Raw genomic sequence first — 57,671 nt, 5'->3', positions numbered from 1 at the left:
GCGTGAACGCCACGCCAAGCCGGCCGCGGAGGCCCCGGAAGATCCCCAGCTCATCCTCCTCAAGGAAATCCGTGATGAGCTGCGTGCCAAGCGCGACTAATCTGCGCGATTGATGTGCCCGACTAATCCGCGCGACTAATGTGCTCGGCTAATCGGCGCGACTCACCGCTCGAATACGTGCAGTTCTGAACTCGCGCGGTTCTGAGCGGGTGCGGGGCTTCGCTGTTTTCCGGAGTCCGCTACCGCTTAGAGCTTGCCGATATTTAGAGCTTGCCGAAGTGGGGCGGGCGTTCGTCAAGAATGCTCTGTTCGTGAGCGGTGCGCGCCACAATATCTCGCGTGCGAATATCGCGTGCGGATACGGCCGCGTCCCGGGGTGCCACGGTAGTGGCCCCCGGGGCGCTCTTTTTTAACGCGGATTTTTTGGTGGGCGTATCCGGGTGCGGTAGGGTCGCTCCCCCGTCCCCGCGCGCGAGGCGCTGGAGGGCTTCGGCGGCGTCCTTGAGTTCGCCACTTTCCACCCGCCGGGCATCTACCTCGGAGAGGCGCACCACCGCCCGGTGGACGCGTCTTGCCTGCTGAGCACTATCCCCCTGGCTGCTATCTGCAACCTGGCTGTTATTTACCACCCGGTGGGTGCTTCCGGAATGTGCCTTGCTCGCCACGGCCGCGCGCCTAATCCTGGGCCAGGCCGGAGCGGCGCACCACGTTACCGAGCACCGCATCGGCCTGGGGCCCGCGGCGGCGAATATCAAGTTCGCTGCGCAGTTCTTCCACCAGCTGTTCGGAGTTACGGGCCACCCCATCGGAGGCAATCCAGGCCACCATGTCATCAAGCTGGTCATCCGAGTAGGCGGCTAGCGGCAGGCCCGGCCGCACCGCGGGTTTCTTTCCTCGGGCTCGCCGCGATGCTTCCGGATCCGGCGCGGAAGTTCCGGCCTGTGCACTGCCGGCCGCGCTACCCGAGGCCGGGGTGTGCGTACCTGAACTGTTATCTGCGCCGGCTTCGCCCTGCTGAGCTTCCGCGCTTTCCGTGCTAGCAGCGCCCGGCATTCCGGCGCCCGGCGCGCCCGCGGCACCCGGCGCGCCCGATGCGCCAGCATCGCCACCAGCACCCGCCGCAGCAACATCCGCTTCATCCGCCACATCCGCGACGTCCGCCCCAAACGCGGGGGTATCTTCAGCCCGGTGGCGCGCGGCGGCCTCATCGCGGCGCACCACCCGCACGAGCGCTTCGATACGGTCCGCCTCAGATTCCGGATCAAGGAAAATCGAGGAGGAGAAGGTTTGGACCACCTTCCAGCCCAAATCCTCGAGCATCTCGACCCGGTAGCGGTCCCGGCGGCGCAGCGATGGTTCGGCAACGTAATCGGCGTCGTCGGTCAGAACAGCCACCCGCCAATCGCCTTCGTGTTCGGCAACAACCAGGGGGATGCGCAAGCCGGCGTCGTAGCCGTAGTAGAGGGCGGTGAAAAGCCCGCGCCCGCGCAGGCGCGCGGCCAGGTCGAAGAGCAGCGGGCTGGCCTTGGCCACGTCCTCGTCCGCCCCGATGAGTAGTTCTTCCCGGGCGGCCGTCTCCAGCAGGGTGGCCAGGAGCCGGGGCGCCGCCCCGGAAAGGTCATCCACCCCGATATCGCCGGGGCCCAGCGAAGAAATGACACTCATATAGCGGCTGGGAACCAGGAGTGCCTCGCTCAGGTAGCGCGCGCCTTCCGCTTCGGTAAGCGGGCCGAAAGTATGAAGCACCCGGCCGTGCACCGTCTTGCCGAAGCCCACCGAGAAAATAACCCGGTCGCGCCGCAGCCCGCTCGCCCCGGTAATATCCACCACCGGCACCAGGCTGGACGCGGATTCGCCCGCCTCGGTCAACGCCGGGCTATTGGCGATGGTGCGTTCCACCGCCGCGCGCACATGCACGGCATGCAAACGCGAAATCGTAATAACCGCGAGGGATTCCTCCGGGCGGGTGAGGAGGTGATCCACCACCGCATCCACCACCGCGTCCACTTCCGCGCTGGGGGCTTCCACCATTCCGGTATTCGGGGAGGGAACCCCGCGTCCGTCCACTACCTGCAGGCGGTCCGCCCGGCGCACCCGCCCCGCCGGAGCGGCGCGGTCGGCGTCGTCGTACCCGAGGGTGCGCAAGCAGGCGAGGGCAAGATCATCGTGATGCGCACGGAACGTGGGAAGTTCGCACACCGGAAGCGCATCGGCCAGGGCCGCGAGCGCGCTATCCGCGCCCGCCCGCGCCACGTCACCGAGGACGACGAGCTGCGAGCCGCGCGCCATGAGGGCGACCACCGCGGCGAGCGGAACATCCTCGATACCGTCCAGAATCACCACATCCGCCCAGGGCAGGGTGGGGATGAGCTCCGGGACCAGAGCCGGGGGCACCACCCATACAGGGCGGGCCGCCTGGACCAGCGCGGTTGCTGAAGCGGCCACGTCGGCCAGCGCGCTCACGCCGGCGCGGGCCAGGTAGCGGTCCACCGCCACGGTTTCTTCGCGCTGCTTGCGGGCCACCGATTGCATATGGGTAATTGCGGCGCGCAGCACCGGCCCGGGCAGGCTCTCCACGTGTTCGCGATCCAGATCCCGCACCGTGTGTACAAGCATGGCCAGCTGTTGCGGGCCGGCCTGGGCCAGCACGGTATTCCGAGCGATGAGCTGTTCGAACACAGAGTTGGTGTAGGCCAGGTCGAGTTCGGCGGCCACCGCTTCCCCGCTCACTTCGCGGCGGGCCATATCGCGGGCGAAATCTCCCAGGCCGCTGTCCTCAAGGTCGTGGAGCAGGTCGATGCGGCGCGGCTGGGAATCGAGCACCCGGCGCTGGGAGACCAGGGTGCGCACCAGGGCCAGCACGTTTTCGATGGGTTCGCGGCGCAGGCCGGCGCGGTGCGGGAGGAATTCTTCGAGTTCACGCACCTGCCCGTCCACTTCCGCGGCGGTGGCCCGGATCATCGTCATGCCCTCGGGGAGGGTGGGCCAATCGCTTTCCGCGCTGTAGCGGCGCCAGATATCGCGCTGGCGTGCCACTTCGCTCAGGGCCGCGTGCATATCCGCCACCCGGATCCCGGGGCGCACAAAATCGCGGGCCTGCTTGGTCAGGGCGCGGCGCTGGGCACGTTTCATGCTTTCGCCGTGCTCGGCGCGCCATTCATCACTCGCGGTGGCGATCACCATATCGGCAACCGAGCGCTCATACACGGCGGGTTTGAAGACCTCGAGGGTATCGGCGATCCCTTCGAGCATCTTGATTTGTTCCATCCACTGAGCCAGGGTCTTCGGGCGGGCCAGGCCGGTCTCCCCGGCCACCCGCTGGGATTGCTCCATAACCAGGGGAAGGGTTTCGGTGGCCATGCGGGTCACGGTGGAGAAGGCGCGGGCGGCGTCGTCCTCCGTGCGCACCTGCGCGCGCAACCATTCCGAATTCCCGCCCCCGCTAAAAGCCCCGGCGCGACTCGCCTCCGCGAGCCGTTCGAGCACCGCCTCCCGATCCTCACGAACGCGCGCCGCAGCGGTGGCATCCAGGCGCACCTTCGTGGCCGGGCCCTGGGGCTGGGCGGCGAGCTCGGCCAAATGCTCAAGCACGTCATATACCGAGGTATTCCACACCGGATCGACGGCGTGCAGAGCGTTCACGTAGCCGCGCAGGCTGCGGCGCGCCGCCTTGAGATCGCGGCGCACGGCCAGGGTGCGTTCTTCGTCGATCTGCGGGAACTTTTGGCGCAGGCCCTGGCGCAGCCGCAAAGCCGCGCCGTTAATATCAGAAAGATCAATGAGCAGTTCCCCCACGCCGAGCTCACCGGCCCGCGCGGTCACCGCGGCGCGCCGCGCCCGACTGCCGGGAATATAGAGGACGGAGCGGCTGGATGCGGCTGCGTCCGCGGCAATCGCGACCAGGGTGGTCACGTCCGCGCTTCCCGGCGGGGTATCGATCACGACGTCGCGGCCAGTTGCCACGGCTTCCACCGCGGCAAGTTCAGCCACATCCAAATCGCCCACTCCGCGTTCGCCTTCGGGGGCCCGGTCGCGTTTTTCGGCCGGTGGGAGCGGGGCGCTGGTGAGCTGGTGGGTTCCGCGATCCCCGGCAATTGCCGCGAGCACCCCGGAACGAATCATGACCGGGCGCAGCAGCTCCGCGTCGGTAATCGCGCGCGCGGCCGGATCGGCAAACATGCCCAGCAGCACCTGCGGACGGTAGGAAGCCCCGGGCAGGTAGAGATGCGATAGACGCCGCACCCGGGTAATAAGTTCATCTTCGGTGGCCCGCTCCACCCGGGTGAGCTGGGCCAATTCGCGCACCGGGGCGCCGTGCTGGCGCAGCGCGCTCACAATATCCGGATTGACGGACAGGGCCGGGGTGGTTTGGATAAGGGCATCCGTGCCCACGTCCTCCACCTGCAGCAGGCGGTACACAATCGGCACGCTAACTTCGCGCACCTGCCGGGTTTCTTCACTGTTGGAAGCGGCGGCTTGCGCGGTGCTTTGCCCGGCAGCTTCCGAGGCGGCTTGGGTGGCGGGTTGCTCGAGCGACTCCTCGAATCCGGCCGACTCCTCCCCGAGGGCTGCCTCTGCACCGTTCGCGCCAGAACCGCCGGCCGCCGCGTGAACAGCGGCTTCCTCCGCGCAGGCCCGCATCGCTTCCGGGTCGAGCTTGAGTTCGCCGGTGTCCTCATAGCCGGGCTCCAGCTCATCACTGGGCCGACGCGGCGGGAGCTCCGTCCACGTCAGATTGCCGCTGGCCAGCTGAATCGGGGCGTACCCGTATTCTTCCGCGGCGCGCGCCACCTGGTCCCGCAGGGTACGCCAGGTAGCGAGGGCCTCCTGCTGGCTGCGCTCCTCCCGAATAAGCGAGGTGAGGCGGGTGGGCGCCCCGGAAGAAAACTGCGCTCCCCCGGTCGGGTGCGGATGGGTGAGATCAATGCACACCCGGGCGGCCACATTCTCCGCCGCGCGCTCGGCCCGCGCGGCCAGCTCCTCCTGCCAGGCCGCATAGGCCCGCGACACGAGATCTTCGCGCTGCGGGGCGGGAAGCGGCGCGGGATGGTCCTCCGCTTCCGCTCTACTACTGTCACTTTCAGTTCCGTGTTGCACAGCTGCGGTTTCCGAGGCGCCGTGCGGTACGACGCCGCTAGCGCCGGCCTGCGGTGCCTGCTGAGCTGGAGTGGCGGAATTTCCGGCGGCTTCCGCGCTGGCGGCGGACTCAGCCGCGGCCGGTGAGGAAACGACGGGCGTATCCTGCCCGGGTTCCGCGGGGTCACGGTCGCCCGCGGGCAGCGCGGCGGCCTCGGGAACCGCGGCGGTATCACGAGAAAGAGATTCACGAGCCGAATGCCGGCGAGATGAGCGTCTGAAGAGAGGAGTCACAACCTTAACGCTACTCAGGTCCGGCGTAAAAGTCCCTATGCGCGCCGCAATAAGCCAAAAATTACGGCCTTATTCTGCCACCGGCGTGGAAGGCTGGGGCATGCTAGCGGCACGCGCGGAAGAATCCACAGCGGGGAACGACGACGCTTCCTCTGCCGGGCGCAATCCCGGCCAGAGCGGAAGCTCCTGGAGCTGGCCGCCCACGTGCCGGATAAGCAGCTGCGGGGCGGGTTCGGAGTCGGGCTCAGGGCCCGGTGCCGGGGCGCCGGCTCCCGCGGCGCCAATAACCGGCAGGCCAGCAAGCCCTGGATCCGCGCGATCAACTACGGTCAGCTGGGAGGCATAGCAGCGCAGCGCCGCCACCACGGTGGCTTCATGAGCCCGGGCGTTGCGGTAGCACCATCCGGATTGCGCGGGAGTGGATGCCAGCTCGAGCACCGGAATTCCGCTCACCCGGCCTAGGGCACGGGCCAGGCGATGCACGCGGACGTGGTCGGGATGGCCGTAGCTTGCTGCGGCGTCGTACCCAATAATGACGGTGGGCCGCACGTGCGCGAGGAGTGCCCGCGCATCTGCGATTTCTTCGCTCAGGTCCGCGCGGGAAAAGGCGCGCGGGCCGGCGCTGGGCGCGGGGCCGGCGACCCCGGGTGCAATCCAAGCCATCCCGGAATCGCGGTAGCGGCGCGGCGCGGCGCCGGGTGCGAGGGCCGGCAAGGTGCCGAGCCAGAAGCCGTCCGTGACCCCGAGGATGGCGCGCGCTCGAGTGATTTCCGCTTCGCGCCGGGCAACAAGTTCGGCCTCCCCCGCGCCGGCGGGCAGGGTTCCGGGGACCGCTTCGCCTTCTTCGCCGCGGGTGCAGGTGAGGATGCTGACGCGATGCCCGGCGGCGGTGAGGAGCGCGGTGAGGCCGCCGGCTTGGATTGCTTCGTCGTCCGGGTGGGCGTGGAGGAAAAGGGTGCGGGCGAAGAGCGGGTCGCTGGGGTCCCAGGTGTAGGGGACTGCGTTGGTGCCCGCGCTGGTCTGGCTGCTGGTGCGCGCGTCAGTGTGCGCGTTGGTGCGCGCGTTGGTTCCGCCGGCGGTGCTCATGCGTGCCTCCCGAGTTTGCGGTAGGCGGCGGCGTAATCGCGCGCGACCGCGTCCCAGGTGCGCGATTCGGCGAAGGCGCGCCCCGCGGCACCGTGCCGGGCCCGCAAAGCCGGATCGTCCAGGTAGGCCCGCACCGCGCCGGCCCATTCGCGCGGCTCGCGGCTGCGGCACAGGGTGCCCGTCACGCCGCCGTGCACCGATTCGGGGATCCCGGAGGAATCCCAAGCCACCACGGGGGTGCCGCAGGCAGCCGCTTCCACGTTGATAATCCCGAAAGTTTCCGAGAAAGAGGGATTGAGGAGGAGTTGTGCGTGGGCGAGGAAGGCCGCGAGGCCGGTGCGTGGGAGCGGCCCGATGAAGCGGACGTCACTTTCCATTCCCGTTTCGGTTACGACGGCGCACAAGTGGTCCTCGTAGCCGGCGAAGTCATCGGAGGCCGCCCCAGCAATAACGAGGAGCGGGCGGGTGCCGGCGGGCAGCTCCGCGAGCGCGCGAATCGCTAAATCCGGGGCTTTCAGGGGTTGGAGGCGGGCGGCGAAGAAAACGTAGTCCCGGCCGCCGGTCACCTCGGTGACGCAGTCGGGGGCGGTGGGCGCTGCGGCCGGTGAGGCGGCAGCGAGTCCACCAGCGCGGGCCGGGCGGAACATCTCAATATCCACGCCCGGGTGCACGATTTCGACCGGGCAGGGCGGAGTGCCGTAGCGCTGCGCGATCATCTCTTTTTCCGCTTGAGATACCGCAATAATGAGGTCTGATTCGCGCACGCAGCGCTCCTCGCCGGGCACCCGCCCGGAGGATTCCGGCGGTTCACCATCGGCAAGATTTTGGCCTTTCCGCGCAGCTACCGAATGGAAGGACTGCACGTGAGGGCGCCCGGTTTCCTGGGCGACGGGCAGGCAGGCTACGCCCGCGAACCAGTGGTGGGAGTGGATAAGATCGACGCCGCCGCCGTGCTCGGCCATCCACCGGCGGAATTCCACCGTGAAGGGGGCGATGAGGCCATCGGTGTGGCTTTTTGCAACGGGATGGCGCGGGCCGGCCGGTAAGAAGAATGCACGTACGCCCGGCATGACCTCATGCATATAGGGCTGGCCGGGTTCGCTGGCGCGGGTGACCAGATCAACCCGGTGCCCGGCGCGGGCCAGGGCCTGGGCGGTATTGGTCACCACCACGTTGAGGCCGCCGGCATCGGCGGAGCCGGGAGTGGCCAGTGGGGAGGTATGCACCGAGGTCATAGCGATATGGAGCGGGGCAGGCGCGCCGTCGTTCCTATCCGGTTCCTGTACGTGGTGCGTATTTCCCAAGGTCATTCCCCCAGCCTACCCGGATTCGAGGGTTTTCCGAATATTCTCCACAAGTGCCATAACAGGCATATCGTCGGGAGTGAACTTCCGTATACCTTCATCCAAACGAGGAACGAGCTCCGCTAAATATTCCTTTTCCTGCACGGAAAGTCCCCTATGAAACTCGTGCCGGAAAACTTCAAGACCGCGGCTCGCTGGTGCGCCGTCGTAAAGATAGTTACCCGAACGATTCGTAACCGTGAAACGGTCGAAAGGACTCATGCTCGCACATACCGCCGCAACCGTTTGGTCAAGAGCGTTTACCGCCACCTCATGTGCTTCGGGTGGCGTCCAGCGAGCAGGCAAGCCGCGTAACCGATCCGCGTAAAATCGCTCCAATAATCCTGCTTGGGAAAGCACCGGTGGAACCGCAAGAATAATCGCGTGCGTGCGGCGCCCAAGCTCGCGCGCTTTCCTAGCTTCGGTTATTACCATCGCGGTATTGCGCCATGTTCCTTCAACCAGAGTGGAAAACGAGTTTTGTGACGCCCAATCGATGCACATCGCGATCCATTGGCCAGAGGCTTGGGCAGTTATGTGAGGCATCTGGAGAGGATCGTTCTGGCATAGCCAATCATAATCGGGATGAAAAGCTCGCAGATCATCGCCGATAATGCGCGTAATATTTTCATCGAGATAGCGAGATATTACCGTTTTTTGTGTTTTGGTTTTACCGGCACCTGGCTGGCCACCGAGAAAAATGGATACCGGCGATAGCGATACCCGAGATCTGGCGAATACTCGTGGTTTGACGCGACGGATCCACTCTGCGCGGATATCAAGATCACACATGAGAAAGAGTGGTGGGTAATTGCTCACGCAGTGCATGCCACGAGCGAATACAACGAATCTGTTCCGCCCGATCATTTTCATTCACAGCATCGCGCTGCTCAATGAGCTCGAGGTATTTACCATCGTAAACCGCTCGACGTGCTTCGTCACCCGCAATATCCGCCTGTCTGGAAAGGGAAATATAACGCCCGCAAAGCATCGTTCCCGCTTCATAGAACACGTCATAAAGAACCGTGTTGGAATAGTCCTCGTAACCAAAAGGCTCCGTCATGGTGTCACGCCCCTTTCGCCCTTGTTCTATCCTAAGCAGTAGCCCCCACACGGGCTACCCGCGCACCGATCTACTGTGCCCCCGAAAGGATTCGAACCTTCGACCTACCGCTTAGGAGGCGGTCGCTCTTCCCCTGAGCTACGAGGGCGGGCCTACCGCCGCCCGTTCATCCGAACGACGGTAGGAATAAGATAACCGTTCCAGGTTACTCTGCGTGGCACCGTGGGCGCCACTTACCGCATGCGGTGCCGCGCTACTTATCGCGGCTCACCCTACCGCCGGAATGTGCGCTGTCGCCCAGACCCCGCACGCGAGACCACCCGGGCACCTCGCACCACCACACCAGTTACTGCGCCGAAGGATCGGGCACATCCCAGGGCACATTAGTATCCGGAACGTGGAGGTTCTTGGTGGCGTGGGTTGGCACCACGAGCACCGGCGATTGGGTGCCAAGGAGCAGCGTGTGGCTAGTGGAGCCAAAAAGCAGCCCGGTAATTCCGCCGCGGCCGCGCGCTCCCACGACCACCAGGTCCACGGAGCTAGAGAATTCCGCCATGATTTCTGCCGCGGAGCCTTCCACCGCGTAGCAGCGCACCTGTACGGTTTCATCCCCGCGCAACACTTCGGCCACGGTTTCTTCCAGGCCCAGGCGGGTGTCATCCAGAATTTCGCGGGTCATATCCCCGCCGGGAAGCAGGCCGCCCCCGGCGCGCGTGACCGACACCGCGTTAATTGCGGAGACCTGCGCGCCCCAGCGCCCGGCCATCCGCACCGCCAAATTAAGCGCGTATTTCGATTCCTGTGAGCCGTCCACTCCCACCACAATGTGGCGAATCGGCAGGCGCCGCGAATGCTGGAGCGGCACCACGGCAACCGGGCAGTACGCCTTGGAAACAATCGCGCCGGCCACCACACCCAGCTGGTCAATATCCGCGGTATCGGCCCCGGAATACCCCACCACCAGCCGGGAAGCGATTTTAGACTCTGCCAAGAGCAGCTCAACCGGGTCCCCGGGCAGCGCCACCGCGGTGGCTTCCAGCCCTGCCAGGCCCGCCACGCCTTCCTGGGCGAGCGCCTCCCGCGCGATACTCATGGCGCTTTCATAGGATCCGCGCGGATCCGGGCCTTCCTGATAGCAGGTGAGGGCCCGCAGGGTGGCATTGCGGCTCACGGCCACGTGCGCACCCCATATAAGCGCCGCCCGCGATTCGGGGGAGCCATCCACCCCGACGACCACGGAATTCTCATGCTGGTACATCGTTACCTCCGTTGCCCATTCTCCCACGGGCACGCCCCGGGGTGGAACCGTGGGTAAAATGCGAACGCCGCCGGGAGTTCCGACGGCGTTCGTACATAATTCTTCTCAAGCCTCGCGAGGACGCGCCTTAGGAAACGCGGATGACGATGGGGGTATCACCGCACCATGAATCCGGCCCCACGCGGGTACCCATACCCGGGTTCCACGCGGCCACATTCTGGCCGTTACCCAGCGAGATCGCCACGTGGCCGGGCCAGTAAAGGATGTCACCGGGCTGGGCTTCCGCGTAGGAAACCTGGCGCCCCACCGAGAGCACCGAGGTGGTGTACCCGCCGATAGCAACGCCGTGCTGGGCGTAAACCCAGCGCACGAAGCCGATGCAATCCCAGCCGGAGGGGGTGGTGCCAGCCCACACGTAGGGCGAACCCACACCGCTGAGCGCGGTATCAAGAACGGAGGAGCCAATGGCGCTGGGGGCGGCTTCCACTTCCACACCAATGCCCGCGGCGGCGGGAGTGGCATCGTTATCAGAGGAAGTGGTGGCGGTGTCCGCCGCGGCGGTGGTGGCGCTGGCGGCCGGGGCGGCTACTTCAATAGCCGGAGCTGCGGATTGAATGTTGATCTGTTCGATCTTCCATTCCGAGGTGGCGCTCGTGGTGCCGGCGATGCCAGCAGCAACGTCCTGCGCGTGCGGATTAGACAGCGCCGCCTTGGCGGGCGCGGCCGCGGTATCAGCCGCCGCATTCGGAACGATCAGTGCTGCCGCGCCGCCCACAACGAGAGCTGCGGTGAGACCACGTACTGCGGGGTTCGCCAGGTTATGAGCCTGCGACCGCGTATCAAGAGCGTGGCGTCCGGTCATGGGATGATCTCCTACAAAAGTTTTCCTGCGCGCCCGAGGGGCACTTGCGGTACGTTCATTAGCGTAACGATTAGGCAACGAATTGTCACGTTTATGTAACAAGTGGCACAGGAGGGTCGTTATCATCCTAAAACGGCGATCTCCCGGCCTTTCCTCCACTTTTTTCGCGTGATATCAGGCTTTTCCCAGCACCCGTTTATAACGTTTTGATATACTTTTTCGCGGCTTACGTCACGCTGAGGTGACGAACTGTGGTGGAGACCACGGGAACGACGACGCCGCACTACCGCTCCGTCAGGCCGATCATCCGGCTTTCATTGCCACTCGAGGCGCACCGCCTCCAGCCCGGCCGCCTCAGGCGTGCACGAGGAGGTGTTTGCGAATCCAGTCAGTCAGGGGAAGAACTCCGCTTGCCCCGTGGGCGAGGATATCGCCGTCGTCCTCAACACTGATGGTCACCGCAGCATCGGGTTTAATGCCGGCCGCGGCCATGGCTTCGAGGAGGTCGTCGTCGGTTTGCACCACTTCGCCGATGCGCGCAATGGTAACTTTCCCACCGCTCGGGTTGCGCTCCAGGTAATCCGCCACGGCGAGCAGGCCGGTTCGCGCGGCTATATCAGCGCCGGGGCCCAGGGAATTTTCCGCGGGAATCGGGTTGCCGAAAGGATCGTGGCTGAGCTCGTAGCCCTGCTCCCCTAGCACGTGGGCAATGCGTTCTTCTAGTTCGCGGGACATGACGTGTTCCCAGCGGCAAGCCTCCGCGTGGACGTGTTCCCAGGGCATCCCGAGCACGTGGAGGAGGAAACATTCGGCCACCCGATGCTTACGCATCACGCTGGTAGCGATGCGCCGGCCTTCCTTGGTGAGGACAATAGCGCGGTTGGTATCCAGGTACATCATGCCGTCGCGCTCTAGGCGTGCCACAGTTTCCGAGACGGTGGGTTTGGATTGACTCAGGCGCTCCACGAGCCGAGCACGCAGCGGAACGATTCCTTCTTCTTCGAGTTCGTAGACCGCTTTGAGGTACATTTCGCGGGTATCAACAAGGTCATCACTCATCGCGCGTCTCCTTCGTCTCAGCGGCGGGGGCGGCATTCGGGTGCCCATCCACATCCGGTTCCTCATGCGTATCTTGCCATTCTAAGCCGCCCGCGCGCTGCGGGGAATGCCCAGTTTCGGCATCGTGGGCTTCATCTTCAGGTTCGAAAAGATCGGCCTCGACTTCGTCGTGGTCCTCCGCGGTGAAACTTTGCCCGCTATCCGTTTGCCCGGTGCGATTGGCCCGTAGTTCAGCTTCGCGCTCCTCATTTTCATGTTCGAGCGGGCCAAGAATCTCCAGCTGGAAGGGATGGCGCACCCGGTAGTGCACTTCCACATCCCATTTGCGCCGGCCCCACAGGTAGGCACCCACGGTAGCCACCAGGCAGCCAATCGCGCCAATGCCCACACCCCAGCGCGCCCCGGCTGCCCCGGAAATACCGCCCACCACCAGGGAACCGATCGGAGTCACGCCCTGGTTGACCGTTTGGTAGAGGGAGACCACGCGCCCGCGCATCTGCGGAGAAGTGGACATCTGCACCGCGGCATTGGCGGCGGTGAGCATAATGAGCATGAAGAAACCGACCGGCACCAGGGTGAGGGTGTAGATCAGCAAATTCGGGGCCAGTGCATTGGCAGTAACCGCGATACCCATAGCTACGCCCGCTCCTACCACGGAGCGCACACGCGGTTGCTTCGTACGCCGCGCCCCCACCACGGCACCGGATAGCGAACCAACCGCGACCATAGAAGAAACAATGCCGAATTGGGTGGAGTCGGCGTGGAATTCCATGGTGGACATGGACACCGTGGTGAGCGGGGTGTTCATGGCCAGGCAGGAAACCACGCCCACCACCGCGAAAATCACGAGAAGATCGGAGCGGTTGCCCACGTAACGCAGGCCGTCAATCGTCCCCTGAATCGCGGAAACCTTCTTTTCCGGGCGGGGTGCCGGATGGAATTCTTCCGGGCGCATGAGCGCCAGCGCAATAAGGGTAGCCCCGAACATGATGCCGTTAATAATGAAAACCCAGCCGGTCCCAATAATGCCAATAAGCAAGCCGCCCAGCGCGGGCCCGATCAGGCGCGCAATATTAAAGGACATGGAATTCAAGCCCACCGCATTCGGTAGCCAGCGCGGAGGCACCAATTCGGAAATAAAAACGAGACGCGGGGGATTATCGAAAGATTGAATCACCCCGATGGCCAGGGCGAAAAGACAGACCACCAGCACATTCGCCCAGCCCAGGAGGACCAGTACCCCCAGGGCCACCGCGGTGAGCAGCATTCCGAATTGGGTGAGCACCACCATTTTGCGTTTATCGAGGCGATCAGCGAGCGCTCCGGCCAACGGCATAATAAAAGGAATGGGAACGAATTGCAGCGCCGTGACAATACCGACGGCGAAAGCATCATTATTGGTGAGGTCGCTCATGACGAGCCAGTTCTGAGCGGTGCGTTGCATCCACCCGCCGGTATTGGCGACCAACGAGGCAGCGAACCAAATAGCGTAGTTGCGGTACTTCAAACTGGCGAATGTACGCCCCACTAAATCCTGCCCCCTGCAGAAAAATCCGATATCCATAGCGGCCGGCGGGCGCGGCGAGCTCGCAGTTGCGCTATCTGCGGTGAGTTTATCACGCACGGCCGGGCGAAGCTCACGTTTGTCTCACCGGCGAAAATGGTACGACGACGCACGCAGGGCCCACCCGTGCGGGTAGGCCCTGCGTGATTGAGCTGGCAGCCACAGTGCTGCGCAGAACTGAGATGTGCTTAGCCGAGCAAGAATTTCTGAATCGGATCGAGCAGGAAGTAGACCACGAAGGCCACGAAGGTTCCCCACATGAGGGGGTGCACGCGGCGGGTCTTCCCGGCGGCCACCGACATGATGACGAAGGCTACGAAGCCCACCCCGATGCCGACCGTAATGGAGTAGGAGAAGGGCATGAGCGCGATGGTAAGGAAGGCCGGGATACCCACGCTCAGATCTTCCCAATCAATCTCGGTCACCTGCTGCATCATGAGGAAGCCCACCGCGACCAGCGCGGGAGCGGCCGCTTCGGAAGGAACCAGAGTGACGAGCGGGGCAAAGAAGATGGAGAGCAGGAAGAGCACACCGGTGGTCACCGAGGCGAGGCCGGTGCGCGCGCCGTCAGCTACGCCCGTCGTCGATTCAACGAAAGAGGTGTTGGAGGATACGCCGCCCATACCGCCGGCCAGCGCCGCGATGGAATCGAGGAGCAGGATGCGGGAGGTGTGATAGGGCATGCCGTCCTCATCGAGAAGGTCACCTTCAGAGGCCACCGCGACCATGGTGCCCATGGTGTCGAAGAAGTCGGCGAGCATCACGGAGAAGGCCAGCACCACGACGGAGATCACGCCGATCTTCTGGAAAGGACCCACCACGGAGAAAGCACCGAGGGTGGAGAAGTCCGGGATCTGCACCGGGGAGCCGTTCAGTGCGGGTGCCCCACCGTTCCAGCCAGCTACGTCACCGCCGGCCACGTTTCCGGGCTTGGCAACAATATTGACGATAACGGCCGCGACGGTTGAGGACACGATGCCGATGAGGAGCGCGCCGGGAACCCCGCGCAGCAGGCAGATCGCGGTGAGGAAAAGACCGAAAACGAAGACAGCCAGCGGCCAGGAGGCGATGGAACCGTTAATTCCGAAGGACATGATGGTACCTGCGCCGGGGCGGATAAGCCCGGCATTGACCAGCCCAACCAGGGTAATAAAGAGCCCCAGGCCCACAGAAATGGCGGTGCGCAAGAACTTCGGCACCGCCCGGAAAATAGCTTCACGCAGGCCCGTCACCACGAGCAGCGTGATAACGATACCTTCGATGACGATAATGCCCATACCGTCAGCCCAGGTCATACCGGGCATCTGCACGATGACCACGCCGACGATGGTATTGAGTCCCAGCCCGGCCGCCATGGCGAGCGGGAAATTCGCGATAACGCCGGTGAGCAGCGTCATCACACCCGCAACGATAGCGGTACCCGCAGCGATGGCCGGGAGGTTCGGACCCTCGGTGCCGCCGCCCAGGTAGGCTCCGGTGGAATCCTGCCCAGAAAGAATAATTGGATTAAGAACCAGAATATAGGCCATGGCCACGAAGGTGACCAGCCCGCCGCGCACTTCCCGGGCCACGGTGGTCCCGCGTTCGCGCAGCCGGAAAAAATCCCGCTTCGGCTCGGAGGTTGTGCTGTGGTTCGTCTCGACGTGCGTGGAAGTTACGCTCACGAAGATCTCCTCGGTAGTCGTGCGGTCCGCTGCGCGCCAGGCGAGCGCGTGATCCGCAGATTTTCGGGCGGTCCTGACCGCCACCAGCACTCATTCTTGAACCCGGTCACCACCCACGCAAGGCACGTCTCATTATCTGGACGTTTTTTCACCCTTTTCATCTCACATTTCGAGACACTGGCCGCCTGCTGGGCGAAAACGGCGCGCTGGCGCGGTTTTCTCCCGCCCCGCCACCCGCGTGAGTCCGGCCACGCGGCTGCGCGTGCACGGCGTTTCACCACGCGCACGGCCCGGGTCGTTACGGAACAGATGCGACGACGACGTCGCCAAATCCTCGTACCGCCAGCTCCCCGTCACTGTGCGGAACAAAAATCGCCTGCCCCGAGTTGAGCGGTTCGCGCCGGCCTCCGGCAAAGACTTCCACCGCGCCCTCCAGGCAGACCACCGTGCGCGGACCGCGCGAGCGCAGCCTTTCCGTGGAGGTAGCATCGCGCAGATGAACGACCGAGAGTTCAAAATCATCCACGGGAACATAGAAGGTGGATACCGCCTCGCTCATATGCTCGGGGGCGATGCGAATGGGCGGAACTGCGGCGTCGTCCATAATCCGCACCAATTCCTCCACATCCACATGTTTCGGGGTGAGGCCGGCGCGCAGCACATTATCCGAGGCTGCCATAATTTCCACCGCGGTTCCAGACAGGTAGGCGTGCACTGTCCCGGCGGGGATAAATAGTGCTTCGCCCGGGCGTAAACTCACGGGATTCATGAGGAGGGAAGCTACCACTCCCGGGTCGCCGGGATAGTACTGCGCCAGGGTTTCCACGATGCGATCCGCACGCGGGGAAGGCGAGGCGCCCCGCTCCAAACGCGCGGCGCAAGCAGCCACCACCTGCGCAATCTGGGCGGGTTCCGGGCGGGTTCCCGCGGAAAGCAGCTCGGCGAAAACCGCTCCCACCCCGCGTTCTTCCACGAGAGCCGCAAGCCGATCCGTGAGCGGCAGCCCGAGCCCACCCAGCACTTCAGCGATGCGGCGCGGCGTGCGCAGCCCACAGATAGCCTCAAACGGCGTGAGAGCATAGGCCAGTTCCGGTTTATGGTTGCGATCCCGATAGGAACGATGGGGAGCGGTGCGGGCAATTCCGGCGGTTTCTTCCCGCTCGAACCCCGCGCGGGCCTGCTCAAGGGAGGGATGCACCTGGAGGGAGAGCGGCTGATGCGGGGCAATGAGTTTGAGCAAATACGGTAATTCGCCCCCGTGCCGGCGCGCCACATCCGCACCGAGCATCTCCTCGGGTGCCCGGGCGATAAGATCGCGCAGGCTCGGCCCACCGGCACCCAAGAACGTAGTGGATTCTTCGGCACGCTCCGCGTGCCCCGAACAACCCGGGAGCTCCGAGCGATCCGGAGTGCGCACGCCTTGCGCCAGGCCAGTCCGGTGCCGCGCGCGCCACCGCCCGCGCGGGGTGCGCGCCACGGCGCCCCTGCGCCCGCCCACCTCATCTTCACGCCCGATCCGGTGTTCGCCAGCGGGTGCGGAGGGGTAGAGCTGGGCCAGGTCGAAGAGTGGAGCATCCGCAGCGCTGATCACCTGGGCTGAATCATCAGGGTGGGCACCGAGCCAAATTTCTGCCACCCGGGTTTCCGCCGGAGCGTAACCGAAGAGCGCGGGAAGCGCACTGGTGCCGCCCCACGCGTAATCTCTGGCCCGCCCTTGGATCCGCATCACCGCTGCTCCTGTTTTAGCTCAGGGCGCCGGTGGCCTGGTAGCGCCGCCCGCGCGATCCGCGCACCACGGTCCGCCCGCGCCCGCGGCGCACCACCGGGGCTGCCACTTCCACCGCCGGCACTTCTGCCGCTGCTGCGGTTTCCGTTTCCGCCCCGGCAGTTTCCGTTTCCACCTTGGCGGTTTCACTTTCCGCCACCGTGACCTTGCGCCGCACCCGGCGGCGCCGGCCGCTGCGCTCAGCCCGCTCGGCTTTGTCCGATGCAGCAGCCCGCACCGATTCCTGACGTTCCTTTTCCGAGGCGGCCCGCGCCTGCGCTTTCTCCGTTTCCAGCTTGGCCAGCCGTTCACTCCACGGCACCCAGCGCGGAGCCAGCAAAGCCCCCGCCCCGGGCAACATCTCAATTTCGTTAAACGTCACGGTGCGGGCCCGGCTCGCTCGGCTTACCGTAATACTCCAGTACCAGCCGTGATAACCCGGATGAGTACAGGTAAAGAGGTAGGAGACCACCCGGGTATCCTCAGCGAGGAATCCCGCGTACTCCCCCACGAAACGTTCGGCGATGGCCGCGAGCAGGGTTGCCCGCGCCTCATCAACAGCCCCCGCGAGAACTCGATCTTCGGGCAGGCCGGGGAGCGGTTCCACCCGTTTATCATCGGGTGCCACCGCTACATTTTCATCGACGCGATCCTCCGGGCGCGCCATATCCGCGCCCTCATCCGCGTGTCCTTCTACCCTCACATCGGGAAAGTGGACCGCGGCGGATTCTTCCCCCGCGCAGTTGGCATGTTCGGCATTCTTAGGCATCAAAATCATCGGCAACCGCACGCAAGGCGCGCGCGATCTGCCCTCCCCCTTCCGGGTAGCGGCCGCGCCGAAGCTGGGTGGAGGCCCCGTCCAGAAGCCGAATGAGATCTTCCACGATCACCACCGTTTCTTCCGGGGAACGCCGATTCTTCCGCGCGAGCGATTCAAGTTTGGTCATGGGTTCGACATTGAGTGCTTGCGGACCGCGACGCGTATCGGCAAGCCCGAAAGATACCCGCTGGCCCTTGCGCGGCGTCAGCCCTTCCGGGAGGGCCGAGGCGGGCAGGAATACCTGCGCACCGTCCTCATCGCTGACAATAAAGCCGAAACCCTTAGCGGCGTCGAAAAACTTAACCTTTCCGGTTGGCACAACACTCTCATTTCTAGCAAAAACGCTTCGCACACGGTCGGGCGAAGCACCAGCGTCATTCTACCAGCGCCCCCGCGGGCACAGGCAACGCTACCGGCTGAACGCCCCCGGCCCCTTTTCCCATCCCCCTCCCAGCATGCTGTGGTTAAATTGTGCTGTCCACCACTTGAGGGCTAAGCCCGGTGATCACCACCGGGCGCACGGAAGGTTGAAATTATGGGGATCGCACGCCGGATAGCTGGAACATTAGTGCTCGCGGGCGCCCTGCTACTTTCCGGCCCGCTGGCCGCCGCGGAAGAACCCCTCTCCAGCGTTGATCCGGTCACGGATCACGCCCAGGTGCTGTCCGCCACGGAAGAAGAGCAGCTGCGCACCTCCCTCAACCGCCTCCAAGATGAGACGGATTACGCGGTACGTTTCGTTTTTGTCGATAGGTTCGACGGCGCCAGCGCGGACCAGTGGCCCATCGACACGTTCAACCGCGCCGGGCTGTCCAGCGATGCCACCCTCATCGCCGTGGCCGTGGATAGCCGCCAGTTCAGCTACGCCTACGGCCGCTCAAGTTTCTCCGCCTCGGATCTGGACAACGCTTTTACCAGCGACGTGCGCGCCGCCTTCCGGGAGGGCCGTTGGCTGGAAGGTTCCCTCGCCTACACCCGGGAGCTGGCGCAAGGGGAAGAAACGAATTGGGCCGGTGTGGCGCTCGGGGGCGGCGTCGTCGTCGTTATTATCGGGGCCGTTGTTTTCGTGCGTTCGCGCAAACGCAAACAGGCGGAAAATAAAATTCGTGAAGATCTTGCCGCGCTCGGCAAACGTGCCGCAGCCGCGCTTTTAGCGACCGACGACGGCGTCCGCAGCGCCGCCGCGGAACTCAATTTCGCGCGGGCGCAATTCGGGGTGAACTCAGTGCGCGGCTTTGACCAGGCGCTCGCGCAGGCACAGCACTATCTCCAAGAAGCTTTCAACCAACGCCAGCTCTTAGACGACGATATCCCCGACACCCCGGAGCAGGTGCGTGCCTATAACACCGCGATTCTGGAACTGACCGCCAAGGCGCAGCGGGCCATTACCGAACAGGAAGAAGAATTCTCCCGGCTGCGTGATTTGGCCGCGAATGTGGACGAGGCCGCGGCGCGGGTGCGCGAAGGCGCGGCGGATATTCGCACTAATCTTCCCAGCGCTACCCGGCAATTGGACTCGCTGGCGGCGAGCTACGGGGAGGGCGCGGTGGCAACTTTCCGTACCTACCCCGCGGATATTGAGTCCTTGCTGGCCGGGGCGGAGGATGCGCTCGGGCAGGTTGATCGGCTCCTTAGCGGGGGCGAACGCAACCAGGCCGTGCCTTTTGTGCGTATCGCAGAACAGGCCCTGGATGAGGCTGCGGAACGCTACCGCGCGATTTCCAACGTCCAAGAATCTGTTAATCGTGCTTTCGCCCAGCTAGCCGAGCATATCTCCTCCATTTCGGCGGATATTGCGGATGCCCATCGCATCGGCGGGGATCATGCCCCGGTGGTGGCGGCGCGGGATCGGGCGGCGGCGCTGGTGGAGAAATATCGCGGGGAGCGCGTGGATCCGCTGGCCGGAATTCGGGAGCTCACCGAGGCGGAACGTGCGCTGGACGGCGCCCTCGCCCCGGCCCGGAACGCGGAGGAAAACTACCGGCGCCAGGCAGCCGGAGTGGAGCGGGATCGCCAGCGAGCCCAGGCCGCGGTGCAGCGAGCGGAGGCCATGGTGTCGCAGAACCGCTGGACTACCGGGAACGAAGCACGTGCCCCGCTAGAAGCGGCCCGTACCGCCCTCCAAGCCGGGGATACCAGTGATGACCTGGCTAAACGGCGTGACTATTACGCGCGGGCCGAATCCTATGCCCAGCGCGCCACGGATGCGGTCCAGGCGGCGCTGTCCGCCCGCAGCTCCGGTGGTTTTGGTGGCAATAACGGCGGTGGGGACGTAGGTAGCCTGCTGCTCGGAATGTTCCTCGGTTCGCTCTCCGGGGGCGGATCCCGCCACAATTCGGGCTGGAGTTCCGGTTGGGGCTCCGGCTTCGGCGGCGGGCGTGCTGGCGGTTTCGGTGGTTTCGGTGGTTTCGGAGGTGGCTCCGGCGGATTTGGCGGCGGGGGCGCCGCGGGAGGAGGGAGCCGTTCGTTCTAAAACCGGTGGCCGCGTGCGTCCGTTGATCGCGCCCCGCCCGGATACTATTTATCCATTATTCATCACACCATTCCTACTCGACGACACAGAGAAAGGCTGATCATGGCTGAAAAACAAACAATCCTCGGACGCATTACCCAGCTGGCGAAGGCGAATATTAACGCGCTCCTCGACCGCGCCGAAGACCCGCAGAAGATGCTCGACCAGATGGTGCGGGATTACAAGAATTCCATTGCGGAAGCCGAAGATGCCGTGGCCCTGACCGTGGGTAATCTGCGCCTGGCACAATCCGATTACAACGAGGACATCAAAGCAGCCCGCGACTGGGGGCAGAAAGCCATCGCCTCCTCGCGCCGCGCCGATGAGATGCGCACCAAGGGCGATGAAGCAGGTGCGAACCACTGGGATAACCTCGCGAAAGTGGCACTGAGCAAGCAGATTCAATACGAGCGCGAAGCCAAGGACGCCGAACCCATGCTCGCCTCCCAGGAAAAGGTTGTGGAGCAGCTCAAGTCCGGGCTCACCCAGATGAAGGACAAGCTCACCGAGCTCAAGAACAAGCGCGATACCCTCGTGGCGCGCCAGAAGTCCGCCCAGGCGCAAAGCCAGGTGCAGGATGCCATCTCCTCGATCAACGTGTTGGATCCCACCAGTGAGCTGGCCCGTTTCGAAGAGCGGGTCCGCCGCCAGGAAGCCCTGGCGCAGGGCAAGGCCGAAGTCGCCTCCCTGAGCTTGGCTGATCAATTCGCAGAATTGGAGGATCATTCCGACGACGCAGAAATCGAAGCGCGCCTCGCCGCCCTCAAGAGCGGGGAAGCGCCCGAGCAAATCGAAGGCCGGGACTTCACCAGCTACTAAAGTACCGGGCTCTCCGGCACGGGGAATATCCCGCGCGGGGACTATCCCGCATCGGGCGCGGGCGCAAGTCATATGCGCCTGTGTAGCCCAAGCTCCGCGTGGCTTCCCGGGCCGGGGTGGCGCTGCCACCCCGGCCCGCGGCGTCGTCGTTCCTCCCCTCTCCCTCCCACCTCTTTCCTTTCGCTTCCCGCAAACTTCCAGGAAGCTTTCAGAAAGCTCGAGTTTCCTTAGTTTTATGACGCCTACCGAGCACACTCCCGAAGCGGCCATCCTCGTTGTTGATGATGAGCCCTCGATTCGCGAACTTCTTTCCGTTTCTCTCCGGTTCGCCGGATTCGCTGTGTACACCGCCGCCGATGGCGCGGAAGCCCTCGCTCACCAGCAAAATCAGCACCTGGACCTGGCCGTCCTCGATATCATGATGCCGGGCATGGATGGCTTTGAGGTGCTGCGCCGGCTGCGCGAACGCGACCATGATCTCCCGGTGCTGTTCCTCACCGCCCGCGATGATGTGAAAGACAAAGTCCAAGGTCTGACGGTCGGCGGGGATGACTACATCACCAAGCCTTTCTCCCTGGAGGAAGTGGTGGCACGTATTCGCGCGGTGCTGCGGCGCACCAGCCCGGAGGAAACCGAATCGGCGGTGCTGCGCTACGCGGACCTGGAAATGAACGAAGATTCCTATGAGGTCACGCGCGCCGGCCGGCCGGTGGAGCTCTCCCCCACAGAATTCAAGCTGCTGCGCTACCTCATTATTAATGCCGAACGAGTGGTTTCTAAATCACAGATCCTCGACCATGTATGGGATTACAACTGGCAGGGCGAGATTTCCATCGTGGAATCCTATATTTCCTATTTGCGGCGCAAAATTGATTCCCCGGAAGCCCTGGGGATCACCGATCCGGAAGAGGCCCGCAACCTCGTTCCTCTCATCCACACTCGCCGCGGCATCGGCTACGTTCTGCGTGCTTCCAAATAGCATTCGGTTATGACCCAACGTCACGATCCGCTCCCCCCGGAAAGCGCGGGGGCTCCGCCGTTGCCGAGCCGCCCCGCGCAGCCCGGCAACCCGGCAACCGAATCTCCCGCGCGCAACCACCGCGGCGGAGTTTTCCGGCGCGCGCTGCGGCCGGCCCGCACCCTGGCCGGCCGCCTCATTATCGCGTTCGTCATCCTGGTGGGCACCGCGGCAACCTTTTTGGGTTTCGCCTCGGTCACCCTTCTCAAGCAATACCTAGTCTCCACTATCGACCAGGATTTGACCACGAATGCACGCTCGGTGGAGCGGATGTTCCTCCAGGAGCTGCCCGGTGCCAGCCAGTCCTCCCCCCTCAACCTCTCCGATTTCTTCGTGCGGGTCAATTGGGGTATTGCCGGGCAGCGCGAGGTAACCACCTACGAACTTCCCAATCCGGGGGCCGTAGAAGAATTCGGCTACCCGCGCGAACTTGACCGTATTGCCAGCCTGGGTTCCGAAGAGCCCGTAACGGTTCCTTCCACCCTGTACGGCTCGGATTGGCGGGTACTGGTTCACCCCATTAGCCCGGCCTCCACCGGCGGCCTCATTACCGGGAACATCATCATCGCCCAGCCACTCGGGCCGATCGAGTTTACGATTGCGCGACTACGCCTTATTTTTGTGCTCGCCGGACTCGCGACCGTGCTGGCGGCCGGACTGGCCGTGACCGGTCTGGTATCGCGTACCTTGCGGTCCCTGCGTGATATCGAAGCAGCTACGCACACCATTGCGGAAGGGCACCTAGCCGAACGTGTTCCGCACGGTCAGGACGACGACGAAGTTGGGATGCTCGCTAAATCCATTAACGTTATGCTCGCCCAAATCGAGCACGCCTTCGCGGAAAAGGAACGCTCGGAAGCAAAAATGCGGCGCTTCGTTTCGGACGCCTCCCACGAATTACGCACCCCGCTAGCAACCGTCCGCGGGTATTCCGAACTGTATCGCCTGGGCGGAGTTCCCCCCGAGCGTGTCCCCGAAGCGATGGAGCGAGTGGAATCGGAAGCCAACCGAATGGCCGGGCTCGTGGAGGATCTGCTCCAGCTGGCCCGCCTGGACGAAAATCGCCCCCTTAACCTCGATTGTGTCAATCTTGCCAAGCTGGCCGATAACGCCATCCTTGATTTCCGGGTGCGTGCCCCGCAGCGCACCGCCACGGTGGTTGCTTTGGATGGGAGCACCCCACCGCCCGCGATGGTGGAGGTACACGGGGATGCGGATCGCATCACCCAGGTGATCGCAAATCTGCTTTCTAATGTGCTCGCGCACGCCCCGGAAGCCAGCCCGGTGGAAGTGGCGGTAGGCATCGCGGAAGGCCAGCCCACTATTGAAGTGCGCGACCACGGCCCCGGTATTTCCGAAGCGGATTCCCAGCGCATCTTCGAGCGCTTCTACCGCCCGGATTATTCACGTTCGCGCGAATCTGGTGGTTCCGGGCTCGGCTTGGCCATCGTTGCCGCTATTATGGCCGCGCATCACGGTACCGCGCGGGCGCTCACAACCCCCGGTGGTGGGCTCACGGTGCAGCTCACCTTCCCCGCTCCCACCGAGCCGTGCCAGAATCCGGCATCGCCCAGCTAAGCGAGCTACTCAGGTTCCAAGCAGTTACTCAGTTTCCGGAAACTCGCCGGCCTCGCTCGGATCGCCCGCTTCGGGCGCCGCACCCGCAGTGGGAGCCTGACCGGCTTGCGCCGCGTCAAAAGGACTGGTGCCTTCCGGGGTGAGCGGGTGCGCGCTTTTCTGCTCGAGCATCATCTGGATGGCGGTGAAAACTCGGCCCATAAAATCTGCCGGGTCTTCCTCCGCGAGACCGTACATGGGCCGGCCGATAAACAAAAAGACTTCGCCGCGGAATTTCGGGAGCACCGCACCCACCGGCATAACTTCGTGCCCGCCGGACATGGCAATCGGGACAATGGGAACATTGAAACGCTGGGCGAGGGCCGCGGCACCCGCCTTCGGAGTACCGAGCTCCCCTGTACGTGAACGCGTACCTTCCGGGAAAATCAGAATTGGAACACCCGCTGCTAGCAGGCGGCCTGTCATCCCTTTGGCACGGCCGGGCTGGTATTCCGAACCGGCTTTACCCGTGGGCTTTTTACCGCGCTCAATAGGATAGGTATTAAAGAATAACGAGGTGAGATTGGAGATGCCGCGGCGGCGATAGAAATAATCCGCGGCCGCCCCCGTGGCTAACCGCTCGGTGAGTTTATCGGGGAGCAGCGAGAAAATCATGGGAGCATCCAGGTGCGAGGAATGGTTCGGCACCAGGATAAATGCGCCGTCCAGGTTCTCGATATTTTCTTCTCCCAGCACGGTGGGCCGGAGGATCGTGGACATGACCGGTTTTGTGAGGGCACGGCGCACCCGATGCCGGCGGCGGGCTTTGGAGTCATCCAAATACGGATCGATCGGTTCGAGCTCGCTCACCCGCGGTCCGCCTTTCGCCCACTGCCGTTAATTTTCCTTGCCACCCAGTTTACCGCGCAGCGCGGGCCCTTTTCCGCGAGAAAACCAATAATCTTGTAGCGCACCGTGGGGGTGCAGCGGACTTTTCCGCGCGCGGCCGCCGCAAGCGCGGCCCGCGCCACCGTATCGGGTTCGAGCCAGAGCACATCGGGAACCCCGGAGCGTTTCCCGCCCGAGTTGCGGTGGAAATCCGAACGCACCCATCCGGGCAGGACCGCGGTGACCGTCACTCCACTACCGTGCAATTCCACAGCCAAGGATTCGGACCATACTCGCACAAAGGATTTGAGGGCCGCGTAGGCACCCATGGGAACAAAACTCTGCACCGAGGCGATATTTATGAGAGCGCCCCGCCCGCGGCGCGCCATTGCCGCTGTGGCTGCCGCGCCGATCCGTACCGGTGCCCCCGCCATGAGGGCCGCCGCGGCCTCGATCCGGTCCATATCCCCATCCACGAGGCTCTCGTAAAGGCCCGCCCCGGCATTATTGACCACCACATCAACAGCATGGTCAGCTAGGTAGCTGCACAGGCGTGCGACGTCGTTGCCCGCACCCAGATCGCAACACATCGTTTCGCATTCCACGCCCCGCTCCCGGAATTCTTCGGCAACGGCGTTCAGGCGTGCTGCCCCGCGCGCCACCAGGACCAGCGCGTATCCGCGCGCGGCGAGCTGGCGGGCGAAAGCGAGCCCGATACCGGAACTTCCCCCGGTCACCAGCGCCCGGGGCCGGCCGGCGGTGGGCGAGGCGGAGAAGGCTGCGTCAGATATCACGTCTCTACGTTAGTGCACCGGCCGCGCCCGTGCACCTCGCCGGCCCGGTTATCGCGTTCAGCTGGGCGAAAAGTGGAGGGTCCGCGGCGTTACCCGCGGTCAAACAAGGTCCTACCCGTCCGCCTCCGCTGCGGTCCTGAGGTGCGAAAAGGCCCAAAGTGTCCCCACCCGGGCCGGGGCATGATTAGAATCAGTTGCGTTTGAGTGCGGAGGGCGACGTGCGTCGTCGTCCCCTGGCGAAAAGTTCGCCGCGGGTGCGCACCACGGTGGGAGGAAATATGTCCGTTCCTTCGTGGCTGCCGGTTTCTTTCGAGAAGGCAGTGACGGGGCTGGGGGCGACCGCGTCCAGCGCGGAGATTCAGGCGACGTGCGCGTCGGTGCTGGGGCGCTGGTCGGAACCTGATCGCATCTTCCACGATATTCACCACCTCACGGCCATGCTCGCCAACGTGGAAAAACTCATTAACGAAACGCATCACCCGGATACTGTGCGGCTTGCGGCCTGGTACCACGGGGTGGTTTTTTCGACGTCGCGCTACCGCGTCTACACGAAACGCGGGGGTGAAGATGAGCTGCTCTCGGCGCGCACGGCCGAAAATGAGCTGACGCAGCTGGGTATCGCCGCGGAAACTGCGCGCCGGGTGGCCGAATTGATTTGGGGCATGAAAGCTCCCGCGCTTACCGCTATGCCGGTCATGGGGCGCGCCCCGGCGACCAGCCTGGGGACCGCCGAACAGGATATTGACATTATGGTGCTGCGTGATGCACACCTGGCGATTTTGGCTTCCTCCCCGCAGAGCTACCGGCGCTATACCCAGGCAATTCGCGAGGAATACCCGCATATTCCCGATGAGAGTTTCTGGCGCGGGCGCGAAAAAATCGTGGCGAAGCTGCTGGAGCGCAAGCATTTGTTTTATACGCCCGAGGGCCAAAAATGGGAGGATGCGGCGCGCCAGAATTTGCAGGCGGAGGCCGCGAAGCTGCGCAAGCGCCTGGCGGAGCCCGAGCGCCCCGCGGAGGCGACGGCACCGGCCGATGGGCCGCACAGCGGGGAGACTACGCGGAGCGGAGAGGTAGCGCGCACGGCAGACGTTACGCGCCCGGGCGATACGGATTTAGGTACGACGGCGCTGCCACCTCTCACCGCGCCAGCCGCGCCCGTATCGCTGGCCACACCCGTAACGCCGGCCGGGGCTGAGCCCTACCGCGATGCTCGCACCGAAACCTCGACGTTGGAAGCGGTGGAAGCACGTATTCCGGAGGAGGATTCCGGCGAGGTCACGCGGGTGATCCCCACCGGGCCGGTGACGGACGTGAGTGAGCCGCAGCTGAGCGCCGAGCAGCTCCGCAAGCGCCAGCGCGAAGAAGTTTCCCAGGCCATGCTCAATAAAATTAATGAGCGGCGGCGGGCGGCCGAAAAGGAACGCGATGAGGCACTAGCGCTGGCGGAGAATATCGACTCCCCGCTCGCGGATCGTGCCCAGGCCGAGGTGTGGAAAGAGAAGGAACGCGAGGGCGCGCCCCGGCGTACCCCGCGTTACACGGATACTATCCCGCCGCTGATCGAAGATGATCCCGAGGGAGATATTGTGGCCCGGCCCGCCGATCCCTCCCCCACGCACGGTATCGAGCGCGAACCGGATATGTAGGCCCGGCCGGATATACGCGTGCGGCCGAAATCGATAGCATGCGGCCTACGGACAGGACCCGCGCTACGGACAGGCCCTGCGCACTGCGGGCCGGGCCTGTCTGCACTTCCGTATATGCCAAGGGTGGCGCGCCCTCCACTCGGAAAGCGCGCCACCCTGACGGTTAGCACCTTAGCTTTGCGGTTTAGTACATACCGCCCATGCCGCCATCACCCTGCGCGGCCGGAGCCGGCGGTTCAGGCTTGTCCGCCACCACGGCTTCGGTGGTGAGGAAGAGGCCCGCGATGGACGCCGCGTTCTGCAGTGCCGAGCGGGTCACCTTGACCGGATCCATAACGCCCGCCTCCATGAGGTTGACGTATTCGCCGGTGGCCGCGTTGAGGCCCTCGCCCTTGGGGAGGTTGCGGACCTTCTCGGCCACCACGCCGCCCTCGAGACCGGCGTTGCTGGCGATCTGCTTGAGCGGAGCTTCGATAGCGTAGCGCACGATGGCAGCGCCGGTTGCTTCATCGCCCTCGAGCTTGAGGTCAGCGAAAGCTTCCTTACCGGCCTGGATAAGAGCCACGCCACCACCGGCGACGGTGCCTTCTTCCACGGCTGCCTTGGCGTTACGCACGGCGTCCTCGATGCGGTGCTTGCGTTCCTTGAGTTCTACCTCGGTAGCCGCACCGGCCTTGATAATCGCCACGCCACCGGCAAGCTTGGCCAGGCGCTCCTGGAGCTTCTCGGTGTCGTATTCGGAGGTGGAGTTCTCGATCTGGGTGCGGATCTGGGAAACGCGCCCGTCGATCTGCTCCTGGTCGCCAGCGCCGTCCACGATGGTGGTGTTTTCCTTGGTGACAACCACCTTGCGGGCGCGGCCGAGGAGCGTGAGATCGGTGTTCTCAAGCTTGAGGCCAACCGATTCAGAGATGACCTGGCCGCCGGTGAGGATGGCCATATCCTGAAGCATTTCCTTGCGGCGATCACCGAAGCCCGGAGCCTTGACGGCCACGGAGCGGAAGGTGCCGCGAATCTTGTTGACCACGAGGGTGGCCAGCGCTTCGGATTCCACATCCTCAGCGATGATGAGGAGCGGGCGATCCGCCTGCATAACCTTTTCGAGAACCGGGAGGAGTTCCTTCTGGTTGGAGATCTTCGAATCCACGAAGAGGATGAAGGGATCTTCCAGAACGGCTTCCTGACGCTCGGCGTCGGTCACGAAGTAGGGGGAGAGGTAGCCCTTATCGAAGGACATACCTTCGGTGAGCTCAAGCTCCAGCTCCAGGCCGGAGGACTCTTCTACGGTGATAACGCCTTCCTTGCCGGCCTTATCCATGGCCTCGGCAATGACCTCACCAATTTCCTGGTCACCGGCCGAAATAGCGGCGGTGGAGGCGATTTCTTCGCGGGTATCAACTTCCTTCGCGTCCGCGAGGAGGCGTTCGGTCACGGCCTTAACCGCGGTATCGATGCCCTTCTTCAGCGCGATGGGGTTGGCGCCGGCGGCCACATTGCGCAGGCCTTCCTGCACGAGAGCCTGCGCGAGAACCGTCGCGGTGGTGGTGCCGTCACCGGCGATGTCGTCAGTCTTCTTGGCAACTTCCTTGACGAGCTCAGCACCGATGCGCTCGTACGGATCTTCCAGCTCAATTTCCTTGGCGATGGACACGCCGTCATTCGTGATGGTGGGGGCGCCCCACTTCTTATCGAGAACGACGTTACGGCCCTTGGGTCCCAGCGTCACCTTGACGGTGTCCGCGAGGAGATTGAGGCCGCGCTCCATGGAGCGGCGTGCTTCCTCATCAAAAGCAATGGTCTTTGCCATGCGATATTCCTCCAGAATCACTGTGGCCGGTGCCCGCGACGGACGGCCTTCCGCGCGAAGCCTTTCTTCGCTCACGGTCAGCCTCACCAACCAGGTGGACTTATCACTCACATACTCGGAGTGCTAACAGAGATTCTGGCACTCTCACGGCTCGAGTGCAAGCTTTGGTTCAGGTACGACGACGCAGCAGCCACCCGCTAGAAAAGCGCGATATGCCCGCAATTCCGCGCACCTCACCCCGGATTACCGCCCCGAAAACTTGAGCGGAATACGCTCAACTTTTAGCGGCTGGCGAAGCCGGGAATCTTCGCGCGCGGTTCTTTAGCCGCGGGTATCTCCCGCCAGCACAACGACGATGCTATCCCCGCTGGCACTGGCATTTTCAACGAAATCAGTGATCCCCAGTTCCGCACCGATGGCCTCCACCGTGGGCAGATCGGCGGCCGCCGGATAGAAAATCTGAGAGTGGGCCGGGGCGGCGTGCTGGTAGTTACCGATGGAGGTGGCGGTAAAGCCAGCCTCCGTGAGCTGGCTCTGGTGGGCCGCGGCATATCCGGAAATTCCGGAGGCGTTGAGGATGAGGGTGGAACGGCTGTGATCCACCTCAGCGGCCGGAGTGGGGGAAGTCGAAGGTGAGGCGGCTTCCGCGGGGTTTGGAGCCTGCGCCGCGGGCGCCTGGCTACTTTCCGCCCCCGCACCTTCGGTACCAGCTTCGGGCGCCGGCGTTGCGGACTGGGCCGGTGCGCTCACGCTCGGTTTCTGGGAGGGCGGCGCTACTGAAATCTGGTTCATTTTGACAATGCCGTACCCGAGAGCCGGGGCGAGAATGAGGATAGCGATAAGCGCGATCCACCACTTCACCGAGGATTCGCGCTTGCGGTGAGCCCCGCGGGTTGTGCGCTGGCGCGCCGCGATATCAAATTCGTCTACTGGGTACTTTCCTGCCACACGGCTAGCCTAGCTGTTTTCCGCCGCGACCGCCGCGTTCTTTATCGCGCAAATCCCGCAAGCGGGTAATAGCGCGCACCACATCCGGATACTCCACTTCAGCGCGCGGGTTATTGAGAATCCCGGAAAGGATCAGGTAGTAGCGGGTGGGAGTCATGCCGAGCGCCCGAATTGCCTCGGTTTTCGTGCGGTACGCGGCCCGCCAGCGCATCTCCGTGGTGAGGACGCGCAGCTCGTCGTCGTGCAATGCAGGCCCGGCACCGCGCAGGAACTCTTCCCAGGCAGCCTCCCGCTCACGGCGCGCGGAATCCCCTTCTCCGCGCCCGCCTTCGCGGGGCGCTTCCGCAAAAGGAGGTTCTTCACTCCGGTACTCTGACACTATGCAGCCTCTTTCCGAGATCATCAGCCCCGATTGGGCGCGGGCTCTTGCCCCTGTTGAACCTATCATTCACGAGATGGGGACGTTCTTACGCGAGGAGAACGCGGCCGGGCGCGGCTATCTTCCCGCGGGCAAGAATGTGCTGCGTGCTTTCACGTATCCCCTTGATGCCGTCAAGGTGCTCATCGTGGGTCAGGACCCCTACCCCACTCCCGGGAATGCGGTGGGGCTCTCCTTTAGTGTGGCGCCGAATGTGGCCCCGCCGCGCTCGCTCGTCAATATTTTCCGAGAATTGCACGACGACGTTGGCGCCCCGCTTCCCAGCAGCGGTGACCTCACGCCGTGGTGCGAACAGGGCGTTATGCTCCTCAACAGGGTGCTGACCGTGACCCCGAATAACGCCAATTCCCATCGCGGGCGCGGCTGGGAAAAGGTCACCGATCACGCGATCCGCACTCTCGCGGCGCGCGGCAAGCCCCTGGTGGCGATTCTGTGGGGCCGTAATGCTCAAGAGTTACGCCCGCTACTGGGCGCTACCCCGGTGATTGCCAGCCCGCACCCGTCACCGCTTTCAGCATCCCGCGGCTTCTTCGGCTCCAAGCCTTTCTCGCGAGCCAATGCACTTCTTGCCGAGCAGGGTGCCGCGCCGGTTGATTGGCGGCTACCCTAAAAACCCGCGCATATTAATTTACTAAGGCGTAGTATGAAACTAGGTGCGGACTATTTACCCGCATATCACGCCTTTCTCGATGCGGCGTCATAGCCGAAACCGCATCGGGAACATATTTTCCACGGGGTACCCATGGCTAATCACGCATGTGTCTGGGGGCGTCTCGCCCTTGCCGCCGCGCTGGCCGGCACCGGCATTTTCCTTCCCGCCACCGCGAAAGCCGGCGGGCCTGACCCGAGCCGCACCGTTATCGGAAACGTCGTGAATCCTACCGGTGGCGGGGTGAATTGCCGCGGCGGGGATACGTGCGTGGAGAAGGTGGGCGACGTCGCCCATGTGAGCTACACGGTTCAGGTAGCCCGTCTGCTGGGTTCCTCGGACCATATCCAAAGCGCGCAAGGGGTGGCTGTTTTCGTCCCCACGGTGCTGGAGAACGTCACATTGACGGTCACCAGTGTTCCGGACCATGCCGCTCTCGAGGCCCGCCTGACGCAACCTGATTTCGATTGGGAGACGCGCTGGACGGTTCCCACCGTTCCCGTGAATCAGGAGTTGCCCATCTGGGAAGTACGCCGGGGTGAGGAAGGCGCGGTCATTGTCGATCCCGAGCTCAATCCCGGCCGGGACCCCGAAACTTTCCCCTGGTATCCCCATATCGGGCCGGATTTCGAGGATATGAATCTGGGTGTGTGGCATATGAAGGCCGATAGAGCCGTGTCCACAGATCCGCCGTCGTACCAGGCCTACGACGGCGTGGTCGGGAATATGGCCCTGTACGACGAATATTCTTTCGGGTTACACGGTCCGGGTATCTACACGCTCCGGGTGGAAGGTGATGTGGCGGTGCAATCGGAGGTGACCGTGCTTCCGGTGCGAGCCACAAATAAGCTGTGGAAATGTTCCCAGGAAGGTGGCGGTCCCGGATCGTATCTCGAGGGCTGCCAGAGCCTACAGGAATTCGAGTGGGGCCGCATGGGTGATCTACCCACGTATTCGCTCAGCGACCCGGCGGTCAATGCGGCTGCGCGCGAACGGGTGACGGATGCCGGGTTGACCGGTTCGCCGCAGTGCCTCGCCACGAAGGAAAGCGGGCGCAGCGATCTTATCGGGACCGATATTGAGGGCGCGTTGGGTGCGGGCGATTGGTACGCCTACACCTATGCTCTCTACGCTAACCCCGCGGTCACGTATGACCTGAGCGGCATTGGGGAGGACGGTTGCGATCAAGCCGCCGCGGTGATCACGCTATGCGAGCAGCCGTCCCCGGAGCCGTCGTCTTCACCGGAACCGTCATCTTCACCGGAACCGGAGCCTAGCGACCGGAGCGTTCCCAGCCCGACGCCGTCCACGCCCGCGCCGCCTACACCCACCGCGCCGGCTATTATCAGCACCCCCACGGTCCCGAGCACTCCGAGCGTTCCCAGCGCACCGCCTTCGGTAAGCACGCCGCGCCCGCCGGTGAACATGCCCACGCCGCGCCCAACCTCATTGCAACGCACCGGAGCGAGTTCTACTGCGAGCCTGGTGCTCGCGGCATTGCTGGGCGGAGCCGGATTAGCACTCGCGGTGGGGCGGCGGTTCAAGGATTAAGGCTGATTTCCTTAGTATCCACTTTGAGTAGGAGGCTGTGGGATCGGGTTTGGGGTAAGAAATCGACCTACCGCTAATGCGTCAAGCTCTTCTAATTCTGCCGGGTGGGAGTCATAGTAGTTTTGGTGGTTCCGATACGCTTCGGCCGCAAGCCGATTACGCATTTCCTGCCACGCCTCCGGCCAGTGCGGATCATCCGGCTCAATCTTCCCAACCGTAAAACGCCGCGCCCGCATCTCCTCAAGAATCCGCAAATAAGCAAGCGTGTAGTCAAAGCGATTGATACCCAAAGCAAGAGGGCTCTTATTATGCGCAAAGACTCCGAAAGATACCCCCGTGAAGGTCACCCGTGTTATCTCCGAGAAATAAATCTCCCGATAAAAGACCGGCGCAAAACTGGACCACACTTTTTGATCATCTACACCAAAACGCCGCTTGTACCCCATCCACAGAAACCATGAAAAAAGGACCATCATGCCGGAGCAACAAATAATTCCGAGTGTGGCATCATCAGGACGATTCGCCTCATCAGCGGTTGCTAACGCAATAACAGTTATAGCCATAACAATTAAGCCCGGCCAACCAACAGTAATCCAAATCTTAGCTTGAGAAAACACCCGCGGCTCGCGCGGATATTTACTCATTTTTCGCAAAGCTCGCTGTATCGTGGGCGCCGCAGCACTAAAAGGAAGAAACATAAGACCTCCAAAGAAATAAAAATCAAGAGTGACACCTGCAGATACAGAAAACTCCACTGAGATCAGCTAACGGGAATCACCTCCAGCGAATACTCACCGATTCCCAGCGTACTTGAATACGGAACCAAACTCCGATAGCTCCTTTAAGTGATCCGCAAAATTTTCTCCCATTCGCTCCGCCCATCATCAGCAAAGTTCTTGCCAACTTCTACGAGAATTCCCACTTCTTTCGGTGCGAATCTCACGCTCTCCAAAGATCTTTTCGATTACACCCTCGCCTACTTACGAATCCTTGAAGAGCTGAAGCACCGCAGGTTCACCGTGGGGCGACGCGCCCCAAACCACCCACGCTGGCACGAAACCGCACAAAAGCTACGTTACGAACTAGCTGCGGAAACCTACCGCAACCACCGAAGCTACTACGACAGTCACCCGGAAAAGCTCCAAACACTGATTGAACTCTCCGAAGGGCACTAAGAGCCCACAGGGTAACGCCCTACCGCTAATGCGTTAAGCTCTTCTAATTCTGCCGGGTGAGAATCATAGTACTTGTGGTGGTTCCGATACGCTTCGGCCGCAAGCGCGTTGCGTAGTTCCTGTGCGGCTTCGGGCCAGCGCGGATCATCCGGCTCAATCTTCCCAACCGTAAAACGCCGGATCCGCATCTCCTCAAGAATCCGCAAATAAGCAAGCGTGTAGTCGAAGCGATTGATACCCAAAGCAAGAGGGCTCTTATTATGCGCAAAGACTCCGAAAGATACCCCCGTGAAGGTCACCCGTGTTATCTCCGAGAAATAAATCTCCCGATAAAAGACCGGCGCAAAACTGGACCACACTTTTTGATCATCTACACCAAAACGCCGCCAGAAACCATGCATCAAAAACAAAAGACCCAAAATAATTACTGTCGAAATCAAAACGAGAAACAGGATTTTATCGACGGGATCAGGAACCTCATCAGTAGTCAAAACAATAACCAAGCCCATAAGCGGAGGAAATGTACATATTGCCCCACCTGGAATCAAGATTTTCGCTTGGGAGAATATCCGTGACTCGCGCGGGTATTTACTCATTTTCCGCAATGCCCGCTGGAACGAGGGCGCGGCAGCTACCAAAGTACTGACAGGAACGAACATGAGGAACCTCCATACTCACGAGCCGCTGCGGCTACAGTGTCTCGTTCGAACGATCAATCGCACTTGGCTTCTAACCCCACGCCCTTGCACCACTAACGGTACGGTGAGAAGCTTCTCCTGCGCTACCCGTTCCCGAGCTAATCAGTACCCTCCCCTCCCGGACCCCATAATCATCACCGCTCCACGCACCACTGATCGCTGCGTGTATCTCATCCCCCAGCAAATTTTGTGTAAGCGACCGTCGGTTCTGTGCTACTTTTCGACCGTCGCTAACTTTTTGCCCAGCCCGATACGATTCGAGTTATAATTTCTATTGAGCAATCTCACCAGATTTATCTACGCCTTTGGTGTGGCCCCAATTCCATTTCCGCTTCGAGATAGTCCAGCGTCGGTTATCCAGAAGGGTTCAGAATAACGGGCCCCGCTACACCTCGTATTTTTACCAACATTATGAATGGATGACACATGAAGAAATTAATAGCGGCACTCGGAAACGCCGCGATCGCCGTTGCACTTGCTGGAGCAGGATTGCTTCTGCCCACCACCGCCAGTGGCGTCGCCACACAGTGGGGTCGTGGTATTAATTCCCTGACCGGCGGCGCGGTTAACTGTCAGGGCGGGAATACCTGCGTAGAGAAGGTAGGCGACATCGCCCATGTGACCTATACAGTACAGACAACTCCCCTAGTTCTATCCTCCGACCATATCCAAACAGCGCGCGGCACTTCCATTTTCGTCCCCTCTGTACTCGAAAATGTAAAATTTACTCTCACCAGTGTCCCGGATCGCGCCTGGGAGGTTGCGGAGAATTCCGATGTGCGTGTAACAACTACAATTCCTGTAAAAAGCGTGGAGCAAGCTCTCCCCATTATTGATGTGACGCGCGATTCCTCCGGTTGGCTAGAAACGCCGAGCAGCGGTGGGGTCATTTCCTCTGATTTCACTGATCCAGACTTCGGGATATGGCGTACTACGGCGGGCACTGCAAAGGCCGGCGCGGAGCCATCGTATCTGGGTTATAGCGCCCCGGTGCAAAATATGGAGATGTACGACGAATACAGTTTCGGTATCAACGAGCCGGGTGTTTTCACGATCAAGGTCGAAGGCGATGTCACCGTCCAATCAGAACTGACCGTCCTTCCTATCCGCGCAACTAATAAGCTCTGGAAGTGCAGTCAAGAAGGTGGTGGGCCCGGTTCCTATGAGGAGGGATGCCAGAATCTCCAGGAATATAATTGGGCCCGCACGGGTGAGTTACCTGCTTATTCACTGACGGATCCCGCCACTAACAAGTTCCTTCTTGGACACGCTACTCCCGCAGGTCTGACCGGCTCACCCCAGTGCATCGTCACCGGAGAATCGGGCCGCAGCGACCTCATCGGTACCGATATTGGAAGTTCTGCGTCGGTTCATGATCGATATTCCTTCACCTTTGCCCTCCACTCGAATCCTGCGGTTACTTACTACCTGAGCGGAATCAACGAAGACGGCTGTGACCAGGCCGCAGTAGTCGTGAAGATTTGCGAGAAGACGGTGCCGGAAGATAAGAAGCCCGATAGTCCCGGAACATCTGATACTGGTGTTCCAGCCACGCCTAGTACCCGGCCCACTACCCCGGGAACCCCCGACGATCCGGAGACTCCCGGTAACCAACCGAGTACACCGAACACTCCGGGCAGCCAAACCCCAGACGCTCAGCCCAGCGCTCCGAGTACCCAAAGTCCCGAAACACCAGGAACTCCTGGTAGCACTACGCCCAGCACGCCCACCAATGAGAATCCCGGCACGAACCCACCCGAGGGCCCGCAGGTAACGAAGAAGCGCACTCGGCCCCAGCTGCAGCGCACCGGCACCTCGACCGCCTTTGGCCTGGTAGCTGCCGCGGCCCTGCTCCTCATGGGCATCCCGGTGGTCACGCGCAGCCGCGCCAAGCGCACGGCATAGCGCGCCTTAACCGCAACGCGGGAGACGTCCGGTCACCAGACCGCGATGTCTCCCGTGTTTGTTTTCCGGCACGAAAGTTCACGCGCACTCACGTCCGTTTCCGTGTAAGAATAAGCACGACACCGCCTTATCCGGCATATTTCCCTTCAAAGAAAGAGGTGTTCGCATAGCGCAAGAACTGGCAAAACAGCTCGGGGAGGAACGGTCATGACCAAGGTAACTTTTTCAACTTTCGACGCAAGCAAATACCTCGATAACCAAGAAGCGATGAACGACTACCTGGCTATTGCTCTCGAAGATGGCGATACAAAAACCGTGCAGGTAGTATTGCGCGATATTGCCCGGGCTCGCGGCATGAGCCAACTCGCTAAAGATACTGGACTCAACCGCGAATCGCTCTATAAATCACTGTCAAAAGACGGCAATCCGTCCTTTGCCGCTATCACGAAAATCATGAAAGCCCTCGGACTGAAGATAACGCTCGCTACCCAAAACGCCTAGTTCCCGGTTAGCATCTCGAATCACACTAGCCGGAGTTCCTTCAATCCGTGTCACGGTTACGTTATCGTTGCAATCACGTTATTAGAACGACGACGGCGCTAGCCCGCTACACCCTCAGCCGCGCAGATAAACTAAGTGTGTCAATCTACCATGCGAAATGCGGCTCGGGCCGTTTCCACGAACACCTCACCAGCCCGCCCCAGCCGTGCCTGCCGGCTCCACGCCAACACACACCGCACCCCCACAAGCCAGTCAAGTGGCACAAACACCAAACCCTCATCCCCACTCATAACCGTGCTCTCCAACACGATAGCCTCGCCAACCCCGGCCCTAACCAAACCCCCAGCCTGGCGTCCTGTCCCATACCACCCCACCACATCAAGCTGGCTTTCCTTACCTAACCAATACCCCAACTCCCGACTGCCCTCGCCCGGCAACAACAACGCACGCCGTGCAATATCCGCACGCCGCACCGACTCCCGCCCCGCTAGATCACTATCACTACGAGTGAGAAGCCCCCACCGGTCCTCACCCGGCAAGCTAAGCGTCTCCCACGAAGCACAATCCCAGGAAGCATCTAACACCGCAAAAGAAGCTCTCCCCTCGCCAAGCATGCGAGCTGCTTGCTCTCTCCCACACGCGACTACCTGGAAACTAACACCCGCAAACCTCTGCCGTACTTGCCCCATCACCATCGCAAGCCGGTCCAGGGCACTACTTTCACGCCCTACAATCACGACCCGCCCACGCGGGTCATCCACCGCATCCTTTATCTCGCTCACAGTTTTATCCACAAGTGCCAGAATCTGAAAGCTGCGCTCCACTAAATGCCAGCCAGCCTCCGTCAGCTCGCTACCGCGTCCCACCCTCCGGGTAAGCCGGTAACCCACTTCCTCTTCTAATAACTGGATACGCTTGACCACCGCCGCCGTGGTGCAACCACACTCACGAGCAACCGCGTCCATCGTTCCCAGCCTTGAATACAATCCAAGGGTTTCTAATAACTCAAGCCTCACCACAAACACCCCATTTCACAAACCACGAAAAACCACACGCGCCACGCCAACACACAGGCAAGGGGAACCACGCCTCCTTGCTTCCCACGCAAGCAAAACCACACAGCCACAAAGCATGACCAGCACCGCTTAGGCTCACTCACGCTCCTCAACGAGCCCAGGGGCGTGTTTACAAGAAATAAATAGGGGGGTGGTAGGCAAACCAGTTTCGAACATTCGCCTACCACCCCCAACCCCTCACATTGAGGGGCTAGCCGACATGGCTTCTATATTTTTTACTTACGACGACGCTGCCAAGCCACCAAGCCACCAGCAACCACGAGCAACACAGCCATACCAGCCAGACCCGTAGCACTCGCTCCAGTAACCGGCAAGCTCTTCGCAGCCGTCTTGAGTTTGCCGATCTTCACGGTAAAGGAATCCACTACCTTACCCTCACCGTCACTGACCGCGATGGTGATCTTCTCACCAGGGCGCGCTCCCTCATTCGGGGTGACAGTAATAGACCCATCCGGATTCAAGACCGCGCTGCCCGGGCCGTTGACCGTGATCGTCGTGCCAGGTGGGACATCCCCGCCCTTATTGGGCACGTCGATCTTCTTACCCGGCCCCGTGATCGAGTCGTCCCAATCCGGGGCAGGTTTCGGCTCAATAATCGTCACCGTGATGTTGTCGAGGGGATTACCTACCTTATCGACCACCTTGATCGTGATCGTCGTGCCAGGCTGAGCCCCATTATCCGGCGTGAGAGTAATACTGCCGTCAGGATTGAGTACCGCGGTGCCAGGACCAGTAACTTCCACCGTGGCACCCTCGGGGATTTCACCCTTGCGCTTTTCGATAGTTACCGGGCTATCCGGAGTAGTAGTCGTGTCATCCCAATCCGGGGTATCAATCACCTTCACCGGCACCACAACAGTGGGCTTATCCGGGGTCGGGTACTTAGGCGTGACCTCAACAGGCGGGGTCAGCTCGCCAGGAGTCTTACCCTCAGGGATAGTGATTGTGACCTTACAATCCTTATCCACTGTGACAGTCCCTCCATCAGCGCGCGTGATAGGACCAGAAGGCTCACACTGGGCTGGGTTATCGGGCCCGTTGACCGGATCAATAACAATCTTGCCACCCGGCGCAACAGGGGTGGGGTCCGGGTAGACCGGTACACCCGTACCCGCCATACACACCCGCGTCTCATCCTCGTTCATATCCCGCGTTTGGGTCTCGATCTTTGACGTAGCATTCTCACTATCCAGGACCCACTTCTTAGCCGCGCTATCCCACTTATACGGGGTAGTCGTCACGGTACGAGTCTGGGTAACCTTCTTCGTGGCGCAATCCTTCGCCCCATCCTCACTCGAGTCCACCCATTGGGTTTCCTCGACCTGGATGCCGGGGTTGACGGTGCATTCTTGCAGCTCGCCGTCGCTCATATCCCGCGTTTGGGTTTCGGTCGTGGTCACGGCCTTGTCGGTATCCACCACCCATGTCTTGGTAGTGGCATCCCACTTGTAGGGGGTAGTCGTCACCGTACGAGATTGCTTGACCTTACCAGCCACGCAATCCTTCGCACCCTCCTCGCTCGAGTCCACCCACTCAGTCGTCTTCACGTCATCAGCAGGGGCCGGGGTACAGACCTGAAACTCACTATCGGTCATGTCCCGCTTCTGGGTCTCGGTCGTGGTCACGGCCTTCTCAGTATCAAGAACCCACTTCTTAGTTCCCGCATCCCACTTATAGGGAGTCGTGGTCACCGTGCGAGACTGGATCACCTTCCCCGTGGCACAATCCTTCGCACCCTCATCCGTCGAATCCACCCACTCGGCATTGTCGATCTTGTCGGCAGGCTTGGGGGAACAGACCTGAAGCTCACTATCAGTCATGTCACGATTCTGGGTCTCAGTGATAGTTACCGCGTTTTCAGTGTCCACCACATACTCGTGTGCGGCCGTGTCCCACTTATACGGAGTCGTGGTCTTCGTGCGGGTCTGCTTCACCTTCCCCGTGGCACAATCCTTTGCCCCGTCCTCGGTACTATCGACCCACTCGGTGGTATCCACCTTATCGGCAGGGCGAATCGCACAAGCCATCAATTCCGTATCGTTCATGGGCCGGGTTTGAGTCTCAGACTCAACCTTCACCTTGTCCGTATCCAGAACCCACGTCTTGGTAGCGGTGTCCCACTTATACGGAGTCGTGGTCTTCGTGCGGGTCTGGGAAACCTGCTTGGTCGCGCAATTCTTCGCACCCGCATCAGTGCTATCCACCCACTCAGCTGTCTTTACGTCATCCGCGGGCTTGGGGGTACAAACCTGAAGCTCCTCATCACTCATATCACGAGTCTGAGTCTCAGTCCGCGTGGTCGCATGATCCGGGTCGGCAACCCATTGCTTTCCAGCCGCGTCCCACTTGAAAGGCGTAGTCGTGACGGTGCGAGTCTGAGTCACCTGCTTGGTGTCACAGTTCTTCGCGCTCGAATCGGTTGCGTCCGTCCACTCGCCTTCCGTCACTACCGGTTCCGGGGCAGGTGTACGTACATACACGTTAATTGGGGTGGCATCCAAGAAGTCAACCGTGCCGTTACCAGCCGTGGTGAAGACACCCGCGGTAAACGACGTATTCACGTCACCAACCGCATTAGCAGTAACACTCACAGGCAGGGTGCCAGTCGCAGTCGAAGCCAGAGTACCGGTCACTACCTTCACAGCCGTCACACCGGCAAGACCAGCGGTATCGGCCGGACACGTAGACCAAGTCAGGGTCTTACCGGACTTGTCAGCCGCAAGACCAGCCGTGACTTCGGTGCGATCTTGGGCAGTGCATTGCACCGACACACCACTAGGAGCTTCACCAACCGATGCGAGAACTGCATTTCCGGGAACAGACCACACCAGCTCACCACTAGCATCACCCGTGGTGGCGTTACCCCACGACAACGTCAACGGAATAGATACCGTCCCGGTCTCTAGCGTCACCACATTATCGGGAGCACTGGTAGAGATAGCCGCAGTCACGTGCTCAGCCATGCCAGTAACAAATGATGCCTTCGCCGTGCGACGCTCGATAATAACGTCTTTGAACTGTTCAGACGTGAGCACAACGCTGGCTTCGATAGTTGCCGGGGACTTCGTGGTCACCTGGACTTGCAATGCCTTCGGATCAGTGAACCCTGCGGCATCCCAGGAAACAGACCGCCCATCCTCAGAGATCGTCCCACCGGCCGGGTCAGTGACTTTCACGCCCTCGGGAAGAGAAACAGTGATCGTCCCATCGGTAAGGTTCTTAGCGTTAGCTTTCACAGTCAACGTATTCGTATCCCCAAACACCGCCTGCGCAGAACCCCACGACGCTTCAAGACGATACGAACCCGATTGCGCCACAAAATAGGCTTTTGCACCGTACGAAGCGTGGAATTTAGGGTTATTGTTGATGTTAACAACAATGCCATCGGTTTTCTTTACATAGTTACGCGATTGCACATAAAGTTTTGCACCATCCGCGATAACTGATTCTTCCGGGCGCTGCAGCTGGAAATAAGTGATCGCGGAATCACCGTGGTAATGCTTAATTATGTCCATGTGTTTGATGCGGACAGCTCTAACTTTGGAATAGTCACTCGGGTTCGTCACCCACTGGCTATTCCCATCCCCTGGGAATCCGCAATCAAAACTATCAGCAAGAGTATCTTCATCCCCTACATAGAATTCCGGGGTACCGTTCGGACCTCTATTTTGATGTACCCAATTCCTTACAGAACCAGGAACAAAACGCAGTTCGTCCGGATTCACGCTCACGCACTGACCATACGTACCACCATAAAACTCACCCGGACGATTAAAACCAGAACCCCAGCTCATGCCACGTGTTTGCCCCGGCATCATCGTTGCCCCGCCTGTGTAAGGAGAGGATTCACCATCATTCCGGGGGAAGTCCATCCATACGTTAGCCAAACCAGCATTAACAACAGTCCCTTGGCTAACAGAAGCGGTAGCGGTCACGGGTTCTTCACTCATGCTGGTTGCACTAAGAGTGGCGTCACCATAGTCAAGTTTCTTAGTACCGCTCGGATCATTATTTTCAGTTGTCCACTGCGCGGGAAGTGCTATCCGGATATATGTGCCATTCAGGTAATTCTCGTTCCACGGGCTATCAACCCGGGTGCGGGTGGGCCAGGACGATGCCGTTAAATCTGCGCCACTAATATTTACATTAAGTACCTTAGCCGCTTTATCGTAGGACACCTCGCATTTACCGTTATTTCGGTATGAATTATTCTCATTGCCAAGCCTCCCTTCGGGGCGCACGGCACCAATTTCCCCATTGCAGTCGACGAAACTACCTTCTGGAAGGTCAAGCGGCATATTAATCGTATAGTCACCGGTCAATGCTTCCAAGCCCTTTTGGATACCAGTGGCCGGACGGTTAGCTGTCACGTTAAAATAAAGAGAACCGTATAGATATTTGTTGTCCCCCTCTTCAAAAGCTGTCCAGATATCACCCCCAGATATTGCCAGCCCATAACCTTCAGCCTTTGCTGAGACGGTGGTCGCGATCTTATTCGAGGTAGCACCACCAGCCGTGAACTGGAGCGGGATCACCGAATCATTCGCAGCCCGGCGCACAAACACCTTCACCGCCGACTTCACGCTCTGCCCAGCCTTACCAGACAGCTCACAGCGCAACGTGTTCTTATTCTTATAAGTCAGATCATTCGAAATGGCCTTGCCGGCGTTATTACAAAACGAATCAGAACCCGCAGCGAACTCCACACCAGCAGGCAACTCCGCCTCAAGCGTATAGTCACCATCCTTGGTAACCTGCCACGACACTTCATAATCAACAGTATCCAGCGAACGCACAACCCCATTATTCGGACCCATATCCTTACCAGGGCCCTCTTCTTGGCTGAAGTCAGGGGTACCATCAGCCACAACCGCGACCGCAAGGTCTTTCACCATATGCTCGGCCGCAAAGCTATAAGACGCTACCCCCCCCCCGTCACAACAGCGAGCGCAGCAATTGACGCCGCCACCCGTTTCCCAATCTTGAACATCAAGATAACCTTTCCCAAAAACACCAAGCACCAGGCTTGATCCAAATCCAACCAACACCAAGAAAACTGCGAAAAACCAAGCCTTCCCAGCAAACTTATGTATTGGCGCGTGAAACAACCACCACTCAGTGGCCTTCAGCTACATACCTTAACCGATTTTCTTGCATATTTGTAAGGGATAGGCGCCACTATTCAGACAACACCCCGCACCCCACCGCCACAAACACTACTCACAAGCCGCTGACCTGCATCTTTACACATTTTATTATGCAAGCAGCCGTTTATCCGACTAGGTCACGAGGGGTGGTGTCCATAAAAAATTGTTGTAGCGGAGCCCCCGGCAGGACTCGAACCTGTGACCTGCTGTTTACAAGACAGCTGCTCTACCAACTGAGCTACGGAGGCAATTCTTGCCCAGCGTACCCGCCGAGCAAGGAACCAGAGTTTATCATGCCAGAATCCCCCCTCTGGAACAAATAGGGATCCCGGGAGCTAGGCGCCAGCGGGGCGGCGCGCAGCGGCCGCCCCGCTGCGGCGTCGTCGTACCTTCACGGCACGCGGCGCCGGGCAAAGCGCTACTTGAGGGCGTCCAGCGCGGCGGTGAGCTTACCGTCGGTCCAGTCCGCCACCTGTTTGCCGTTGAGAAGCACGGTGGGCGTGCCGGTGAAGCCGTCGGCGCTGAACTGTTGGAGCGACTGCCCCAGCAGCTCGGAGTACATGCCGGGCTTACCTTCGCCAACGGCCACGTCCGCGATCATCTGCTCGGCTTCGGCATCGGTGAGGCCGGCCTTCTTACCGAGCTCGGCCAGCTGCGCGGTCTGCGGCACCGGCACCTTTTCCTTCGATTCGAAAAGCGGGGCCGTCATCGCGAAAATCTCATTGTGGTAGGCCGCGAAAACATCGGGGCGGTGCTCCGCGACCCACAGGGCCGAAGCGGAGGCCGTATGCGAGAATTCGTACTGAGATTCCACCACGAGCGGGTGGTAGACCAGCGTAATCTCGCCATTCTTCGCGCGCTGGGTGAGCTCCTCCGCGTAGGAGGTTTCCAGGCGGTTGCACCACACGCACAGGTAGTCGAAGTAAATATCAACAACCGGTTTGCCTTCGTTCACGGTGCCGGCCGCCAGCGAGCTCCCCACGCTCACTCCCACATCCGGAGTGACGTTCTTGGGCAACTCCGCGGTGACCTTCGGGGCGGGGCGTTCAGCCAGCGGCGTAGCCGGCGCGCTCGGGTACGCGGCCGCGGAGCTTTCCTGCGTGGCCGGGGCACCCGCCTCATCCTTCTTATTCGAGAGGATGAACCACACGGCCGCAGCGATAAGCGCCACCACCACAACAGCTGCAACAACCGCGAGCGCGCGGTTGCGCCGCGCCCGCTTCTTTTCCTGTTCCTGGAGCCGGGCCGCCGCCGCGCGCGCGGTTTCACGCCGCTGTGCCGCGGAGGTCTGCCGGTTATTCTTCTGAGTCTGTGCCATTCACTTTCCCTCGGTTACGACGACGCGCCTGCGGCCAGCCGGCCACTGCGCCTTTCACCCTGACTTTAACATGTCAATTATCGCCGCTTTCCCTGGGAAAAGTGAGGGCCAGCCGGGTGACATTGCCCGCGCGGGCCAATTAGTTGGCGGCGCCGCCCATAATATCCCTGATCATCGCGACGAGCGGTTCGCCGTAATATCCGAAACTGAGCGGGGTATCCGCGGGCACGCCCAGCACCCCGCCAAGGGCCAGCAACGCGATCCCGGCCGCGCCGGCGGCCAGCACCACGGTCCAGAAAACTCGGTAGGAGCGCGTGGGGGCTAGGCGCCCGAAAACAACCGCGCTGCCGCGGCGTGCGGGCCGCCCGCTCGGGCTCAGCCAGGAGATTGCCACCCCCGCGAGCGCCGCCACCGCGCCGGCGCCCGGCCCGGAAAACCCACCCAGGCGCGCTGCCACGTAGCCGAACGTCACCGCGAGGAGCCCGATCCCGTGCAGCGGAATTACACTGACGGCGCTTTCCACAAAGGTGAGCGGGGCGCGCAAAATTTGCCCCAGGTGTTCCCCGCGGAACGGCCCGCCTTCTTCTTCACGACGCCGCAGCAGCCGCGCCGCGTTCCGCTTCGCAAAAACCAGGCCCACTGTGACGAGTGCATATCCCACGTATCCGGCTATTTGCCAGGCAGCAACCAGGGCGCACAGCAGCGCACCCGCCACGAAGGTGAGAATGGGAGTACGGCGCGGCGGGCGGGCCCACAGCGGGAGCGGCGTGGGTTCCTGCGGTGCGAACTGCGAATAGGGTGCGGATTCCGACTGGGATTCGAAAGCGGCGGGGCCGAAGGTAGCTGGCGTGGTGGGACCCGGCGCAGCAGGCCCCGGTACGGCTGCCGGGTAGGGTGCGGTGGCGGACCCAGCGTAAATGGGCTGGGGCCAGGTCTCCGGGAAAGCACTGGGCACGCTATCCGCGGCGTTGTAGCTCGGCCCTGCGGCAGCAGCGGGAGCGGCGGCCGGCGTGACTGGCGCCACCTGGGTGGGCAGCAGGCGGGGGGCGGTAGCGGCGGCGTCGTACTCCCCGCTCTCCCCCGCATCTTCTGAACTTTCCGGGGAGGTGAGCGGCAGTGCCGCCGACGCAGAAAGGGGCGCGGTAGCGGGAAGTGGCGCGGGCGCAGGCCGCAGCGCGGGTGCAGGAGGCGGTGCGCTCACCGGAGGCTCCGCCCACGCGGCCGGATCCGCGAGCGCCGCGACCACCGCGTCAATCCCCCAGCGTTCCTCCACCGGCTCCGCGAGCGCGGCGCGCAAGGCGTGGGCGATGCGCGGGTGCACGCCGGTGACATCCACGTCCCCTTCGAGCACGCGGCGCATAATAACCGCCGGGTTCGCGCCGGGATACGGGTCGTGCCCGGTGGCGGCGAAAGCGATGACCGCGGCGAGGGCCCACAGGTCAGCGGCTTCGTCCGGGGCGTGACCGCGCAGCACCCGCGGATCGAGGTAACCGGGAGTGTGGGTGACCGCGCCGGATACGGTGAGGCGGGCATCGCCACCCGTTTGCGCGATTCCGAAATCGATGAGAACCGGGCCGCCCGCGCCGAGCATGACATTCGAGGGCTTGAGATCACGATGCAGTACCCCGAGGCGATGTACAGAGGTGACCGCGGCATGGAGCTGGCGGGCCAGGGTGACGAGTTCCGCCGGCGGGTAAGGACCGTCCACGCGCACATCCTCCGCGAGGGTGGGGCCTTCCACCAGCTGGGTGACGATAAAAGCATCCTCGTCATCCGTTTCCGCGTCGAGGACTTCGGCAACGTAGGGCCCGCGCACCCGCTGCAACATCGCAACTTCGCGTCGGAGGCGTTCGCGCCCGGCCGCCCCGTCCACGGCCGCCGGGTGGAGAAGTTTCAGGGCAACGCGGGTGCCGGCACCATCCACCGCCTCGTAGACCGTGGACATGCCGCCAAAGCCGATGCGCCGCACCAGCCGATAGCCACCGATTTCCTCCCGCATACCTCAAAAATACCGAAGTGTGCGGGCCGGCGCATTTTTCCCGCGGAGCACGCCCTCGTATTCAAGTTCCTGACGTGGCATAATAGTGGGTGAGCGTGTCAATGCCGACCGCTGTTACTGATGGAGAATTCCCATGGCTTCTGTGTCACTCGTCAACGCGACACTGTACTATCCCGATGCGCCCGCACCGGCGGTTGACCACGTGAATCTCCATATCAACGACGGCGAATTTTTCGCGCTCACCGGCCCGGTTAGCTCCGGGAAATCCACGGTTTTACGCATGATTGCGGGGCTGGAGGATATCGACTACGGAGCTGTGCTGCTGGACGGAGAAGATGTGACCGCGCTACCGCCCTCCATGCGCGATGTAGTGATCGTATTTCAGAATTACGCCCTGTATCCGCATATGACGGTCGCGGATAATATGGGCTTCCACCTGAAAATAGCCGGGGCGGACCCGGAAGATATCGCCGCGCGGGTGGCGCAGGCTGCGGATATTTTGGAACTCACCGAGTTATTGGACGCGAAACCCGCGCAGCTGACTCGCGCGGAACGCCAGCGAGTCTCCATGGGGCGGGCGGTGGTGCGCCGGCCGCGTATTTTCCTCATGGACGAGCCGCTGAAAAATATGGATGTGGAAATTCGCGATGAGATTCGCGAGCAGATTTCCGTACTTCAAGAACGCACCGGGATCACCACGGTGTACGTGACGAACGATCCGCGCGAAGCTTTCAGTTGCGCTCACCGCGTGGGTGTGATGGTGGACGGTGTGCTCCAGCAGGTCGGCACCCCCGCCGAAATCTTGGCGGATCTCACCCCGCCTGTACGGGCCTTCCTGGAAGAAGCCGGGATGGTGGAGGCGGGGGCCTTGGTTGATGGCACGCCGGGCTCGCGAGCTTTCGGCTACGATTAAGCCGCAGCTACTCCCGGAAAGGACACTCATGCGATCCTCGCTATCCATTATGGCGGCTAGCGTTGAACCTGACCTCCTCGATCTGCCGTGGAACGTGGCGCTCGAAGAGTGGCCGCGCGATCTCATCGCTGCGCTCCCCCGCGGTATTTCCCGCCACACGGTGCGTTTCGTGCGGCTCTCCGGGCGCATTATCGCCATCAAAGAGATTTCCGAGCTGGTGGCAGTACGCGAATACGAACTCTTACGCACCTTGAAGCGCCTCGGGGCGCCCTCGGTGGAACCGGTAGCGGTGGTCTCCAAACGTACCGACGCGGAAGGCAACGCCCTCAACGCCTGCCTCATCACCGAGCATCTTCCCTTCTCACTCCCCTACCGCGCTATTTTCGGGCAGCAGCACCGGCGCGCCACCATCGCCCAGCTCATCGACGGGCTGGCCGTGCTCCTGGTACGGCTCCACCTTCTCGGGTTTTTCTGGGGCGATGTGTCACTTTCGAATACCCTGTTCCGCCGCGATGCGGGAACTTTCGCGGCCTATTTGGTGGACGCGGAAACCGGGGAGCTCTACAGCCCCATCACCCAACGTAAACGCGAATACGATATTGACGTGGCCCGCACGAATATCATCGGTGAGCTCATGGATTTGCAAGCCGGCGGCGTCCTCCCCGAAGATTTCGACACCATCGGGGTGGGTGATACCTTCGCTGATCGCTACTTCGAGCTATGGGAAGAAATCACCGCGCAGGTGGCTATCGGCCCGGATGAAAAGTGGAAGGTCACCGAGCGGGTGCGGCGCCTCAACGACCTCGGCTTCGACGTAGACGAAATCGCTATCGATTCCGGCCCGGACGAAGACCGCCTCCTCATCCAGCCTAAGATCGTGGAGGCCGGGCATTATTCACGCAAGGTGTGGCGCCTGACCGGCCTAGATGTGGAAGAAAACCAGGCTCGGCGTATCCTCAACGATATTGACGAATACGCCGCCCTCCACAATAAGAGCGGCAAATCCGACATGATGATTGCCCACGATTGGCTCGCGGATGTCTATGAGCCGACCGTAGCCGCAATCCCGCCCGAACTCACCGCGAAACTGGAGCCGGCCGAGCTGTTCCACGAAATCCTCGAGCACCGCTGGTTCATCTCCGAAGACCAGCAGCGCGATGTACCGCAGGCCGAGGCTGTGGCCTCCTTCGTGGAGAAAGTGCTGCGCCACCGGCGTGACGAATCAACCTTCCTGGACGGAGAAACCGGGGAGATCCCCGCGGTCACCGCCACGCCGGAATAAAGCGCGGCACGGCGCCGGAGCAGTGTGCCGGAGCACGGCAAGGCTCAGGCCGCACCTGCCCCTAGGCCGCGCTTTTCTCCGCGAGCTCCTTGATAACCAGCTCAGCCAGCTGGATGGTATTGAGGGCCGCGCCTTTGCGCAGGTTATCGGCCACGCAGAAGAAGGCCAGCCCGCGCCCGCCCGGCACCGAGGGATCACGCCGGATGCGCCCCACGAAGCAGGCGTCCTTCCCGGCCGCATCCAGGGGATTGGGCAGATCAACTACCGCAACACCGGGGGCTGCTTCGAGCAGCTGGATAGCGGCTGCGACGTCGACCTCCCGCTCAAATTCCGCGTTGACGGACATCCCGTGCGCGGTATACACCGGCACGCGGACGCACGTTCCGGCCACCGCGAGGTCCGGGATGCCGAGGATTTCGCGCGATTCGTTGCGTAGTTTTTGTTCTTCGTCGGTTTCGCCGCTGCCGTCCGCGGCGAGGTTCCCGGCAAAAGCGACCGCGTTGAAAGCGATGGGAGCCCGGTACACCTCAGGTTCGGGCAGTTCCACGGCGTGCCCGTCCAAGGCGAGGGCTTCCACATCCCCGCCCAGCGCGGCGCGCACCCCGGTGGTTAGCTCGTGCACGCCCCGCACCCCGGAACCGGAGACCGCCTGGTAGGAGGAGGCGATCAGACGAGTGAGCCCGTAGGCATCGTGCAGCGGCTTGAGGATGGGCATCGCGGCCATGGTGGTGCAATTCGGGTTGGCGATAATGCCCTTGGGGCGGCGCGCGATATCCTGCGGATTGACTTCGGATACGACGAGCGGCACGTCCGGGTCGCGGCGCCACGCGGAAGAATTATCGACGACGACGGCACCGGCCGCAACGAACTTCGGCGCGTAGGTGCGCGAGGCATCCCCGCCAGCGGAGAACACCGCGATATCAATGCCGGCCAGGTCAGCGGTGGCAATATCTTCCACCACGATGTTGTTGCCGCGGAAGGGCAGTTCGGTGCCGGCTGAGCGCGCCGTCGCAAAGAACCGCACCCGGTCCACCGGAACGTCGCGTTCTTCCAGCAGGGCGCGCATAACCCGCCCGACCTGCCCGGTTGCTCCCACTACTGCCAAGGTGATGCTCATCGGCCTGTCCCTCCGTAAACGATTGCTTCTTCGCTGGCATCCAGCCCGAAGGCGGTGTGGACCGCGCGGGCGGCCGCGTCTAGCACATTCGGGTCTACCACCACGGAAATGCGGATTTCCGAGGTACTGATCATATCCACGTTCACGCCGTTATCCCCCAGGGTTTTGAACAGCTTGGAGGAGACGCCGCTGTGGGAGCGCATGCCCGCGCCCACGATGGAGAGGATGCCGATTTCGGAGCTGACGGCGATGTCTTCGAAACCGAATTCGGCCTGGTTGGCGCGTAGCGCGGCGACGGCGAGGTCCACCTGATCGCGGGGAACCGTGAAGGAAATATTGCTCAGGCCCACCCGGGTAAGCGCGGTGTTCTGCACGATCATGTCAATATTGCAGTCCGCTTCGGCCACACAGGAGAAGATTTTCGCGGCGGATCCGGGAAGATTGGGCACGCCCGTGACCGAGATTTTGCCCTGGTTGCGGTCGTGTGCCACTCCGACGACGACGGCGTCTTCGTATCCGCCCTGTTTCGCGGTTTCTTCCACTATCCACGTCCCTTCGTTCTCGGAGAATGATGATCGTACGTGCAAGGCCACATTGAATTTCCGGGCGAATTCCACCGCCCGCAGGTGGAGCACTTTCGCTCCGTGTGCCGCTAATTCTAGCGTTTCTTCGTAGCTGAGTTCGCGGCGTTGGCTGGCCGCGGGGACGATGCGCGGGTCCGCGGAAAGCACGCCATCCACGTCCGTGTAGATTTCGCATACGTCCGCGCCGAGGGCGGCGGCGAAGGCCACGGCGGTGGTATCGGAGCCGCCCCGCCCGAGGGTAGTGACGTCATTGGTGTCGTTCACGCCTTGGAATCCGGCAATAATGGCGACGGCGCCGTCTTGCACGGTCCGGAAAATGCGTTCGGGAACGATCCCGGTGATGGAGGCATTGCCGTAGCGTGCATCGGTGTGCAGGCCGGCTTGCTGGCCGGTGAACGAGTGCGCCGCGACGCCTTCGTCATTGACGGCCATGGCGAGGAGGGCCATGGAGATGCGTTCCCCCGCGGTGAGGAGGATATCGAGTTCCCGCGCGGGCGGGTTATCGGTGACGTTGTGGGCGAGGTCCAAGAGATTATCGGTGGTGTCTCCCATGGCGGAAACCACAACAACGACTTTGTTTCCGGCTTTGCTGGTCTGGGCAATTCGTTTCGCCACTCGTCTGAGTCCGGCGGGATCGGCGACCGAGGATCCCCCGAACTTCTGCACGATGAGTGCCACATTAACTCCTATTTTTCCGAGACTTACTAATGGTAACTGGAAGCGCGGGGCCGCCTGCGGGGCTTTCCGAGATTTTCAGGTGAGATTGTTCTCCTGCTCGGTGCTCTTATGAGCGAGATGCCGCATTATACGAAGCGTCGCTTTGTGCGAAGTACCGCTTTGTGCGAGGTGCCTCATTGGGGCGGTGCGCTGTGCTTTACGGTGATCCCGGACTGAGCTGTTTAGTTGTGCTCGCCGTGCGTTTCCGCAACTGGGGCGGAAGGCGTGGTGCCCGGAACCACCGAGGGCATTCGTCTCGTGTCTGTCATGCCTGTTCCGGGCGTGCTCGTGGTTTCCGTGCCCGTGCCGGGTGTGTTCGTGGTGCCCGTGCCGGTGGTTTCTGTGCTTGTGGTGGTGGCGGTTGTGCCGCTGGTAATGCGGGTGCGACCTTCGAAGGCGCGCGAGAGTGTGATTTCGTCAGCGTATTCGAGGTCTCCACCCACGGGGAGTCCGGAGGCGAGGCGGGAGAGCGCGATTCCGATGGGGGTGAGGAGGCGGATGAGGTAGGCCGCTGTGGCATCGCCTTCAATATTGGGGTCGGTGGCGATAATGACTTCGGTGACGCGGCCATCTTGGAGCCGGGTGAGGAGTTCGCGGATGCGCAGGTCTTCCGGGCCGATACCTTGGATGGGGTTGATGGAGCCGCCTAGCACGTGGTAGCGCCCGCGGTATTCGCGGGTGCGTTCGATGACCATGATGTCTTTGGCTTCTTCGACGACGCAGATCACGGCATCACTACGCCGGGCATCTGAGCACAGCGAACAGATATCAGCTTCGGTCACGTTGCCGCAGATCTGGCAGAAGTGAACCCGTTCCTTGACCCGGAGCATGGCTTCCGCGAGCGCCCGCACTTCAGGTTCTTCTTGTTCGAGGAGGTAGAAGGCAATGCGTTGGGCGCTTTTCGGGCCGATGCCCGGCAGGCGCCCGAGCTCATCAATGAGCTCCTGCACGGCGCCGTCATACACCCCCGCCACTACATTCCTCCTTGTGCGGTATCAATTTCTTCAACGATGGTTCCCGAGAGCATTTCCACCACAACTTGCAGACCGACAACATTGCTCTGCTCGATTGTGGGATCATCCAAGGAGACATCATCCTCCTCAGTAGAATACCCCACCCCCGCCTGCGGCGCGGAATTATGCGGGCTGTTCGGACCGGCTGGCGCGGAGCTGGCCGGCGCAGCGGGTGCATTGACACTGGGCCCAGGGCCCGTGGCTCCCCTACCGCCGGGCGCGCTCCCCGCAGGCGCGTTGCCCCCCGCTGCTCCGTGGCGAAGCTGGCGTAGGTGTTCCCGGGCGTCATAGGTGGGGACTTCCTGGGTGCGCTGCGGCGGGCGCGGGATATGGAAATCCTGCGTGGGCTCAGGTGCGGCTGGCTGCCCCGCAGCTACCTGCCCTGCTGCGGGCTGCGCCGCGGCGAGTTGGCTGCCACCTAGTGCCGGACTTCCCGGGGATGCCGGCATATCGTTCGGGCCGGCGAAAGGCTGCGGCATGGGCATGTTTTGAAGATAGAAGGGAATCTCCCCGCCAGGGTTAGCTGATCCGGGGCTAGCTGATCCGGAATTAGCCGGGCCAGGGCTGGCCGCGCCAGAGCTCGCATTTCCGGGCGCGGCTTGTTGCCGGCTGGGCGGGTAGTCTTCCGCGTCATCCGGATCGGAGAGTTCTTCAGGTTCAGGCCACTCATCATCCGCGGCCGCGCTACCTGCACCGCGGACTGCTTCCTGCCGTGCGGGTGCACCGGCAGCGCTGGCGGGAGCAGGAGCAGGAGCGGCCGCCGCGGTGGCGGCATTAGCTTTTGGGTGGGCACCACCGCCATCGGGACCGCTCGGGCGCGGCTGAGCTGTAGCTGGCGATTGGGGATTCTCCGCAACCGTTGCGTTAGCCGGCTGACCCGCGCTACCCGGTTGCCCCGGGGCATCGGCCTGCTGAGGGGCCGCGGAAATAACCCGCACGGTGACCGGAACCGAGGTGAAATGCGAAAGGTGGGCACTCAAACGCTCCACATTCCGCGGATCTTGGAGGGCGCCGAGCACCTTCTCCGAAGAAAACTCCAGGGCAACCTGGTTTCCCCGCGAGCCGAGCACCCTGGTAGGCCCGGAGAAAATCGCTTGGGCGAAACGCCCGGATGAGGCTACCTCCGCCCACCGGGCCGTGAGCTCGGCAGCGTGATCCGGCCCCGATTCCTCCGGAGCGGCCACCCGCTCCACACTACCTTCGCGCGGTTGCTGCACTGCTGGTTCACCGGCTGGCTGAACCGCCTGCTGAGCCGGGTGTTCTTCCGCTTGCGGAGCACGCTGCTGCGCGGGTTGCTCCACCGGCTGCGCGGGTTGCTCCAGCGGCTGAGCTGCAGCTGGCGCCGCGGACGATTCCTTAGCCTGTTGAGGAGCGGGCTGGGTGGGAGTTGCGGCGTCGTCGTTCTGTACCGGAACGGAAGTAACAGGCTGCGGCGCAGACGCAGCCGGAACGCTAGCAGAACCCGGAACTACCGGGGCCCCGCGCTGCGCTGCGGCCGCAGCGGCGGCTGCCCGGGCCTTTTCCCGCGCAATATCCTGCGGCGATTTCCGCGCGTTTCCACCACTTGCCGCGGGTCCAGTAACGGGGCGCGCCGCGCCGCTTTCCCGCGCCGCGCCACCGGAACCGCTCCCCGAAGGCGCCGCCCCGCTGCCGGGAAGCAAAAGCCGAGCACAGAGCAATTCCAGTTGTAAGCGCGGCGAGGTAGCGCCCACCATCGCGGAAAGCGCCTCGTTCGCACGCTCGGCACTTTCGGTGGCGCGCGCCACCCCCAAAGCCTGCGCCTGGGTGCGCATAGCGGCCAGCTGATCCTGCGGTAATTCACCCAAAGCGTCCGCCGCGGCATCCCCCGCCAAATCGATGACGATCAGATCGCGCAGGCGCTGGAGCAGATCTTCCACGAAACGGCGCGGTTCGTGCCCGGCACCGATAAGTTCTTCGACGACGCCGAAAAGCTGGCTGCCCGAACTTTCGGCAATGGCGGTGACCGCGCGATCCAGCAAGCCGCTATCCGTATAACCCAGCAGCGCAACCGCCTGAGAATACGACAGCGTGGAGGTTTCCGAACCGCCCATGAGCTGGTCCAAAACCGAGAGGGAATCACGCACCGATCCCCCGCCCGCGCGCACCACCAAACCGAGCACCCCCGGTTCCGGAGTGATGCCTTCCTCCGCGCAGATTTGCGAGAGGTATTCCTCCATGCGCGCCGGGGAGACCAGGCGGAACGGATAGTGATGAGTACGCGAGCGGATAGTGCCGATAACTTTTTCCGGCTCCGTAGTGGCAAAAATGAACTTGATATGAGCCGGAGGTTCTTCCACGAGTTTGAGCAGAGCGTTGAAACCCTGAGTGGTGACCATATGGGCTTCGTCAATAATGAAAATCTTGTAGCGATCCCGGCTAGGGGCAAAAGCCGCGCGTTCGACCAGGTCACGGGCATCATCCACCCCGCCGTGGCTGGCCGCGTCCATTTCTACCACGTCCAGCGAACCGGGGCCATCCCCCGCCAGTTCCCGGCACGAGGCACATTCCCCGCACGGCGTATCCGTGGGCGCCTGCGCACAATTCAGGCAGCGGGCAAGGATGCGCGCCGAGGTAGTTTTCCCGCACCCGCGCGGGCCGGAGAAGAGATAGGCGTGCACCGTGCGCTCCCCGCGCAACGCAGCCATGAGGGGACGAGTTACCTGCTCCTGGCCGATAACATCTTGAAAACGCTCCGGGCGATACCGCCGATACAATGCCATGCTCACGAGTATCAGTCTACGGGGTACCTACGACACGAATCACGCGCGCAAAAAACCTGTGGATACAAGATGGTAGATACAAGACGCCCCACGCACCCGCCAGAGCCCGCATACCCTTGCTGCCTTCCGGCCCTGGGGGAGTTTTGCAAGATGACGCCACGTGGGGAGTCAGGTGCCAGTCTAAACGAGTTCGCGGGGAATGCAAAACACGGGGAGAAACACGGGGAGATCCCCCGGCTTCATTTTCACCATTTTTTGTGTCGGAGGCCCGCGGTACACTCTCTAGCGTGAGTGGGCGGTCCCCGCGATGGCGGGAGTATCGCCGTCGTCCACAACAACAGGGAGAATCAATGGCTTTCCTTACCGAAGATCTATTGGAAACACTGCGCTCGCGGGCGGCGGCGGTGGATGCCGCCAATGAATTCCCGCGTGAGGACTACGAAGATTTGAAGCAGGCCGGCTACTACGGCGCTTTTGTCCCCAAGGAATACGGCGGGGCCGGCTTGAGCTTGGTGGAGATTTGCGCGGAACAGACCCGTTTGGCGAAGTACGCTCCAGCCACTGCGCTGGGCATTAATATGCACCAGATTATTGTGGGGCTCGGCCGCCACCTGGTGCGCAACGACGTAGCCGCCGGGGAAAAGATTCTGCGCGAAGCCGCGGCCGGTAAGCTGTTCGCTTTCGGTATTTCTGAACCTGGTAATGACCTGGTGCTTTTCGGTTCGCTCACCCGGGCCGAACGCGATGAGGCGGGATACCGGCTGTACGGCACCAAAGTTTTCACGTCCCTCGCGCCCGCGTGGGATTACCTCATGACTTTCGGCGCGCTCAAGGATGACTCCGGGGTGCGTGACGTTTTCGGCCTGGTTGAACGGGGCGACGGCGGCTTCGCCATCAAGGACGATTGGAACACCCTCGGGATGCGGGCCACCCAATCCAATTCCACGGTTTTGGACGGCGCGCTACTTCGCGATGAAAACGTGCTGGGGATCGTGGCGCCGGGCCCGAATAAGGAACCGGTTGTTTACGGCATCTTCTCCAATTTTGAGATTCTGCTCGGGGCCACCTACCAGGGCATTGGTGAACGCGCCATTGAGGTTGCGGTGGAGCATGTTAAGAAGCGCCGCTCGGTCCTCCACAATGATGTTTACGCAAATGATCCCGATATTCGCTGGCGCATTGCGGAAGCCGCGCTCACAATGAACGCGGTGGGTCCGCAGCTACGCGAACTGGCCGCACATATTGACAGCGGGGAGCTGGGCGGGGCGGATGAATACCCGCGTTTCTCCGCGGCCAAGAATGCGGCGGCGGAAGCGTCGCTGCGCACCGTCGAAGAATGCATCCGCGCCTGCGGGGGAAGCTCGTATTACGCAGGTCATGAACTTTCGCGGCTCTACCGCGATGTGCTGGCCGGGCTTTTCCAGCCTTCCGATCAGGAATCGCTGCACAGTTCCTGGGCCAGCCTGGTGCTCGGGCCCGTCACACGTAAGGAGAACTAGCCCCAGAAATCAAGGAGTATCTATATGAGTGAATCCGTACCCGAAGTTTCTTACAGCGCGGTTCCGGGCAGCTCGGTTTCGTCTAGCGCAGTTTCGGGCAGCTCACTTTCCTACAGCGCGAACGTGGATCGCGCGCTGCTCGGTGATCTTCCCTGGCAGCCGGCGCTTGAGCATCTGGATTTGCTGGCCGCGCCGGTGGCGGCAGGTTTGCAGGCCGTTGCACAGAACCATCCTGAACTGGGCGCGCAAGCCCTGGTCACGGAGATTGATCCGGAGTTCGCGGATACCGAACCGATGACGGAGCATTACGGGCTCGATTTGGCGGTGTCGTGTAATTGCGTGCTGGTGGCCGGCAAGCGCGAAGGTGAGGAACGGGTGGCTGCCTGCGTGGTGCGGGCAACTACCCGCGCGGATGTAAACCACGTGGTGAAGAAGTTCCTCAACGTTCGCAAGGCTTCGTTCTGGCCTACCGAGCTGGCGGTGGAAGCTTCGGGTATGGAGTACGGCGGGATTTCCCCGGTTGGGGTTCCGGCCGCATGGAATCTCCTGATTGATGAGCGGGTGGCTGCCGGGACGGCTCTTATCGGCTCGGGGCTGCGCCGCTCGAAGCTCGTGGTGCCGGGTGCGCTGCTCGCGCAGCTACCCGGCGCGCACGTGCTGAGCAACTTGGCGATTGAGTGATCGGCGATCAGGTAGTTGGCAATCGAGTAATCGGTAATCGAACTGACTGGCGACTGAATAATCGGCGATCAAACTAACTGGTGATCGAATAACGTGGGCATCACCTCATCATGCTGAGTGGTGCTCATGCCCGAATCTACGCTAAGCTGTACAGGCAGTTTAAAACTGCCCTGGAGGATTCGCCTAGTGGCCTATGGCGCACGCTTGGAAAGCGTGTTGGGTGCAAGCCCTCGGGGGTTCGAATCCCCCATCCTCCGCAATAGGTTTAGCCCCCAAGCCGGACAATCGGCTTGGGGGCTTAGTTTTTGTTGAGCTGGTGCGGGAAAGTCGGGGTTGGTGCGGGCCTATAGGACACTTGGGGGTGCGGACGGTTTCCTAGAGATTTTTAAGGAGAACGTTCAATGAGTAAGCGTACGTACACGAGAGAGCAGATCCGTAAAGCCCTCACCACCTACCAACGCACGCAATCGGTAACCGCCACAGTCCGTAAACTGGGCTACCCAGGCCGAGACACGCTCTACAAATGGATCCGGAATAGCAACGAGAAACCAGAGCAGAGAAAACCGAAGAAACACGCCCCTAACCAGAAAATATCAACGGACGTGAAAGTAACTGCCTGCAAGCGATTCCGCAGCGGGGAAAACGCCTACACTATCGCCCAGGATCTAGGAATCGTGAACTGCACAAACATCTATGCTTGGGTTAAAAAGTGGGATGCGGAAGGCAGTCTAGGACTCATGAACGAGAAAGAATGCGACCAGATCAAAGCGAAAACCCGCCACCAACTGGAAGCCCAGCTACCCCAAGACCCGGAAGAATT

Annotated in this window: 44 protein-coding genes, 3 tRNA genes, 1 other RNA gene and 1 pseudogene (1 of these 49 running past the window's edge); 17 read left to right on the top strand and 32 right to left on the bottom strand. The window is 62.1% G+C overall.

Going from position 1 to position 57,671, the window contains the following annotated elements:
* Positions 1–100, top strand: the end of a protein-coding gene (gene mscL / locus ACRQDJ_RS01505) for a large conductance mechanosensitive channel protein MscL (RefSeq protein ID WP_026428418.1). Its footprint begins 284 nt before the window's first position; only the last 100 of its 384 coding nucleotides appear in the window; its start codon lies beyond the left edge, outside the window; the stop codon is at positions 98–100.
* Positions 101–263: 163 nt separating this feature from the next.
* Here the strand turns inward: mscL and ACRQDJ_RS01500 are convergent, their stop codons facing one another.
* The 15 genes from ACRQDJ_RS01500 to ACRQDJ_RS01430 form a co-directional block, all read right to left on the bottom strand.
* Positions 264–665 (bottom strand): hypothetical protein, encoded by a 402-nt coding sequence (locus tag ACRQDJ_RS01500; RefSeq protein ID WP_284903692.1) that lies wholly within the window; start codon positions 663–665, stop codon positions 264–266.
* Between the two features lie 10 nt (positions 666–675).
* Positions 676–5,370, bottom strand: a complete 4,695-nt coding sequence (locus tag ACRQDJ_RS01495; RefSeq protein ID WP_284903690.1) for a PDDEXK-like endonuclease domain-containing protein — start codon at positions 5,368–5,370, stop codon at positions 676–678.
* 69 nt (positions 5,371–5,439) lie between these two features.
* On the bottom strand, positions 5,440–6,456 hold the full coding sequence (locus tag ACRQDJ_RS01490; protein ID WP_284903688.1) for a PIG-L deacetylase family protein: 1,017 nt from the start codon (positions 6,454–6,456) through the stop codon (positions 5,440–5,442).
* Positions 6,453–7,766: a glycosyltransferase gene (locus ACRQDJ_RS01485; RefSeq protein ID WP_435717746.1), complete on the bottom strand. Its 1,314-nt coding sequence runs from the start codon at positions 7,764–7,766 to the stop codon at positions 6,453–6,455. Before ACRQDJ_RS01485 ends, ACRQDJ_RS01490 begins: the two co-directional genes overlap by 4 nt.
* A gap of 9 nt (positions 7,767–7,775) precedes the next feature.
* Positions 7,776–8,591 (bottom strand): zeta toxin family protein, encoded by an 816-nt coding sequence (locus tag ACRQDJ_RS01480; RefSeq protein WP_284903686.1) that lies wholly within the window; start codon positions 8,589–8,591, stop codon positions 7,776–7,778.
* Positions 8,584–8,862, bottom strand: a complete 279-nt coding sequence (locus ACRQDJ_RS01475; protein WP_284903685.1) for a hypothetical protein — start codon at positions 8,860–8,862, stop codon at positions 8,584–8,586. The genes ACRQDJ_RS01480 and ACRQDJ_RS01475 overlap by 8 nt, the downstream gene beginning before the upstream one ends.
* Before the next feature lie 76 nt (positions 8,863–8,938).
* Positions 8,939–9,010: transfer RNA gene (locus ACRQDJ_RS01470), tRNA-Arg, on the bottom strand.
* A 198-nt stretch (positions 9,011–9,208) separates the two neighbouring features.
* Complete coding sequence (locus ACRQDJ_RS01465; protein WP_435717745.1) at positions 9,209–10,147, bottom strand: universal stress protein; 939 nt, start codon at positions 10,145–10,147, stop codon at positions 9,209–9,211.
* 100 nt (positions 10,148–10,247) lie between these two features.
* Complete coding sequence (locus tag ACRQDJ_RS01460; protein ID WP_320757904.1) at positions 10,248–10,982, bottom strand: C40 family peptidase; 735 nt, start codon at positions 10,980–10,982, stop codon at positions 10,248–10,250.
* Between the two features lie 354 nt (positions 10,983–11,336).
* Positions 11,337–12,041 carry a metal-dependent transcriptional regulator gene (locus tag ACRQDJ_RS01455; protein ID WP_435717744.1) on the bottom strand — a complete coding sequence of 235 codons (705 nt, stop codon included), beginning with the start codon at positions 12,039–12,041 and terminating at the stop codon, positions 11,337–11,339.
* A complete protein-coding gene (locus ACRQDJ_RS01450) occupies positions 12,034–13,569 on the bottom strand; it encodes an MFS transporter (protein WP_155875997.1) in 1,536 nt (511 codons plus the stop codon). Before ACRQDJ_RS01450 ends, ACRQDJ_RS01455 begins: the two co-directional genes overlap by 8 nt.
* Before the next feature lie 224 nt (positions 13,570–13,793).
* Complete coding sequence (locus tag ACRQDJ_RS01445; RefSeq protein ID WP_320757906.1) at positions 13,794–15,269, bottom strand: NCS2 family permease; 1,476 nt, start codon at positions 15,267–15,269, stop codon at positions 13,794–13,796.
* A 298-nt stretch (positions 15,270–15,567) separates the two neighbouring features.
* Entirely contained in the window at positions 15,568–16,995 is a 1,428-nt protein-coding gene (gene manA, locus ACRQDJ_RS01440; RefSeq protein ID WP_435717763.1) for a mannose-6-phosphate isomerase, class I, read from the bottom strand.
* 16 nt (positions 16,996–17,011) lie between these two features.
* A complete protein-coding gene (locus ACRQDJ_RS01435; RefSeq protein ID WP_274778296.1) occupies positions 17,012–17,737 on the bottom strand; it encodes a DUF3027 domain-containing protein in 726 nt (241 codons plus the stop codon).
* Positions 17,738–17,795: 58 nt separating this feature from the next.
* Positions 17,796–18,173 (bottom strand): cold-shock protein, encoded by a 378-nt coding sequence (locus tag ACRQDJ_RS01430; RefSeq protein WP_016443284.1) that lies wholly within the window; start codon positions 18,171–18,173, stop codon positions 17,796–17,798.
* Positions 18,174–18,389: 216 nt separating this feature from the next.
* Between ACRQDJ_RS01430 and ACRQDJ_RS01425 the strand changes: the two genes are divergently transcribed.
* The 4 genes from ACRQDJ_RS01425 (at position 18,390) to ACRQDJ_RS01410 (ending at position 23,781) form a co-directional block, all read left to right on the top strand.
* On the top strand, positions 18,390–20,327 hold the full coding sequence (locus tag ACRQDJ_RS01425) for a TPM domain-containing protein (protein WP_435717743.1): 1,938 nt from the start codon (positions 18,390–18,392) through the stop codon (positions 20,325–20,327).
* Between the two features lie 102 nt (positions 20,328–20,429).
* Positions 20,430–21,185, top strand: a complete 756-nt coding sequence (locus ACRQDJ_RS01420; protein WP_435717742.1) for a PspA/IM30 family protein — start codon at positions 20,430–20,432, stop codon at positions 21,183–21,185.
* A 235-nt stretch (positions 21,186–21,420) separates the two neighbouring features.
* Positions 21,421–22,164, top strand: a complete 744-nt coding sequence (locus tag ACRQDJ_RS01415; protein ID WP_435717741.1) for a response regulator transcription factor — start codon at positions 21,421–21,423, stop codon at positions 22,162–22,164.
* A 9-nt stretch (positions 22,165–22,173) separates the two neighbouring features.
* Positions 22,174–23,781, top strand: a complete 1,608-nt coding sequence (locus ACRQDJ_RS01410; protein ID WP_279058556.1) for a sensor histidine kinase — start codon at positions 22,174–22,176, stop codon at positions 23,779–23,781.
* A gap of 24 nt (positions 23,782–23,805) precedes the next feature.
* On the opposite strand, the gene ACRQDJ_RS01405 is transcribed toward ACRQDJ_RS01410, so the two are convergent.
* Both ACRQDJ_RS01405 and ACRQDJ_RS01400 read right to left on the bottom strand, forming a co-directional pair.
* The gene (locus ACRQDJ_RS01405) at positions 23,806–24,630 is read right to left on the bottom strand and encodes a lysophospholipid acyltransferase family protein (protein ID WP_435717740.1); all 825 of its coding nucleotides are present in this window, start codon (positions 24,628–24,630) and stop codon (positions 23,806–23,808) included.
* Positions 24,627–25,442 carry an SDR family NAD(P)-dependent oxidoreductase gene (locus ACRQDJ_RS01400; protein WP_435717739.1) on the bottom strand — a complete coding sequence of 272 codons (816 nt, stop codon included), beginning with the start codon at positions 25,440–25,442 and terminating at the stop codon, positions 24,627–24,629. The genes ACRQDJ_RS01405 and ACRQDJ_RS01400 overlap by 4 nt, the downstream gene beginning before the upstream one ends.
* A gap of 200 nt (positions 25,443–25,642) precedes the next feature.
* Between ACRQDJ_RS01400 and ACRQDJ_RS01395 the strand changes: the two genes are divergently transcribed.
* Complete coding sequence (locus ACRQDJ_RS01395) at positions 25,643–27,091, top strand: HD domain-containing protein (protein ID WP_435717738.1); 1,449 nt, start codon at positions 25,643–25,645, stop codon at positions 27,089–27,091.
* 184 nt (positions 27,092–27,275) lie between these two features.
* Here ACRQDJ_RS01395 and groL read toward each other — a convergent pair whose 3' ends face one another.
* The 3 genes from groL to ACRQDJ_RS01380 all read right to left on the bottom strand — a co-directional run bounded on the left by groL (position 27,276) and on the right by ACRQDJ_RS01380 (position 30,225).
* The gene (gene groL / locus ACRQDJ_RS01390) at positions 27,276–28,898 is read right to left on the bottom strand and encodes a chaperonin GroEL (RefSeq protein WP_016443292.1); all 1,623 of its coding nucleotides are present in this window, start codon (positions 28,896–28,898) and stop codon (positions 27,276–27,278) included.
* Between the two features lie 321 nt (positions 28,899–29,219).
* Positions 29,220–29,846: a LytR C-terminal domain-containing protein gene (locus ACRQDJ_RS01385; RefSeq protein WP_435717737.1), complete on the bottom strand. Its 627-nt coding sequence runs from the start codon at positions 29,844–29,846 to the stop codon at positions 29,220–29,222.
* 4 nt (positions 29,847–29,850) lie between these two features.
* Positions 29,851–30,225 carry a DUF3263 domain-containing protein gene (locus tag ACRQDJ_RS01380; RefSeq protein ID WP_435717736.1) on the bottom strand — a complete coding sequence of 125 codons (375 nt, stop codon included), beginning with the start codon at positions 30,223–30,225 and terminating at the stop codon, positions 29,851–29,853.
* Position 30,226: 1 nt separating this feature from the next.
* On the opposite strand from ACRQDJ_RS01380, the gene ACRQDJ_RS01375 reads away from it, so the two are divergent.
* On the top strand, positions 30,227–30,895 hold the full coding sequence (locus ACRQDJ_RS01375) for a uracil-DNA glycosylase (RefSeq protein WP_274733378.1): 669 nt from the start codon (positions 30,227–30,229) through the stop codon (positions 30,893–30,895).
* A gap of 132 nt (positions 30,896–31,027) precedes the next feature.
* Complete coding sequence (locus tag ACRQDJ_RS01370; protein WP_435717735.1) at positions 31,028–32,485, top strand: hypothetical protein; 1,458 nt, start codon at positions 31,028–31,030, stop codon at positions 32,483–32,485.
* A gap of 11 nt (positions 32,486–32,496) precedes the next feature.
* Here the strand turns inward: ACRQDJ_RS01370 and ACRQDJ_RS01365 are convergent, their stop codons facing one another.
* Positions 32,497–33,240: a hypothetical protein gene (locus tag ACRQDJ_RS01365; RefSeq protein ID WP_435717734.1), complete on the bottom strand. Its 744-nt coding sequence runs from the start codon at positions 33,238–33,240 to the stop codon at positions 32,497–32,499.
* 141 nt (positions 33,241–33,381) lie between these two features.
* On the opposite strand from ACRQDJ_RS01365, the gene ACRQDJ_RS01360 reads away from it, so the two are divergent.
* On the top strand, positions 33,382–33,660 hold the full coding sequence (locus tag ACRQDJ_RS01360) for a hypothetical protein (RefSeq protein ID WP_435717733.1): 279 nt from the start codon (positions 33,382–33,384) through the stop codon (positions 33,658–33,660).
* On the opposite strand, the gene ACRQDJ_RS01355 is transcribed toward ACRQDJ_RS01360, so the two are convergent.
* Positions 33,657–34,319 (bottom strand): hypothetical protein, encoded by a 663-nt coding sequence (locus tag ACRQDJ_RS01355; RefSeq protein ID WP_435717732.1) that lies wholly within the window; start codon positions 34,317–34,319, stop codon positions 33,657–33,659. The genes ACRQDJ_RS01360 and ACRQDJ_RS01355 overlap by 4 nt on opposite strands.
* 465 nt (positions 34,320–34,784) lie before the next feature.
* On the opposite strand from ACRQDJ_RS01355, the gene ACRQDJ_RS01350 reads away from it, so the two are divergent.
* Positions 34,785–36,263: a hypothetical protein gene (locus ACRQDJ_RS01350; protein ID WP_435717731.1), complete on the top strand. Its 1,479-nt coding sequence runs from the start codon at positions 34,785–34,787 to the stop codon at positions 36,261–36,263.
* 207 nt (positions 36,264–36,470) lie between these two features.
* Positions 36,471–36,764: an addiction module antidote protein gene (locus ACRQDJ_RS01345; RefSeq protein WP_435717730.1), complete on the top strand. Its 294-nt coding sequence runs from the start codon at positions 36,471–36,473 to the stop codon at positions 36,762–36,764.
* A 140-nt stretch (positions 36,765–36,904) separates the two neighbouring features.
* On the opposite strand, the gene ACRQDJ_RS01340 is transcribed toward ACRQDJ_RS01345, so the two are convergent.
* The 5 genes from ACRQDJ_RS01340 to ACRQDJ_RS01320 form a co-directional block, all read right to left on the bottom strand.
* Positions 36,905–37,780 (bottom strand): LysR family transcriptional regulator, encoded by an 876-nt coding sequence (locus ACRQDJ_RS01340; protein WP_435717729.1) that lies wholly within the window; start codon positions 37,778–37,780, stop codon positions 36,905–36,907.
* 275 nt (positions 37,781–38,055) lie between these two features.
* Positions 38,056–42,735, bottom strand: coding sequence for an Ig-like domain-containing protein (locus tag ACRQDJ_RS01335; protein ID WP_435717728.1), 4,680 nt, complete (start codon positions 42,733–42,735; stop codon positions 38,056–38,058).
* 427 nt (positions 42,736–43,162) lie between these two features.
* Positions 43,163–43,235 (bottom strand) — tRNA-Thr (locus ACRQDJ_RS01330).
* Positions 43,236–43,405: 170 nt separating this feature from the next.
* The gene (locus tag ACRQDJ_RS01325) at positions 43,406–44,305 is read right to left on the bottom strand and encodes a DsbA family protein (protein WP_435717727.1); all 900 of its coding nucleotides are present in this window, start codon (positions 44,303–44,305) and stop codon (positions 43,406–43,408) included.
* Between the two features lie 139 nt (positions 44,306–44,444).
* Positions 44,445–46,304, bottom strand: a complete 1,860-nt coding sequence (locus tag ACRQDJ_RS01320; protein WP_435717726.1) for a serine/threonine-protein kinase — start codon at positions 46,302–46,304, stop codon at positions 44,445–44,447.
* Between the two features lie 133 nt (positions 46,305–46,437).
* Between ACRQDJ_RS01320 and ACRQDJ_RS01315 the strand changes: the two genes are divergently transcribed.
* A complete protein-coding gene (locus tag ACRQDJ_RS01315) occupies positions 46,438–47,217 on the top strand; it encodes an ABC transporter ATP-binding protein (RefSeq protein WP_435717725.1) in 780 nt (259 codons plus the stop codon).
* A 28-nt stretch (positions 47,218–47,245) separates the two neighbouring features.
* Entirely contained in the window at positions 47,246–48,499 is a 1,254-nt protein-coding gene (locus ACRQDJ_RS01310; RefSeq protein WP_126135697.1) for a DUF4032 domain-containing protein, read from the top strand.
* A gap of 61 nt (positions 48,500–48,560) precedes the next feature.
* On the opposite strand, the gene ACRQDJ_RS01305 is transcribed toward ACRQDJ_RS01310, so the two are convergent.
* The 5 genes and pseudogenes from ACRQDJ_RS01305 to ffs form a co-directional block, all read right to left on the bottom strand.
* The gene (locus ACRQDJ_RS01305; RefSeq protein ID WP_435717724.1) at positions 48,561–49,616 is read right to left on the bottom strand and encodes an aspartate-semialdehyde dehydrogenase; all 1,056 of its coding nucleotides are present in this window, start codon (positions 49,614–49,616) and stop codon (positions 48,561–48,563) included.
* Positions 49,613–50,878 (bottom strand): aspartate kinase, encoded by a 1,266-nt coding sequence (locus ACRQDJ_RS01300; RefSeq protein WP_087070336.1) that lies wholly within the window; start codon positions 50,876–50,878, stop codon positions 49,613–49,615. The genes ACRQDJ_RS01305 and ACRQDJ_RS01300 overlap by 4 nt, the downstream gene beginning before the upstream one ends.
* Before the next feature lie 407 nt (positions 50,879–51,285).
* Positions 51,286–51,891: pseudogene (gene recR, locus ACRQDJ_RS01295) on the bottom strand (recombination mediator RecR); the annotation flags it as partial.
* The gene (locus ACRQDJ_RS01290; RefSeq protein WP_307886509.1) at positions 51,891–54,671 is read right to left on the bottom strand and encodes a DNA polymerase III subunit gamma and tau; all 2,781 of its coding nucleotides are present in this window, start codon (positions 54,669–54,671) and stop codon (positions 51,891–51,893) included. The gene ACRQDJ_RS01290 and the pseudogene recR, both read right to left, overlap by 1 nt.
* Before the next feature lie 76 nt (positions 54,672–54,747).
* An RNA gene (gene ffs / locus ACRQDJ_RS01285) (signal recognition particle sRNA small type) lies at positions 54,748–54,844 on the bottom strand.
* 177 nt (positions 54,845–55,021) lie between these two features.
* On the opposite strand from ffs, the gene ACRQDJ_RS01280 reads away from it, so the two are divergent.
* The 4 genes from ACRQDJ_RS01280 to ACRQDJ_RS01265 form a co-directional block, all read left to right on the top strand.
* On the top strand, positions 55,022–56,170 hold the full coding sequence (locus ACRQDJ_RS01280; protein ID WP_087070333.1) for an acyl-CoA dehydrogenase family protein: 1,149 nt from the start codon (positions 55,022–55,024) through the stop codon (positions 56,168–56,170).
* 24 nt (positions 56,171–56,194) lie between these two features.
* Positions 56,195–56,851 carry a YbaK/EbsC family protein gene (locus ACRQDJ_RS01275; RefSeq protein WP_234984457.1) on the top strand — a complete coding sequence of 219 codons (657 nt, stop codon included), beginning with the start codon at positions 56,195–56,197 and terminating at the stop codon, positions 56,849–56,851.
* 172 nt (positions 56,852–57,023) lie between these two features.
* Positions 57,024–57,108 (top strand) — tRNA-Ser (locus ACRQDJ_RS01270).
* A gap of 144 nt (positions 57,109–57,252) precedes the next feature.
* Positions 57,253–57,671 (top strand): hypothetical protein (locus tag ACRQDJ_RS01265; RefSeq protein WP_284883217.1); only part of this gene is annotated, 419 nt, incomplete at its 3' end.

Origin of the sequence: Actinotignum urematis (assembly GCF_051264595.1) — a bacterium.
Classification (GTDB): domain Bacteria; phylum Actinomycetota; class Actinomycetes; order Actinomycetales; family Actinomycetaceae; genus Actinotignum; species Actinotignum timonense_A.
Note: the sequence above shows the minus strand (reverse complement) of the source record. Positions and strands in the feature narration are given on the sequence as shown.

Excerpts from the sequence above, each read along its gene's own strand:
- ACRQDJ_RS01490 (WP_284903688.1), bottom strand. The coding sequence starts at position 6,456 with ATGAGCACCGCCGGCGGAACCAACGCGCGCACCAACGCGCACACTGAC.
- ACRQDJ_RS01485 (WP_435717746.1), bottom strand. The coding sequence starts at position 7,766 with ATGACCTTGGGAAATACGCACCACGTACAGGAACCGGATAGGAACGAC.
- ACRQDJ_RS01480 (WP_284903686.1), bottom strand. The coding sequence starts at position 8,591 with ATGTGTGATCTTGATATCCGCGCAGAGTGGATCCGTCGCGTCAAACCA.
- ACRQDJ_RS01475 (WP_284903685.1), bottom strand. The coding sequence starts at position 8,862 with ATGACGGAGCCTTTTGGTTACGAGGACTATTCCAACACGGTTCTTTAT.
- ACRQDJ_RS01460 (WP_320757904.1), bottom strand. The coding sequence starts at position 10,982 with ATGACCGGACGCCACGCTCTTGATACGCGGTCGCAGGCTCATAACCTG.
- ACRQDJ_RS01455 (WP_435717744.1), bottom strand. The coding sequence starts at position 12,041 with ATGAGTGATGACCTTGTTGATACCCGCGAAATGTACCTCAAAGCGGTC.
- manA (WP_435717763.1), bottom strand. The coding sequence starts at position 16,995 with ATGCGGATCCAAGGGCGGGCCAGAGATTACGCGTGGGGCGGCACCAGT.
- ACRQDJ_RS01425 (WP_435717743.1), top strand. The coding sequence starts at position 18,390 with ATGGGGATCGCACGCCGGATAGCTGGAACATTAGTGCTCGCGGGCGCC.
- ACRQDJ_RS01420 (WP_435717742.1), top strand. The coding sequence starts at position 20,430 with ATGGCTGAAAAACAAACAATCCTCGGACGCATTACCCAGCTGGCGAAG.
- ACRQDJ_RS01415 (WP_435717741.1), top strand. The coding sequence starts at position 21,421 with ATGACGCCTACCGAGCACACTCCCGAAGCGGCCATCCTCGTTGTTGAT.
- ACRQDJ_RS01410 (WP_279058556.1), top strand. The coding sequence starts at position 22,174 with ATGACCCAACGTCACGATCCGCTCCCCCCGGAAAGCGCGGGGGCTCCG.
- groL (WP_016443292.1), bottom strand. The coding sequence starts at position 28,898 with ATGGCAAAGACCATTGCTTTTGATGAGGAAGCACGCCGCTCCATGGAG.
- ACRQDJ_RS01375 (WP_274733378.1), top strand. The coding sequence starts at position 30,227 with ATGCAGCCTCTTTCCGAGATCATCAGCCCCGATTGGGCGCGGGCTCTT.
- ACRQDJ_RS01370 (WP_435717735.1), top strand. The coding sequence starts at position 31,028 with ATGGCTAATCACGCATGTGTCTGGGGGCGTCTCGCCCTTGCCGCCGCG.
- ACRQDJ_RS01355 (WP_435717732.1), bottom strand. The coding sequence starts at position 34,319 with ATGTTCGTTCCTGTCAGTACTTTGGTAGCTGCCGCGCCCTCGTTCCAG.
- ACRQDJ_RS01350 (WP_435717731.1), top strand. The coding sequence starts at position 34,785 with ATGAAGAAATTAATAGCGGCACTCGGAAACGCCGCGATCGCCGTTGCA.
- ACRQDJ_RS01345 (WP_435717730.1), top strand. The coding sequence starts at position 36,471 with ATGACCAAGGTAACTTTTTCAACTTTCGACGCAAGCAAATACCTCGAT.
- ACRQDJ_RS01335 (WP_435717728.1), bottom strand. The coding sequence starts at position 42,735 with ATGGTGAAAGACCTTGCGGTCGCGGTTGTGGCTGATGGTACCCCTGAC.
- ACRQDJ_RS01325 (WP_435717727.1), bottom strand. The coding sequence starts at position 44,305 with ATGGCACAGACTCAGAAGAATAACCGGCAGACCTCCGCGGCACAGCGG.
- ACRQDJ_RS01320 (WP_435717726.1), bottom strand. The coding sequence starts at position 46,304 with ATGCGGGAGGAAATCGGTGGCTATCGGCTGGTGCGGCGCATCGGCTTT.
- ACRQDJ_RS01315 (WP_435717725.1), top strand. The coding sequence starts at position 46,438 with ATGGCTTCTGTGTCACTCGTCAACGCGACACTGTACTATCCCGATGCG.
- ACRQDJ_RS01310 (WP_126135697.1), top strand. The coding sequence starts at position 47,246 with ATGCGATCCTCGCTATCCATTATGGCGGCTAGCGTTGAACCTGACCTC.
- ACRQDJ_RS01305 (WP_435717724.1), bottom strand. The coding sequence starts at position 49,616 with ATGAGCATCACCTTGGCAGTAGTGGGAGCAACCGGGCAGGTCGGGCGG.
- ACRQDJ_RS01290 (WP_307886509.1), bottom strand. The coding sequence starts at position 54,671 with ATGGCATTGTATCGGCGGTATCGCCCGGAGCGTTTTCAAGATGTTATC.
- ACRQDJ_RS01280 (WP_087070333.1), top strand. The coding sequence starts at position 55,022 with ATGGCTTTCCTTACCGAAGATCTATTGGAAACACTGCGCTCGCGGGCG.
- ACRQDJ_RS01275 (WP_234984457.1), top strand. The coding sequence starts at position 56,195 with ATGAGTGAATCCGTACCCGAAGTTTCTTACAGCGCGGTTCCGGGCAGC.